Origin of the sequence: Amycolatopsis orientalis DSM 43388 (assembly GCF_000411975.1) — a bacterium.
Taxonomy (GTDB): Bacteria; Actinomycetota; Actinomycetes; order Mycobacteriales; family Pseudonocardiaceae; genus Amycolatopsis; species Amycolatopsis orientalis_D.
Genome location: NZ_ASXG01000064.1, coordinates 1 through 48,085, shown reverse-complemented (window position 1 = coordinate 48,085; position 48,085 = coordinate 1). Strand labels below are relative to the sequence as shown.

The 48,085-nt window shown below is 70.3% G+C and carries 50 protein-coding genes and 1 tRNA gene; 21 read left to right on the top strand and 30 right to left on the bottom strand.

Going from position 1 to position 48,085, the window contains the following annotated elements; all coding sequences use genetic code 11:
* Positions 1 to 98: 98 nt before the first annotated feature.
* A complete protein-coding gene (locus tag L942_RS11335; protein ID WP_037358598.1) occupies positions 99 to 860 on the bottom strand; it encodes a DeoR/GlpR family DNA-binding transcription regulator in 762 nt (253 codons plus the stop codon).
* 103 nt (positions 861 to 963) lie between these two features.
* On the opposite strand from L942_RS11335, the gene L942_RS11330 reads away from it, so the two are divergent.
* On the top strand, positions 964 to 2,538 hold the full coding sequence (locus tag L942_RS11330; protein ID WP_037358596.1) for a phosphoenolpyruvate--protein phosphotransferase: 1,575 nt from the start codon (positions 964 to 966) through the stop codon (positions 2,536 to 2,538).
* On the opposite strand, the gene L942_RS11325 is transcribed toward L942_RS11330, so the two are convergent.
* Positions 2,539 to 3,435, bottom strand: coding sequence for an SDR family NAD(P)-dependent oxidoreductase (locus L942_RS11325; protein ID WP_037358623.1), 897 nt, complete (start codon positions 3,433 to 3,435; stop codon positions 2,539 to 2,541).
* Positions 3,436 to 3,787: 352 nt separating this feature from the next.
* On the opposite strand from L942_RS11325, the gene L942_RS11320 reads away from it, so the two are divergent.
* The 5 genes from L942_RS11320 to L942_RS11300 all read left to right on the top strand — a co-directional run bounded on the left by L942_RS11320 (position 3,788) and on the right by L942_RS11300 (position 12,019).
* Positions 3,788 to 4,996: an MFS transporter gene (locus L942_RS11320; protein WP_037358593.1), complete on the top strand. Its 1,209-nt coding sequence runs from the start codon at positions 3,788 to 3,790 to the stop codon at positions 4,994 to 4,996.
* 465 nt (positions 4,997 to 5,461) lie between these two features.
* Positions 5,462 to 6,826 (top strand): GGDEF domain-containing protein, encoded by a 1,365-nt coding sequence (locus L942_RS11315; protein WP_081655024.1) that lies wholly within the window; start codon positions 5,462 to 5,464, stop codon positions 6,824 to 6,826.
* Positions 6,827 to 7,268: 442 nt separating this feature from the next.
* On the top strand, positions 7,269 to 9,446 hold the full coding sequence (locus tag L942_RS11310; protein WP_037358590.1) for a phospholipase A2: 2,178 nt from the start codon (positions 7,269 to 7,271) through the stop codon (positions 9,444 to 9,446).
* Between the two features lie 163 nt (positions 9,447 to 9,609).
* Complete coding sequence (locus L942_RS11305) at positions 9,610 to 11,307, top strand: LCP family protein (protein WP_037358588.1); 1,698 nt, start codon at positions 9,610 to 9,612, stop codon at positions 11,305 to 11,307.
* A gap of 124 nt (positions 11,308 to 11,431) precedes the next feature.
* Positions 11,432 to 12,019 (top strand): helix-turn-helix transcriptional regulator, encoded by a 588-nt coding sequence (locus L942_RS11300; protein ID WP_037358585.1) that lies wholly within the window; start codon positions 11,432 to 11,434, stop codon positions 12,017 to 12,019.
* A 330-nt stretch (positions 12,020 to 12,349) separates the two neighbouring features.
* Here L942_RS11300 and L942_RS11295 read toward each other — a convergent pair whose 3' ends face one another.
* Positions 12,350 to 13,810 carry a flavin-containing monooxygenase gene (locus L942_RS11295; protein ID WP_037358581.1) on the bottom strand — a complete coding sequence of 487 codons (1,461 nt, stop codon included), beginning with the start codon at positions 13,808 to 13,810 and terminating at the stop codon, positions 12,350 to 12,352.
* Positions 13,811 to 13,881: 71 nt separating this feature from the next.
* Between L942_RS11295 and L942_RS11290 the strand changes: the two genes are divergently transcribed.
* Both L942_RS11290 and L942_RS11285 read left to right on the top strand, forming a co-directional pair.
* A complete protein-coding gene (locus tag L942_RS11290) occupies positions 13,882 to 14,481 on the top strand; it encodes a TetR/AcrR family transcriptional regulator (protein ID WP_037358578.1) in 600 nt (199 codons plus the stop codon).
* A gap of 220 nt (positions 14,482 to 14,701) precedes the next feature.
* Positions 14,702 to 15,229: a hypothetical protein gene (locus tag L942_RS11285; protein WP_037358575.1), complete on the top strand. Its 528-nt coding sequence runs from the start codon at positions 14,702 to 14,704 to the stop codon at positions 15,227 to 15,229.
* Positions 15,230 to 15,898: 669 nt separating this feature from the next.
* Here the strand turns inward: L942_RS11285 and L942_RS11280 are convergent.
* Positions 15,899 to 16,120 (bottom strand): DUF3618 domain-containing protein, encoded by a 222-nt coding sequence (locus L942_RS11280; protein ID WP_037358573.1) that lies wholly within the window; start codon positions 16,118 to 16,120, stop codon positions 15,899 to 15,901.
* 124 nt (positions 16,121 to 16,244) lie between these two features.
* Here L942_RS11280 and L942_RS11275 point away from each other — a divergent pair.
* A tRNA-Leu gene (locus L942_RS11275) sits at positions 16,245 to 16,318 on the top strand.
* Positions 16,319 to 16,400: 82 nt separating this feature from the next.
* On the opposite strand, the gene L942_RS41970 is transcribed toward L942_RS11275, so the two are convergent.
* From L942_RS41970 to L942_RS11245, 6 genes are all read right to left on the bottom strand, one after another.
* Positions 16,401 to 16,889, bottom strand: a complete 489-nt coding sequence (locus L942_RS41970; RefSeq protein ID WP_051165881.1) for a hypothetical protein — start codon at positions 16,887 to 16,889, stop codon at positions 16,401 to 16,403.
* A gap of 247 nt (positions 16,890 to 17,136) precedes the next feature.
* Positions 17,137 to 17,535, bottom strand: a complete 399-nt coding sequence (locus tag L942_RS11265; protein ID WP_037358569.1) for a MerR family transcriptional regulator — start codon at positions 17,533 to 17,535, stop codon at positions 17,137 to 17,139.
* Between the two features lie 18 nt (positions 17,536 to 17,553).
* Positions 17,554 to 18,315, bottom strand: coding sequence for an SDR family NAD(P)-dependent oxidoreductase (locus L942_RS11260; RefSeq protein WP_037358564.1), 762 nt, complete (start codon positions 18,313 to 18,315; stop codon positions 17,554 to 17,556).
* Between the two features lie 45 nt (positions 18,316 to 18,360).
* Positions 18,361 to 18,951, bottom strand: a complete 591-nt coding sequence (locus L942_RS11255; protein WP_037358557.1) for a dihydrofolate reductase family protein — start codon at positions 18,949 to 18,951, stop codon at positions 18,361 to 18,363.
* A complete protein-coding gene (locus tag L942_RS11250; protein ID WP_037358555.1) occupies positions 18,948 to 19,757 on the bottom strand; it encodes a metalloregulator ArsR/SmtB family transcription factor in 810 nt (269 codons plus the stop codon). The genes L942_RS11255 and L942_RS11250 overlap by 4 nt, the downstream gene beginning before the upstream one ends.
* Positions 19,758 to 19,814: 57 nt before the next feature.
* Positions 19,815 to 20,879, bottom strand: a complete 1,065-nt coding sequence (locus L942_RS11245; protein WP_037358553.1) for an FAD-dependent oxidoreductase — start codon at positions 20,877 to 20,879, stop codon at positions 19,815 to 19,817.
* Between the two features lie 75 nt (positions 20,880 to 20,954).
* Between L942_RS11245 and L942_RS11240 the strand changes: the two genes are divergently transcribed.
* On the top strand, positions 20,955 to 21,554 hold the full coding sequence (locus L942_RS11240) for a TetR/AcrR family transcriptional regulator (protein ID WP_037358550.1): 600 nt from the start codon (positions 20,955 to 20,957) through the stop codon (positions 21,552 to 21,554).
* On the opposite strand, the gene L942_RS11235 is transcribed toward L942_RS11240, so the two are convergent.
* The gene (locus L942_RS11235) at positions 21,541 to 22,440 is read right to left on the bottom strand and encodes an MBL fold metallo-hydrolase (RefSeq protein ID WP_037358547.1); all 900 of its coding nucleotides are present in this window, start codon (positions 22,438 to 22,440) and stop codon (positions 21,541 to 21,543) included. The two genes, L942_RS11240 and L942_RS11235, sit on opposite strands and share 14 nt — an antisense overlap.
* Before the next feature lie 115 nt (positions 22,441 to 22,555).
* Here L942_RS11235 and L942_RS11230 point away from each other — a divergent pair, with 115 nt between their 5' ends.
* From L942_RS11230 to bcp, 4 genes are all read left to right on the top strand, one after another.
* Entirely contained in the window at positions 22,556 to 23,431 is an 876-nt protein-coding gene (locus L942_RS11230; protein WP_037358545.1) for a LysR family transcriptional regulator, read from the top strand.
* A 32-nt stretch (positions 23,432 to 23,463) separates the two neighbouring features.
* Complete coding sequence (locus tag L942_RS11225) at positions 23,464 to 23,646, top strand: hypothetical protein (RefSeq protein WP_037358542.1); 183 nt, start codon at positions 23,464 to 23,466, stop codon at positions 23,644 to 23,646.
* A 196-nt stretch (positions 23,647 to 23,842) separates the two neighbouring features.
* The gene (locus tag L942_RS11220) at positions 23,843 to 24,382 is read left to right on the top strand and encodes a hypothetical protein (RefSeq protein ID WP_037358539.1); all 540 of its coding nucleotides are present in this window, start codon (positions 23,843 to 23,845) and stop codon (positions 24,380 to 24,382) included.
* Positions 24,383 to 24,397: 15 nt separating this feature from the next.
* Positions 24,398 to 24,874 (top strand): thioredoxin-dependent thiol peroxidase, encoded by a 477-nt coding sequence (gene bcp / locus L942_RS11215; RefSeq protein WP_037358536.1) that lies wholly within the window; start codon positions 24,398 to 24,400, stop codon positions 24,872 to 24,874.
* A gap of 49 nt (positions 24,875 to 24,923) precedes the next feature.
* Here bcp and L942_RS11210 read toward each other — a convergent pair whose 3' ends face one another.
* The 9 genes from L942_RS11210 to L942_RS11170 all read right to left on the bottom strand — a co-directional run bounded on the left by L942_RS11210 (position 24,924) and on the right by L942_RS11170 (position 33,717).
* Complete coding sequence (locus L942_RS11210; RefSeq protein WP_037358535.1) at positions 24,924 to 25,502, bottom strand: dihydrofolate reductase family protein; 579 nt, start codon at positions 25,500 to 25,502, stop codon at positions 24,924 to 24,926.
* A 459-nt stretch (positions 25,503 to 25,961) separates the two neighbouring features.
* Entirely contained in the window at positions 25,962 to 27,713 is a 1,752-nt protein-coding gene (locus L942_RS11205; RefSeq protein ID WP_037358532.1) for a sensor histidine kinase, read from the bottom strand.
* Positions 27,703 to 28,392, bottom strand: a complete 690-nt coding sequence (locus L942_RS11200) for a response regulator transcription factor (RefSeq protein ID WP_037358530.1) — start codon at positions 28,390 to 28,392, stop codon at positions 27,703 to 27,705. Before L942_RS11200 ends, L942_RS11205 begins: the two co-directional genes overlap by 11 nt.
* 64 nt (positions 28,393 to 28,456) lie before the next feature.
* On the bottom strand, positions 28,457 to 29,065 hold the full coding sequence (rdgB, locus tag L942_RS11195; protein WP_037358526.1) for an RdgB/HAM1 family non-canonical purine NTP pyrophosphatase: 609 nt from the start codon (positions 29,063 to 29,065) through the stop codon (positions 28,457 to 28,459).
* A complete protein-coding gene (gene rph, locus L942_RS11190) occupies positions 29,062 to 29,838 on the bottom strand; it encodes a ribonuclease PH (RefSeq protein ID WP_037358517.1) in 777 nt (258 codons plus the stop codon). The genes rdgB and rph overlap by 4 nt, the downstream gene beginning before the upstream one ends.
* Before the next feature lie 37 nt (positions 29,839 to 29,875).
* Entirely contained in the window at positions 29,876 to 30,643 is a 768-nt protein-coding gene (locus L942_RS11185; RefSeq protein WP_037358515.1) for an MBL fold metallo-hydrolase, read from the bottom strand.
* 138 nt (positions 30,644 to 30,781) lie between these two features.
* The gene (gene murI, locus L942_RS11180; RefSeq protein WP_037358513.1) at positions 30,782 to 31,582 is read right to left on the bottom strand and encodes a glutamate racemase; all 801 of its coding nucleotides are present in this window, start codon (positions 31,580 to 31,582) and stop codon (positions 30,782 to 30,784) included.
* Positions 31,579 to 32,262: a rhomboid family intramembrane serine protease gene (locus tag L942_RS11175; RefSeq protein WP_037358511.1), complete on the bottom strand. Its 684-nt coding sequence runs from the start codon at positions 32,260 to 32,262 to the stop codon at positions 31,579 to 31,581. The genes murI and L942_RS11175 overlap by 4 nt, the downstream gene beginning before the upstream one ends.
* A gap of 132 nt (positions 32,263 to 32,394) precedes the next feature.
* The gene (locus tag L942_RS11170) at positions 32,395 to 33,717 is read right to left on the bottom strand and encodes an MFS transporter (protein ID WP_037358612.1); all 1,323 of its coding nucleotides are present in this window, start codon (positions 33,715 to 33,717) and stop codon (positions 32,395 to 32,397) included.
* A gap of 22 nt (positions 33,718 to 33,739) precedes the next feature.
* On the opposite strand from L942_RS11170, the gene L942_RS11165 reads away from it, so the two are divergent.
* Positions 33,740 to 34,384: a TetR/AcrR family transcriptional regulator gene (locus tag L942_RS11165; RefSeq protein WP_037358509.1), complete on the top strand. Its 645-nt coding sequence runs from the start codon at positions 33,740 to 33,742 to the stop codon at positions 34,382 to 34,384.
* A 43-nt stretch (positions 34,385 to 34,427) separates the two neighbouring features.
* On the opposite strand, the gene L942_RS11160 is transcribed toward L942_RS11165, so the two are convergent.
* From L942_RS11160 to L942_RS11150, 3 genes are all read right to left on the bottom strand, one after another.
* Positions 34,428 to 35,378, bottom strand: coding sequence for a PLP-dependent cysteine synthase family protein (locus L942_RS11160; RefSeq protein WP_037358507.1), 951 nt, complete (start codon positions 35,376 to 35,378; stop codon positions 34,428 to 34,430).
* Positions 35,379 to 35,382: 4 nt separating this feature from the next.
* A complete protein-coding gene (locus tag L942_RS11155; protein WP_009082495.1) occupies positions 35,383 to 35,661 on the bottom strand; it encodes a MoaD/ThiS family protein in 279 nt (92 codons plus the stop codon).
* Between the two features lie 65 nt (positions 35,662 to 35,726).
* Complete coding sequence (locus L942_RS11150) at positions 35,727 to 36,134, bottom strand: Mov34/MPN/PAD-1 family protein (protein WP_037358504.1); 408 nt, start codon at positions 36,132 to 36,134, stop codon at positions 35,727 to 35,729.
* A gap of 81 nt (positions 36,135 to 36,215) precedes the next feature.
* On the opposite strand from L942_RS11150, the gene L942_RS11145 reads away from it, so the two are divergent.
* Positions 36,216 to 36,587, top strand: a complete 372-nt coding sequence (locus L942_RS11145; protein WP_037358501.1) for a hypothetical protein — start codon at positions 36,216 to 36,218, stop codon at positions 36,585 to 36,587.
* On the opposite strand, the gene L942_RS11140 is transcribed toward L942_RS11145, so the two are convergent.
* Genes L942_RS11140 through clpS form a run of 3 tightly spaced genes read right to left on the bottom strand, consistent with a single transcriptional unit; the run spans position 36,571 to position 38,437 of the window.
* The gene (locus L942_RS11140) at positions 36,571 to 37,623 is read right to left on the bottom strand and encodes a P1 family peptidase (protein WP_051165880.1); all 1,053 of its coding nucleotides are present in this window, start codon (positions 37,621 to 37,623) and stop codon (positions 36,571 to 36,573) included. The genes L942_RS11145 and L942_RS11140 overlap by 17 nt on opposite strands.
* Positions 37,584 to 38,141, bottom strand: coding sequence for a DUF2017 domain-containing protein (locus tag L942_RS11135; protein ID WP_037358499.1), 558 nt, complete (start codon positions 38,139 to 38,141; stop codon positions 37,584 to 37,586). Before L942_RS11135 ends, L942_RS11140 begins: the two co-directional genes overlap by 40 nt.
* Complete coding sequence (gene clpS, locus L942_RS11130; protein WP_037358606.1) at positions 38,138 to 38,437, bottom strand: ATP-dependent Clp protease adapter ClpS; 300 nt, start codon at positions 38,435 to 38,437, stop codon at positions 38,138 to 38,140. Before clpS ends, L942_RS11135 begins: the two co-directional genes overlap by 4 nt.
* 74 nt (positions 38,438 to 38,511) lie before the next feature.
* Between clpS and L942_RS11125 the strand changes: the two genes are divergently transcribed.
* Complete coding sequence (locus L942_RS11125) at positions 38,512 to 39,816, top strand: nicotinate phosphoribosyltransferase (RefSeq protein ID WP_037358497.1); 1,305 nt, start codon at positions 38,512 to 38,514, stop codon at positions 39,814 to 39,816.
* A gap of 10 nt (positions 39,817 to 39,826) precedes the next feature.
* A complete protein-coding gene (locus tag L942_RS11120; RefSeq protein ID WP_037358495.1) occupies positions 39,827 to 40,402 on the top strand; it encodes an isochorismatase family protein in 576 nt (191 codons plus the stop codon).
* A gap of 32 nt (positions 40,403 to 40,434) precedes the next feature.
* Here L942_RS11120 and L942_RS11115 read toward each other — a convergent pair whose 3' ends face one another.
* Positions 40,435 to 41,091 carry a choice-of-anchor P family protein gene (locus L942_RS11115; RefSeq protein WP_051165879.1) on the bottom strand — a complete coding sequence of 219 codons (657 nt, stop codon included), beginning with the start codon at positions 41,089 to 41,091 and terminating at the stop codon, positions 40,435 to 40,437.
* 187 nt (positions 41,092 to 41,278) lie between these two features.
* On the opposite strand from L942_RS11115, the gene L942_RS11110 reads away from it, so the two are divergent.
* The 3 genes from L942_RS11110 to L942_RS11100 all read left to right on the top strand — a co-directional run bounded on the left by L942_RS11110 (position 41,279) and on the right by L942_RS11100 (position 44,402).
* The gene (locus tag L942_RS11110) at positions 41,279 to 41,869 is read left to right on the top strand and encodes a biotin transporter BioY (RefSeq protein WP_037358601.1); all 591 of its coding nucleotides are present in this window, start codon (positions 41,279 to 41,281) and stop codon (positions 41,867 to 41,869) included.
* A gap of 91 nt (positions 41,870 to 41,960) precedes the next feature.
* On the top strand, positions 41,961 to 44,012 hold the full coding sequence (locus L942_RS11105; RefSeq protein ID WP_037358491.1) for an ATP-dependent DNA helicase: 2,052 nt from the start codon (positions 41,961 to 41,963) through the stop codon (positions 44,010 to 44,012).
* A gap of 57 nt (positions 44,013 to 44,069) precedes the next feature.
* Positions 44,070 to 44,402 carry a hypothetical protein gene (locus L942_RS11100; protein ID WP_009082506.1) on the top strand — a complete coding sequence of 111 codons (333 nt, stop codon included), beginning with the start codon at positions 44,070 to 44,072 and terminating at the stop codon, positions 44,400 to 44,402.
* Positions 44,403 to 45,076: 674 nt separating this feature from the next.
* On the opposite strand, the gene L942_RS11095 is transcribed toward L942_RS11100, so the two are convergent.
* Genes L942_RS11095 through serB form a run of 3 tightly spaced genes read right to left on the bottom strand, consistent with a single transcriptional unit; the run spans position 45,077 to position 47,532 of the window.
* A complete protein-coding gene (locus tag L942_RS11095) occupies positions 45,077 to 45,481 on the bottom strand; it encodes an OsmC family protein (protein ID WP_037358486.1) in 405 nt (134 codons plus the stop codon).
* Positions 45,482 to 45,532: 51 nt separating this feature from the next.
* Positions 45,533 to 46,306, bottom strand: coding sequence for a peptidyl-tRNA hydrolase (locus L942_RS11090; RefSeq protein ID WP_037358483.1), 774 nt, complete (start codon positions 46,304 to 46,306; stop codon positions 45,533 to 45,535).
* Positions 46,303 to 47,532: a phosphoserine phosphatase SerB gene (serB, locus tag L942_RS11085; protein WP_037358476.1), complete on the bottom strand. Its 1,230-nt coding sequence runs from the start codon at positions 47,530 to 47,532 to the stop codon at positions 46,303 to 46,305. Before serB ends, L942_RS11090 begins: the two co-directional genes overlap by 4 nt.
* Between the last annotated feature and the right edge of the window lie 553 nt (positions 47,533 to 48,085).

Sequence of the window (48,085 nt, the reverse complement as noted above, 5' to 3'; positions counted from 1 at the left end):
CCCGCCTCTTCCAACTCCGCGACCGCACCAGCGTCCATCCCGGGCCGACTGAGCCAGGCAGCGCGAGCCAAACCCCGCGTTCGGCGTGACAGTGCCGATCATGCGAGCACCACCTCCGGACCCGCCTCTTCCAACTCCGCGACCGCACCGGCGTCGATCCCGCCGTCGGTGATCAGCACGTCGATCTCCGACAGCCGGGCGAAGCGGCTGAGCTGGTCCGCGCCGTACTTGCTGTGGTCGGCGAGCAGGACCCGGCGGCGAGCGGCGGTGACGAGGGCGGATTTCACCGCGGCCTCTTCGAGGTCCGGCGTCGTGCAGCCGTGTTCGGCGGAAAACCCGTTCGCGCCAAGGAAAGCGACGTCGGCGAGCAGTCCCTCCAGCGCGTGCAGCGACGCGGAGCCGACCGTGGCGAGCGTCGTTCCGCGGACCCGGCCGCCGAGGATCTGGAGCGTGATTCCCGGGCGGGTGGCCAGGATCGACGCGATCGAAATCGAGTTCGTGATGACCGTCAGGTCGCGATCGGACGGGAGCAGCGTCGCGAGGCGGCTGGTCGTGGTGCCCGCGTCGAGGAGCACCGAACCTCGGTCGGGGACCTGGTCGAGCGCGGCGCGAGCGATCGCGTCCTTTTCCGCGGCGTTGGTCTGGTCGCGCTGGGCGACCTCGGGCTCGAAGTCAAGCCGGTCCACCGCGACCGCGCCGCCGTAGACCCGGCGGACGACTCCCTGGCGTTCGAGAACGCCCAGGTCGCGGCGGATGGTCTCGGGCGCGACGCCCAGTTCGGCGGCGAGGTCGCCCACGTCGACCCGTCCGTCGCGGCGTGCCCGCTGTGCGAGGAGCTGATGCCGTTCGGCGGCGTACATGCCCGTTCCTCTCCGCTGTTTGCCCGTTGTCATTTGATTGTGCCCGTTGTTACCGTACTGTCAATCCCCAGTTACAAGATCCTTTGCTCCCGGAGGTCTCGCCATGTCGTTGTCCGGAGTCGGAGTCAGCCCCGGCCAAGCACAGGGCCCGCGCGTCGTCGTGGCCACTGACCTGCGGAAACCCGAGGATCAGCCAGTGCCCGCGGATCTGGCGCAGGAGGCGGGCCGGATCGCGCCGGCCGCCGCCCGGGTCGCTGCCCGGTTGTCCGATCGTGCCCGTTCTGTGTCCGGTGATGCCCGGTCGGTCGTGGAGACGACCGCGGCGATGGCGGCGGATCCAGCGTTGCTCTCGTCCGCCGAACAGCTCGTCCGCGAGCAGTCGCTGCCCGCTCCGCGCGCGGTCTGGGAGGCGGCCGCGAAGTTCATGGCGGCGCTCGAAGCCGCGGGCGGGTATCTGGCCGAGCGCGCCCGCGACGTCGCCGACGTGCGGGACCGGATCGTGGCCGACCTGCTCGGGGTGACCCCGCCGGGCGTGCCCGAACTGACGGCGCCGAGCGTGCTCGTGGCCCGCGACCTCGCCCCGGCCGACACCGCCGGTCTCGACCCGGAACTGGTCCTCGCGCTGGTGACCGAGGAGGGCGGACCGACCAGCCACACCGCGATTCTCGCGCGGGCGCTGGGAATTCCCGCCGTGGTCGCGTGCTCCGGAGTGCTCGCCGTGGACAGTCCGGGCCTGGCCGTCGACGGCGCCGCCGGAACGGTTTCGCCGTCCGACGACAGCGTGCGCGCCGCGAGCCGGAAGCCGCGCGCGGAATGGGACGGCATCGGCGCACTCGCCGACGGACATCCGGTGAAGCTCCTCGCGAACGTCGGTTCCGCGGCGGACGCCCGCGCCGCCGCGGAAGCGGGCGCGGAGGGAATCGGCTTGTTCCGCACGGAATTCTGCTACCTCGCCGCGTCGGAAGAACCTTCCGTGGACGCACAGCGCGAGGCCTACGCGGCGGTGCTGGCGCCGTTCGCCGGGAAGCCGGTCATCGTCCGGACGCTCGACGCCGGCTCGGACAAACCGCTGGCGTTCCTGGACATGGGCGACGAACCGAATCCGGCACTGGGCGTGCGCGGGGTCCGCGTCGCGTTCGACCGGCCGGAGCTGCTCGACCGGCAGCTGACCGCGATCGCCGGGGCCGCCGCCGACACCGGGGTCGAGCTTTCTGTGATGGCCCCGATGATCGCGGCCGCCGCCGAGGCCCGCTGGTTCGCCGAACGCGCGCGGGCGGCGGGGATCGCCCGGGCCGGCGTGATGATCGAGGTCCCGGCGGCGGCGTTGTGCGCCAAGGAAATCCTCGCCGAGGTCGACTTCGTCTCGCTGGGCACCAACGATCTGGCGCAGTACGTCTTCGCCGCCGACCGGCAGCTCGGCGCGGTCGCCGCGCTCAACGACCCGAGCCAGACCGCGTTGCTGCGCCTCGTCGGCATGGTCGCCGAAGCCGGGGCCGCCGCCGGGAAACCGGTCGGCGTGTGCGGGGAAGCCGCCGCCGACCCGGGACTGGCCCCGGTGCTGGCCGGGCTCGGCGTGACCAGCCTGTCGATGAACTCGGCCGCCCTCGCCGCCGTCGGCGCGACGTTGCGCGCGGCCGACCTGCCCGGCTGCCGCGAAGCCGCCGCCAAAGCCCGCTGATCACGACGCCCGAATCGAGTTCTCCGTCCACTTGCGCAGCCGCGGCGGCACGCGCTTCTCCAGTCCGTAGTTCTCCAGGTGGGCGGAGAACACCTCGTCGAACGCCTGCTGCACGGTCTCGGTGTCCCAGTCCGGCCGCTCCAGGATCGGCTGCTTCAGATACGGCTGCCCCATGACGTGCAGCTGCGGGCCGTTGCACCGGATCAGCTGCCCGGTGATGCCGTGCGAGCCCTCGCCGAGCAGGAACAGCACGAGCGGCGCGATCTTCGCCGGCGTGCGCTCCGGCGGACAGGCCCGCAGCGCGCGTTCGGATTTCCAGACCATCCGGGTGTGCGCCACCGGGCACACGGCGTTGACCCGGATCCCGGAGTCCTCCAGGTCCAGCGCCCACGAGTAGGTCAGCGACGCGACCGCGCCCTTGCTCGCCGAGTACACCCCGAGCTTGCGCTGCCCGAGCGACGCGCCGGAGGAGATGTTCACGATCGAACCGCCGCCGCCCGCGCCGACCATCGCCCGGATCGCGGCCAGCCCGGTGTACATCACGCCGAGCACGTTCACCTCGACCAGCTGGCGGGCCTGCTCCGCGTCGTCCTCCCAGGGCAGTGCCTCGTAGTTCAGCCCCGCGTTGTTGACCAGGCCGTCGATCCGGCCGAACTCGGCGACGCACTGGTCGACGATCGCCTGCGCCTGCGCCGGATCGGCCACGCTGTGGCCGTTCGCGACCGCGCGCCCGCCGTGGCCGCGGATCGTGCCCGCGGTGCGCTCGGCCAAGTCGGCGTCCACGTCGTTGACCACCACCGCCCCGCCCGCGCGGGCGGCGTGCACCGCGAAGGCCTCCCCGAGTCCGCGCCCGGCGCCGGTCACCACCACGGCCTTGTCCTGCAACAGTCTGTCCACGCTCACTCCCCGCTGGTGCGCCCGGCGAGAGGACGGCCGCTCCGCCGGGTCTCTCCCAGTGTTGGGCCATTCGGCCCAGCCGCACCGGGCGACGGCGACGAACGGTGGTCGCGCTGCGCCGAACGAGGAAAGCTGATCAGTGCTACGGATACCCCGCGGCAGGTCAGTCCGAACGGCCCCGCGTTCCGGCCACCGGATTCTTCCCGGCTGTTCACCCTGGTGTGATCGGCGGCATACTGTGGGTGCATGTCCTGGCCGGAGCAGCGAGACTCCTGACCAGGGGCGAACCAGGCGAAGGCACAATGCGGGGACCCGCATTTCACTCGATCGGGGAGGGGGCAGTGGCCATCTCGTGACGACCGAAGCGACCTCTCGGCTTACGGCGCCGCTGCGGAATGTCGAATATCGCGTGCTCTGGGCGGCGGAGGCCATCTCCAGCGCGGGCGACCAGCTGGCGAAGGTGGCGCTGTCCATCCTCGTCTACCACCGCACCGGCTCCGCGCTCTGGGCTGCCGTCGTCTACGCGCTGACCTTCCTGCCCGCGCTCGCCGGCGGGCTCGGGCTGTCGTTCCTGGCCGACCGTTACCCGCGCCGGGCGGTGCTGAGCGTGAGCGCCGGGGCGCAGGCGATTCTGGTCGGGCTGATGAGCCTGCCCGGGATGCCGCTGGCCGCGCTGTGCTTGCTGCTGGTCGCGGTGCAACTGGCCGCATCACCGGCGAACGCGGCGCAGAACGCGATCACCCGCGAGGTGTTCACCGATGACCATCTGTACCTGCGCAGCCAAGACCTGCGCGGGATCACCACCAACACGGTGCAGCTGCTCGGCCTGGCCGGCGGCGGCGTGCTGGTAACGGCCGTGGGCACGTCGTGGGCGCTGGCGATCGACGCGGTGAGCTTCGCGGCGGCTTCGGTGCTCGTGCGGGTGTGGGTGCGCGACCGGCCGGCCGCCGGCGGCGACCACAGCACCTGGTTCTCCGCGACGCGCTGGGTGTTCGGGCAGCGCAAACTGCGCGTGCTGATCGCGTTGTCATGGCTCGTCGGGCTGGCCGTGGTGCCCGAGGGACTGGCCGCGCCGCTGGCCCAGCAGCTGAACGCGCCGTCCGCGGCGGTCGGCTGGCTGCTCGCCGCCGACCCGCTCGGCTTCGTCGCCGGGGCCTATCTGCTGTCGAAATTCGCGTCCGCCGGGGTCCGGCAGCGGCTGCTCGGCGTGCTCGCGACGACGTCGCTGGCCTTGCTCGCGCTCTTCCTGCTGCAGCCGAATCTGGCGGTCGCGCTGGTGCTGCTCGCGCTCGCCGGTGCGATGGGCGCCTACATCATCACCGTGACCGCGACGTTCTCCACCTGGGTGCCGAACGAACTGCGCGGCGGAGCCGGCGGTCTCTACCGCACGGGGCTGCGCGTCGCGCAGGGCATCGGGGTGGCTCTCGGCGGGGTGGTCGCGCAGGCGACCGGTTCCGCGGTCACCGCCATCGCGCTGGCCGGGCTGGCCGGCGTGGCGCTGGCGATCCCCACCGCGTTCTCGTGGACCCGGGTGCGGCACGCGGTCGCGGCCGGGGCCTGATCGTGGGTTGCCGAAGGGAACAGTGGCCGGGGTCGAAGCACCGGCCGAAAGAGTCCGGATACGCCGGACGGGAAGTCGTTTCACGCTTCACGGTCACGCACGGAACACACCTCCGTTCGCATTGTCACGAATCCGCCATGGATCGGTCACGGAACTCACGCTTCACGGTCACGCACAGCTGTCCACCTCCGCTCGCTGACAATTCATCGGAAAATGACAACAGCTCGATTCACGCCTCGCGGTCGCGCACGGGAAAACACCTCACTCGGGGGGACGGCGGGGACTTCTCCTCCGCAATTTACTTCATGGATGGAGCAGTTGTCGCGGAAGGCGTCTCCGGGTTCGGAGACTACGACCGAATACAGCGTTCGAAGTCGGTGAGTGAGATGATACCGGCAACTGATAACGACGCAGAACCGGGAACCTTCCGGGAACCGCATCCGACACCGGAGGAGGCACGGCCCGATGCCCGGAACCGAACCGGCGCGCGGTGAACGCCGCGGCCCCGGGGAGGAACCGCCCGCCGCGACGGGCTTCGCCGGACGGCTGCGCGCACTGCTCGCCGCGAACCCCGTTTCCTCGTGGGATCTCTGGACGAAACCGCGCCGGATGGTCGCGTTCCTGCTCGCCTGGGACGCGATCGCGGTGGCGCTGCTGGCCTTCGGCGTCATCGCGTCGCCGAGCCCGGATGTCGTGGACTGGGGCCGGTTCGCGATCCTCGCCGGGTGCGCGACGGTGCACATCCAGCTCACCCGGCGGCAGGAGGAACGGCGGCGCAACCGGGTCACCGCCGTCCACATCGACCTGACCGGCATCTGGGTGTTCCCGGCCGCGCTGCTGCTGCCGATCCCGCTGACGCTGCTGCTGATCGCGCTTCTGCGCGTACAGCGGTGGTTCAACTCGCGGCGACCGCCGCACAAGTTCGTGTTCACCTCGTTCACGCATGCGGTGTCGGCACTGCTCGCGCACCACCTGTACCAGAATTTCGCGTCCGCCGAACTGGCCCGGCTCTCGCCCGCGAACTCGTTGCAGGTCTTCGGGATCCTGATGCTCGTCGGCTTCTGCTACGCGGCCCTGCAGGCGGTCGTGATCGGCGGCCTGCTCGCCCTCGGCGGCACGTCCGCGCCCACGCTGCGCAACGTCTTGGGCACCAAGGACGACAACCTGCTGGAGCTCTCGACGATCAGTCTCGGGACCATCGCGACGATCCTGCTCGTGAACATCCCGCCGGCGATCGTGCTCCTCGTGCTCATCACCGTGCTCGGCAACCGGCTGGCGGAAATCAACCAACTGCAGTCCGAAGCGCGCACCGATCCGAAGACCGGGATCTTCAACGTGCGCGGGTGGTCGGAGTCCGCGGAGCGCGCGCTGGCCCGGTCCGCGCGCGGCGGAGAAGCCTTGGCACTGCTGATGATCGACCTCGACCACTTCAAGTGGATCAACGACACGTACGGCCATCCGGCGGGCGACGACGTGCTCCGCACGGTCGCGCAAACTCTCGACGAGATAACGCGCCCGAAGGACATCATCGGCCGCTTCGGCGGCGAGGAGTTCCTCATCCTGCTGCCCGATGCGGACAGCACGGCGGCGAAGGTGACCGCGGAACGAATCCGTACCGCGATCGCCGATCAGCGCATCGTGACGACCGACAAACGCGGCGGTTCCGCATTGATCACCGGCCGCACCGCGTCCATCGGGGTCGCATTGCTCGCGGTGAATGGAACGACGCTGGAACAGTTGCTGCAAGCCGCCGACGCGGCCGTCTACGCGGCGAAGGAAGGCGGCCGGAACCAGGTGCGCTTCGCGGATGCGAATCTGCCGTCCGAGTGATCCACAATTCCGCTCATCGGCACTGTTTGCGATTAATCGCGAAACCGATTCAGCAACTGTCCGCGACGGCCTCCGTCCCGTTCCTCCGCCGGATTGGGCCGCCGGGTTAATTGTCGGCCGGACCGCTAACCGCACCGGCCGGTTTTCGGGGCGGATCGACGCCCGCGAGGATTGCCGAACCCGGATGGCGCGGGACCGGAAATCCGGTCCCGGCTGCCGCGGACTCGACCGCGAGCCCCGTCCCGGATCGGGCCGCGCCAGCGGGCCCGGCTCGCGAAGGGCGAAGGTTCGTGCGGGAAACTCCACGGGCTCAGCACCCCCGGCGCCCACCGCGGCGCCCAGCGCGACCGGCCCCAGTTCAGGCCGCCCGGGGGTTACCCCCCACCAGGTGAGGGGGACGGCCGCCTGCCGGATCGCGCGCCGGGCTGGCACCCTGGTGCGCATGCCAGCCACCGACGACCGTGCCCCGGCCGCCGTTCGCGTTCGCCGACCCTGGTCGACGTCCGGCTGGCTGCTGCTCGTCCTGCTCGTGGTGTTCGGGTTCGGCCTGATCGCCTCCCGGCCCGCCTCCCCGCCCGAGCAGGGCCCGCCGACCGGCGGCGTGCTCGCCGCGCGGAACGCGGTCGAGGCGCTCGCCCACCCGGACGGGCAAGCCACCGCGCTGGCGCTCCTGCCCAAGGACTTCACCGCGGTCACCGGCGTGAAGCCCGGCGCGCTGCCCGCCCGCGACGGCACCGTCCGCGCGGCGCACCTCGACGGCGGCTGCTCCGCCCCGTGGGGCGACGACAACACGAAATGGGACTTCTCCGTCCCGTGCAAGGCGCACGACCTCGGCTACGACCTGCTCCGCTACGCCAACGACAAGGGCCACCCGCTCGACCAGTCGGCCCGGGCCGCGCTCGACGACCGGCTCGAGCAGGACATGCACCGCACCTGCGAGCTGAACCCGATGGGCTCCGAGCGCACCTGCCAGCTCGTCGCGTCGGTGTTCACCAGCGGCCTGGTGCTCAACTCGTGGCACCAGCGCTGGGGCCCGCCGGTCGGCGACCCGATCGGCCCGATGGTCGCCGGGGTCCTGGTCATCGGCTGCCTGCTCGTGATGCGCCTGCGCGGCTGGCACGCCGCGCGCCGCACGACCCCGCGGCCGCGGCTGCCTCGCGGCGTCCCCCGGCCCTGGGCCGTGCTCGGCATCGCCGGAGCGGTGCTGCTGATGCTCGGCGAATCCGCGACCGCACTGGCCGACTGGGCGGGCGCGCCGGAACCGACCTGGTGGCCGCTGACCTGGCTGACCCAGCTCACCCCGCTGCTGTTCTTCGCCGGCGGGCTCGCCAACGCGGCGGGCTGGCGGGCCGAACGCGGCCGCGGTTACCGGCATTACCTCGCCGAACGGTCCAGCCCGCTGCTGCGCCCGGCGCTGATCTTCGCCGTGGTCGCCCTGATCGTGCCGCTGGCGCTGGAACTTCTCGGCATCCCGGCCGGGACCAACGCCACCGTCATGCGGATCGCGTTGCACCCGCTGTGGCTGCTGGGCGTCTACCTGCTGACCGTCGTCGGCGCGCCGATGCTGCTCGCGGTCTACCGCCGTACGCGGCTGTGGTCAGTCGCGGCGCTGACCGCCGTTGTCGTCGCCGGAGAACTCGCCGCGAGCTGGACGGACGTCTCCTGGCCGCGGTACGCCGCGACACTCGCCTTGGCGCTCCTCGCGCAACAGGTGGCGTTCGCGTACGCCGATGGCGTCCGGCTTCGCCGCCCAGTGCTCGCTGTCACAGCCGTAGGCGGCGTCGCGGCCCTCGCGGTCGCAGTGTTCGCCTTCGACGTTTCGCCGGTGCTGCTCGGCAACCCGGGCGCGCCTGCCGCGCTGTCCGCGCGGCCGTGGACCGTGCTGCTGCTGGGCGCGTCGCAGCTCGGCCTTGTCGGGCTCCTCGCGACGCCACTGCGGCGCTGGGCCGCACGCGACCGGGTCACCCGGACCGCGGCGCTGATGCTGCGTGCCCCGATGAGCCTGTACCTGGCGTTCCTCGCCGCCATGCTGCTGCTCGTCGCGGTGGTGTACCTGCCCGGCCCGATCGCGAACGGCCTGAGCTGGCTGCTGCGGCCGCGGATGCTCGCCGCGGTGGCCCTGCTGCTCGTGCCGGCGGCGCTGGTCTTCTGGTGGTTCGAACGCCACCCGGGCAAGCCCGGCAAGGCCGCCGAAGCGCCCGCCGCCCCGCTTCCGCACATCCCGGCCGGCCGCCGCTCAGTGCTGCTCACGCGAGCAGCCTCGACCCTGGGGATCGGCTACGCGACGCTCGGCGTGTTCGGGCTCGCGCTGGCCCGGTTCGGCGCCGAAGCCGCGGACGCCGACGTGCTCGGCTTGCGGCTCGACCCGGTCCAGAGCCTCGTGCACCTTCTCCTCGGCGTGTTGCTGCTGCACGCCGTCCGGACCGGCGGAGCGGCGACCTCGGCCGCGACGTGGTTCGCCGCCGCGCTGACCTGCGTCCCGTCGCTCGTGGCCGCCGCCGGCGGCGAAACGCACGGCTCGGCGATCGTGGTCCTGCACCTCATCACCGCGGCATTCGCGCTGGTCGGAGCGGGATCGTGCCTGGTTCCGGCGAGGCAGCCGGCCACCGCGACCCCCTGAAGCGCGACACGCGTACCGCCGACCGGGCGAAACTGCTTCGGATACCGGAACATGGGTGGTGCACACCACACCGCCCGGGGGAGGTGCGAATCCGTCGCAACCCCCGCCCGGCACCATGCGTCTCCAGAACCGGACGACCAGAACGACGAGAAGGAGCCGGCCCGTGGACTACCCGCCTCGGAACGGGCAAGGCGATCGCCGCCCCGCCCGCTCGTGGCAGGACCAGCCCGGCCGGGGACAGCCGCGGCGGCCCGGACCGCCGCCCCGCTCGCGGCGCGAACCGCCGGCGGCGGGTCCGCCTCGTCGTTCCGGACCGCCCCCGCGCCGCCCGCGCCGGGGGTCCCGGCGCGGTGGCCTGCGCAGCGCGAAGATCGCCCTCACCGTGGTGTCGCTGCTGGTCATGGGACTCACCGGGTACGCGTGGGCGTCGCTGCAAGGGCTGGTCAACGGGCTGAACTACTCCGACGTGATCGGCGAGGGCGGAGGCGGCGACAAGCCCGCCGACGGTGCCCGCGACATCCTCCTGGTGGGTCTCGATAGCCGCACCGACGCGCAGGGCAACCCGCTGTCGCCGGAACTGCTCGCCCAGCTGCGCGCGGGCGAATCGGACGGCGAGCTGAACACCGACACGCTGATCCTGGTGCACATCCCGAACGACGGCAGCAAGGCCGTCGCGCTCTCGCTGCCGCGCGACTCGTACGTCGACATCCCGGGCTACGGCAAGCACAAGATCAACTCGGCGTACGCCAGGGCGATGCTGCAGGCGCGCAAGGACCTGCAGGCCCAAGGCGTCACCGACCCGAAGGAACTCGACGTCAAGGCCAACCAGGCCGGGGCGCGGCTGCTGATCGCGACGGTCCAGGAGCTGACCGGGTCCACGATCGACAACTACGCGGCCATCAACCTGCTCGGCTTCAGCGACATCACGAAAGCCATCGGCGGCGTGGACGTGTGCCTGAAGGACAACGTCGACGACGAGTACTCCGGCGCGAAGTTCACCAAGGGCCAGCACACCATCGACGGGGTGGAGGCGCTGGAGTTCGTCCGGCAGCGGCACGGCCTGCCGCGCGGCGACCTCGACCGCGTGGTGCGCCAGCAGGTGTTCATGGCGGGCATGGCGCGCAAGATCCTCTCCGCGGGCACGCTGACCGACCCGGGCAAGCTCAACTCGCTGGTCGACGCCATCAAGAAGTCCGTGGTGCTGAACCAGAACTGGGATATCTTCAACTTCGCCCAGCAGATGAAGGGCCTCACCGGCGGGCAGCTGGAGTTCCGCACCATCCCGGTGGACAACGTCGAGTACCACACCCCGACCGACGGCGTCGCGATCAAGGTCGACCCGGCGAAGGTGAAGGCTTTCGTGCAGGGCCTGACCGGCCCGCAGGCCGGAGCCGACGGCGCCCCGGCGCAGCAGCAACCGCCGAAGCCGGACGAGTCGCACAAGGACACGACGGTCGACGTGCGCAACGCCTCGGACCGCACCGGTCTGGCGGCGAGCGTGTCCAAGCAACTGGTGGACAAGGGTTTCACCGCGGGCGACACGGACAACGCGTCCTCGCGGAAGACGACTGTGATCTGGGTCCCGAGCGGCGGCGAAGCGGCCGGGCAGGCGGTCGCCGACGCGCTCGGCACCAAGGCGACGGTGCAGGAAGACAAGAGCGTGCCCAAGGGCCACGTTCGGGTGTATCTCGGTTCGGACTACCAGCCCGCCGCCGGCGCGTCGAGCGGGACCGGTGCGGCGCAAGCGCCCCCGGCGCAGCAGCAGTCCGCGCCGCCGTCGTCGCCGTCGGGTCCGGCACCCTCGGGTCCGGGCAGCGACGACCAGCCGATCACCGCGGACGGGGTGCCCTGCGTCAACTGACGCGTTGCTCCATTCGGGGCAAGTCGAAGTTTTTCCCGAAACTCGCGTAATGAGCGGCCGCTTCGGCACTTTCACCACCGGGACGCAAGCCCGCGTCCGCGAAGTTGGTTGAGGGGCAGGGGCCGTGATCGACGCTGAGCACTACCAGCGAGTGCTGGGAGACGAGCTGCGCAAGCTCAGGCGTGGCCGGGGATGGACGCGCAAGGAGCTGAACGCGCATCTGCAGAGCGAAATCTCGCTGCAGACACTGGCGACGTACGAACTGGGCACGCGGCAGTGTTCCGTGGTGCGCTTGGTCGAACTGTGCCTGGCGATGGACGAGCTTCCGCAGGATTTGCTGGCGAAGGTGCACAGCCGGGTCTTCACCGAGGAACCGGGGAGGGTCCGCGTGGACCTGCGCCGGGTCGTCGCGGAGGCGGGTCCGGAGCTGACTCCGTTGCGGCGCTGGGCAGAAGGACGGTTGCGGCAGAGCGGAGTCGCGCTGCCGGCGCCGTCCGCCCGTGCGGGCGCCGCTTCGGGGCCGTCCGTTCCTGGACCGGGAACCGCAAGCCCCCCAAGCCCTTCCGCCCCCGCGGGCTCGGGCCAGCCCGCTTCGAGCGCCTCGACCGACGAGGTGTCGTTCGACTTCGCCGCTCTGGAACGGATGGCCGAACTGTGCGGCCTTCCGACGGCTGAGCTGGTTTCGCACCTGCGCAAGCTCGCTCCGGCCTGACCCGCGCCCACTGACCACGAGGGGGACCTTCGCGACTCCTCCCCTGCCGCGAAAGTCCCCCTCGTACTCCGTACCCTCCGCGCGACTCAGTCCGCGCAGGTTCCTTTCCGCTCAACGACAACGCTGCCCACGCCCGGCCAACGTCCACAGTGGAGCGCCCGCTTCCGCTGAACGCTGCCCTCCTGGACTACGAGGGGGACTTTCGCGACTCCTCCCCTGCCGCGAAGGTTCCCCTCGTACTTGGCAGTCCACTGTGGATTGCCGCCCCGAGACCACGAGGGGGACTTTCGCGGCTCCATCCCCCGCCGCGAAGGTCCCCCTCGTGCCGGCTCACCCGAGCAGTTCGTAGTCCTCCCGCCGCACCGTCCGGGTGTCCAGCCAGTAGCGCCAGGTGAAGCCCGGCCACAGCGTCCGGTTCACGCCTTTCGCGTCCAGATACCAGCTCTTGCAGCCGCCCTGGGTCCAGATGCCCTTCGCCAGTTTCCGCTGCACCTGCGCGTTGAACCGCTCCTGCACGTCCTCGCGCGGGTCCAGCGCGCGGTCGCCGGCGAGCCGCAATGCCTGCGCGATATAGGAAATCTGCGCCTCGATCATGAAGACCACCGAGTTGTGGCCCAGCCCGGTGTTCGGCCCGAGGAGGAAGAACAGGTTCGGGAAGCCGTTGACGGTGATCCCGAGGTGCGTCCGCATCCCCTCGCTCGCCCACTCCTTGGCGAGGTTCCGCCCGTCGCGGCCGACGATCTCGAGGTTGTCGAACGCGTCGGTCACGTGGAACCCGGTGCCGTAGACGATCGCGTCGACCTCGTGCTCGACGCCGGCCTGGTCGACGATGCTGTGCTCGCGCACCTCGGCGACGCCGTCGGTGACCACGTCGACGTTGTCGCGAGCCAGTGCCGGGTAGTAGTCGTTGGAGATGAGCACGCGTTTGCAGCCCATCGTGTAGTCCGGGGTCAGCTTGGCGCGCAGCTGCGGATCCTTCACCGCGCGGTCGATGTTGCTCTTCGCGAGCCGCTGCCCGATTTTCATGATCCACGGCTGGCCGTTGAAGCCGATCGCGCGTGCTTCCAGGGTCCAGTAAAGGAAATTCCGGTACAGCCGCTGCGCCGGCGGCACCGCGCGGAACAGCCCGCGCAGCCAGCCCGGCATGTCGCGGTCGGCCTTCGGCATCACCCACGGCGGCGTGCGCTGGAACAGCGTCAGCTCGGCCACCTGCGGCGCGATCTTCGGCACGAACTGGACCGCGCTGGCCCCGGTGCCGACCACGGCGACGCGTTTGCCGGCGAAGTCGAAGTCGTGGTCCCACTCGGCGGAGTGGAACGCCCGGCCCTGGAAGCGCTCGATGCCCGGCAGGTCGGGGATCATCGGCCGGTGCAGCGCGCCGACGCCCGCGACCAGCGCCGGAGCCACGAACTCGTCGCCGCCGCGGGTGCTGACGTGCCAGCGGTTCTCCTCGGCGTCCCAGCGCGCGCCGGTCATCTCCTGGCCGAAGCGGATGAAGCGGCGCAGGTCGTATTTGTCGGCGACCCCGCGCATGTACTCGTAGATCTCCGGCTGCGGCGAGTAGGCGCGCGACCAGCCGGGGTTCTGCTCGAAGGAGAAGGAGTACATGTGCGACGGGATGTCGCACGCGCAACCGGGGTAGCTGTTGTCGCGCCAGGTCCCGCCGACGTCGTGCGCCTTCTCGAGCACCACGAAGTCGTCGCGGCCGTCCTTGCGCAGCTGAATCGCCATGCCGAGCCCGGAGAACCCGGTGCCGACCACGATCACGCCGGTCTCGGTGCGGTTGCCCATGCGTCCTCCCGTTAACTGTTACCCGAAGTCCAGCTTACTCGGAGTAGGTTACTGGCGGTAGAGTGTGCGGCATGACCACCGCCAAGCGCAAGCGCATGCCCCGAGCCGAGCGGGAACGGCAGATGATCGAGGTCGCCGAGCAGGTCTTCGGCGAGCGCGGGTACGCGATGGCGTCGATGGACGAGATCGCCGACCTGGTCGGGGTGTCCAAGCCGATGCTCTACGAGTACTTCAACTCGAAAGAGGGCCTGCTGCTGGCGTGCATCCGGCAGTCGCGGGCGGCGCTGCAGGAGGCCACCGAGCAGTCGATCGTCGGCGCGGAGTCCGCGGAGGAGGCGCTGCGGCGCGGGCTGCTGGCGTTCTTCGTGTTCATCCGCGAGCGTCGCCAGGCCTGGTCGCTGCTGCGGCACGAGATGGCCTTGATCGGCACGCCGGCCGCGGACGAGATCGAGGAAACCCGCCGCCAGCAGACCGACCTGATCACGGCGTTGATGAGCGGTTACTTCGACAGCGAGGACACCCTGCGCGCCGAAGCCTCGGCCGAGTTCGTCGTCGGAGCGTGCGAGCGGCTGGCGATCTGGTGCGAGCGTTTCCCGGAAGTCACCCCGGAGAAAGCCACCGAGTACGCGATGGATCTGCTGTGGGCCGGGTTGTCACAGCGAGCGATCTAACGTGCACGTGAAGACGACCGTGCATTAGGCCATTCGGTCGTCACTCAGCGCACATCTCGTCCCGTTACTTGTGACACAGAGTTTTCTTGGGGTATCGATGACACGGTAGAAAGACACACTGAGTGTCGCGCCAGCGGCCGGCGAGCAGGAATCGCGTCATGAGTTTGCGGTGGCCGGGTCTCGACCTGTGACGCATGCTGATGACGAGAGGGGTGAGGCAGTGGTGGAAACGATCACGGCGACGTACAAGCACGACAACGACGACTGGACGATCACCGTCAGCGGCCGCGGCAAGGAGCTGACCGGCAAGGCGCCGGGCATCATCGCCGCCCGCGACCGGGCCGACCAGCTCGTGGAGAAGCTCGCCCCGAACGAGCGACCCACGGTCGTGCACCTGCTGAACGGCAACGCACTGGAGTTCACCAGCGCGTACATGGCCGCCCGCCTCACGCTGCCGGAGATCGAACCGCTGGAAGTCCCGCCGTCGGGCGGCGCCAAGGCGGCCAAGGAGTCCTCTTCGGACGCTTCGGGCTCTGGCGCGGACAAGGCCGAGGCTCCCGCGGCTGGCGCGGCTGGGTCGACTGACTCGGCTGGCGCGGCTGGCTCGGAGAAGGACAAGGCCGCCAAGCCGGCGCTTCCGCCGAGCAAGCAGCTCCCGAAAGAGGTCGAAGACCGCAAGCCCGACGAGGCGAGCCGCCCGGGTGTGACAGCGGGCGCGTCGGCCACGCCTCCGGTCGCACGCGCCTGACCCCTCGCCAGCTTTTCCTGTACAGCTCGCTTCGTGGCGGGCTGATTCGCCCGGTGCGGGCTGGTTTCGTCGCTGGTCCAGCCTTCACTGGCCGATTTCGCCGCCGGTTCGCCCTTCGTGGCCCGGTCTCGTCGGTTCGCCCTTTTACGGGCCGATCTAGCCGCTAGTTCGCTCTTCGCAAAGTGGTCATGCCGCCGGTCCAGCCCTTCGCGGGCCAGTCCTGCCGCTGGTTCGCTTTCCGGGCCGGTCTAGCCGCTGGTCTGGCCTTCGCGAGCTAGCGAGCCCCGTTCGCGTCCTCTTCGCGCATTGCATGACAGTGCTCGCGTTCCTGACCGCTGCCCTCCCACGCGGCGACCTCGCCGTCACAAGGGAGCTTCGGCATCCCACGGCCCTTGAGTGCCCGTAACCGCTGCCCAGGTCGGACAAAGCGGCCCGCAAACCCCGGCGTCACCCCGAAGGGGTAGCCCGATCCGGCGAACGTGATGCCCCGAACCGCCCCAGGTGGGCGACCGCCAAACAGGTGAGCCCTGGTTCAGTGGCACTTCTCACGAAGTTCACCGGGCGTAACGATCGCAGCTGTCGATGCGCCATCCAGGGACGCACACCGGGACCGCAGCATCCGCGGCCGCGTCAGCACCCGGCGTAACCGCGGGCGCACCCGTCAGCGACTCAGCGGAACAGCTTCCGCACCAGCAGCACGGCCACCAGCACGCCAGCCCCGATCAGCGGGTACTTGACCTTCGGGTTGTCGAGCTTCGCGCGCACGCCGTCCTTCGCCTGCTCGGCGAGTTTCTGCGGGTTGGCTTTCGTGCCCAGCTGGTCGAGGGTCGCCGCCAAAGCGGTCCTCGCCTGCTCGATCTCACGCTCGATGGTCTCGGGGTCGCGAGCCACGTGCCCTCCTCGCCGCAGTCGGACTGTAGGCGGTCCACGGTAGAGGACGCCCCCCGCCCGACGGCCACTGGCCACGCCGAGCGAACCCGAACGTGGCGCGCGCTACGATCAGCCCTGGTTCTTGGGGGCCGTAGCCCAATTGGCAGAGGCACACGGTTTAGGTCCGTGCCAGTGAGAGTTCGAGTCTCTCCGGCCCCACCCTCAGCGGCACTGGATGGCGATTCACTGCAGCACATCCGCCGCGTGCCACAGAACCGCCACGCGGAGACGAACGCGCCGATCACCCGCCCCCGATGGTGAGGGTGATCGGCGCGTGGGCTTGGTCAGCTGTCAGGAACTGGTCTCCGCGGTGCGACACTGTCAGCACATAGGACGGCAGCCCGTCAGGGACGTCGTTGACGGTGAATCCGAGCTGGCAGCCGGTCACGACGTTCTGCCCGTCGAAATAGGTGGTTTGCACCTGTCCGCCGGTGATCGAACCGGTTGCGACCACCTGTCCGGACCGATCGGACACCTTGACGGCAGTTCCGGGCGTGAGATCCGAGTACCCGCCGGTCCCTTGGCAGTCGGAGTCAGTTCCTCCGGTGCCGCTCGACCGCACCCCTGACGGGCCGCTTTCGATCGTGAGGACACCGGTCAGCATGAATGTGTTCTTAGGCAAGGGGATCGACCCGGGCGAGATGAATGCCGTCGCGTTCGGCTCCGTCACGACGTAGGTGACCGTGGCGGTGGCCGCAATGGCGAGCGCCAAGGCGCCGACGCCGACCATAAGGCGAGTACTCGTCATCACGCCCTCCAGTTCGAGCGACTGTCCTGGCAAGTCGCGGTCGGCAGGTGGCGCGTTACCGCTGCACCGCCGAGCTGAACCAGATGCCGCTGACGCGGAAAGGGCAGGAGACACGTTCCGCAGGGGACAGCGGACTCTTCCACACCGAAGGAAGCGGTCAAGGGCGTCGCGTAGTCGCGCCGGGACCGACATGGATCCGGGTCTTACCCCACGTAAGTCAGATAGAACCTTACTCAGATGGACAGTCCTGCCCGGCTAACTTCCGTCCGCCGCGTCCGTCGCCACGCGCCGCGGCCACTCGGGAAGCTAACTGTTCCCGAGTCCGGGACAACGCCGCGATCCGTTCGTCCAGCACCGCCAGCCGACGGTCCACCAAGGCCACCGCGCTTGAGGACAATCGTCGCGAGGGCAGGTCTCCTTGCAGGCACGAGCCCAACGGCCGGATGTCTTCCATGGTGAGCCCCGAATCGAGCAGGTAGCGGATGTTCGCCACCCGCTCGATCGCGGACTCGTCGTATCGCCGGTACCCGTTGTGGGAGCGGGCCGCGGTCAGCAGGCCCTGCTCCTCGTAGAACCTCAGCGCCCTGGTCGTCACGCCGGTGGCCTTCGCCAGCTCTCCGATCCGCACCGACCCGAGCGTACGCCGCTAAGCGATCACTGCGCCGCCGTCGACGGGGAGGACGACTCCGGTCAGGTACTCGGCGGCGGGGCTGGCCAGGTGGACGATCCAGTGCGCGACTTCTTCCGGTTGGGCCAGGCGCCGCAGCGGCACCATTTCCCGCAGGGTTTCGTGCTGGGACTGGGCTTGTTCGGCGGTCAGGCCTTCGCGGGCGTAGATCTCGGTGGCGACCGGGCCGGGGGCCACTGCGGTGACGCGGATGCCGCGCGGGGCGAGTTGTACTGCCCAGCTTCGGGTCAGCGAGTCCAGCGCGGCTTTCGTCGCCGCGTAGAACTCTCGGCCGGGCATCGGCCATCCGCGTTGGCCGATCGCGGTCGTCACGTTGACGATCGCGCCCTTGGCTTCGCTCAGGTGCGGCAGCGCGGCCTGCACCAGGTAGACCGGTGCGAGCAAGTTCGTCGCCACCACCGCGTCGAACGCGCCGGGTTTGATCTCGCCCAGCGCGGCCGGATCGACGATGCCGGCGTTGTTCACCAGCACGTCGATCCGGCCGAATTCGGCGAGCGCGGCAGCGGTGATCGCCTCGGCGGCGCCTGGCTCCGTCAGGTCGGCGGCGAACGGGCGGATCCGCGGGAAGCCCGCCGCGGTTTCGGCGAGCCGCTCCGCCGTCCGGCCGACGACGAGAACGTTCGCGCCTTCCCGGGCGAACTCGCGTGCGGTGACCTGCCCGATGCCCGTTCCGCCGCCGGTGACGATCACGGTCTTGCCGGGAAACTGTCCTTCACTCATGGCATCCGACGCTAAACATTGCCGTATGCGTGAAGGTCAAGCCGATCAGCGCACGCGGTCGTAAACCAGGGCCACTTCGCCGAGATCGCCGGTCTCCTGGAGCGCGACTGTCCACTTGGTACCGGGCAGGCCGTCGTCGAACAGACGCGGGCCGCCGCCGGCGATCTGCGGGCAGATGATCAGATACAGCCGGTCGATCAGGTCCTCGGCCAGCAGCGCTTTGATCACGCTGACACTGCTGTTGACCAGAATGTCGCCCTCGCCGTCCGCTCTGAGCGAGGCGACGACCTCGGCGGCGGGTGCGTTCACGATGCGCGTGTGTTCCCACGGCGGCTCGGTGAGCGTGCTCGACAGGACCACCTTTTCCGTGTCCACCAACCATTTCGCGTAACCGCGGTCGCGCGGGTCGGCGTTCTCGTCGTCGGCGACGCTCGGCCAGAAGCCCAGGAAGCCTTCCGCGTTGCGGCGGCCGAGCAGCGCGGTCGTCGCGTTCTCCCAGATGCGGGTCAGCTGGTTGCGGGCGGTCTCGGTGGTGACGTAGGGGATGATCGCGCTCATGTCGCCGGGGCCTTCCGGACCGTGGTAGCGGCCGTCGAGGGTCAGGGCGAGGTTGGCGGTGACACGACGCTCGGTCATGACTGGGTGTCCTTTCGGGTGATGACTTCGGTGAGGTGGTCGAGGACCTGTCCCCAGCCGGTTTCGATCCCGGCGATGGCGGACACGGCCTCGACCGTCGTGGCGCTGATTTCCAGACCCAGCCGCAGCCGGGTGCCGCCGTTCGCCGCCGCGGCGAGGGCGAGGTCGTAGTGGCCGCTGAACGCGACGGCTCCGGCCGCGTCCAGCACCGACAGGTCGAACCCGAGCCGCTCGTTCGCGTGCGCGGCCCGGACCTGCCCTTCCGAGCGGTAAGTGCCCTCGGCGTCGCGGTAGACGAGAACGACGCGCCCGCCCGGCTCCGGTTCGAGGACACACTCGGCGACAGTCAGGGACGGCGGGGCCCACCACGACGCCAGCAGTCCGGCGTCGGTCCAGTACCGCCACACCGTTTCCGGCGGTGCCGGCACTACGCGCTCGAAGGAGAACGTGCGGCCGTCGGCCCAGCGATCCCGGTCCGCGACCGCGGTGTCGGCTTCGATCGCCGCGCGGTAGCGGTCGAGCACGTCGCGCTCCCCCGCGTGCGCTTCGATCGTCGCGGCCAGCTTGTGCAACTGGTCCGCGAATTCCCGCAGCGGAGCCGCTTCGGCCGCGTAGACCCGCCGCTGCCCCAGCGGGGCCATGGTGACCAGGCCGGCGCGGGCGAGCGTCTGCAGGTGCTTGGTCGTCTGCGGCTGCCGCAGCCCGGTCAGCTCAACCAGTTCGCCGACCGATCGCGGCCGGTCCGCGAGCAGTTCGAGCAGCCGCCACCTGGTGGTGTCCGCGAGTGCTGAGGCGATCCCGTCCATGCGGAGAAGTATTCATCACACAGAATATTCGTGTCAAGGAATTCTTTTCGCCGCACCTCAGCCGGGCAGCAACCGGGCGGCGAGATTGCGGACCGCCAAGCCCCGCTTCGTGCGCGGGACCAGCATCGATGCCGCCGCACCGACCCCGCGCTGCTTGGGCTTCACCCGCGCTCGATGGCTCGCCTCGTAGCGCGCGAACGCCTCGGCGGGAGTGCCGTCCGCGAGCGCCGCGGCCAGGGTGTGCGCCCCGACGATCGCGAGACTCGAACCGTCGCCGAGCAACGAGACGCACGACGCGGCATCGCCGACCAGCGCGACCCGGCCGTGCGACCATCGAGGCGGATCGACCACCGCGACCGCGTCGAAAAACACGTCGTCGGCCGCTTCGAAGCGCGCCAGCAACTCCGGCACCCGCCAGCCGAGACCCCGGTAGGCGCTGGGCACGATTTCCTTGCCCTGCCCCGGATCCGCCGCGCGGAAGATGAACGCGACCCCGGAATTCCCGCGCACCGGATGGATCGCGACGAGCCTGCCTGGGGTGTTCAGCAGGACCACGTCCTCCGGATAGTCGGACGGCTCGCCGAGCGACACCGTCCCGACGTACAACCCGGCGTGCCGGACGAACCTCTCCTCCGCGCCGAACACGAGCCGCCGCACCGCCGAGTGCACGCCGTCCGCGCCGATGACCAGGTCGAACCGGCGCGGAGCAGCGTACTCGAAGGTGACGTCGACCCCGCCGGCGTCCTGCTGCAACGCGGTGATGGTGTCGCCGAAGAGAAGCTCAGCGTCGTCGCGCGCCGCTTCGTACAACGCGGAGGCGAGGTCAGCTCGCGGGACCTCGATCTCCTTGCCCGCCGCCATCCGCACCGTGGTCACCGAACGGCCGCCCGCGTCGAGCACTCGCAGTCGCCGCGCGTGCGTCGCGACCTCACGCAACCGCGGCACGACCCCCATCGCGCCGGCTACCTCCATCGCGCCCGCGCGGACGTCCACCGGGTTGCCGCTGCTGCGCTGACCGGCCGCCTGTTCCACGACGGTCGGCCGGAAACCGTTGCGCGCCAACCAGAACGCCAGCGTCGAGCCAGCGATCCCGGCACCGCACACGAGCACGTCACGAGTCATGCCCTCGACGGTATCCGCACTAAGTGCAAATCTGCAATCAGTGCTGATTTGCATTCAGTGCCATATACTCGCGCCATGTCGCTCCGTGAACGCAAACGCGCCCGCACCCGCCAAGCCCTGATCGACGCGGCTGCGGACCTTTTCGAGCGCAACGGCTACGACGAGACGACCATCGCCGACATCGCCGCCGCCGCCGAGATCGGCACGCGCACGTTCTTCAGTTACTTCGCCAGCAAGGAAGATCTGCTGTTCCCGGACGCCGAGAGCCGGGTACAGGCGCTGCTCGAGGCGCTGGCGAACCGCGCCCCGGACGACCGGCCGATCGACCTGCTGGTGCGCGTCCTCGTGGACGGCGGCGAGGTCAGCGACGACATCATCGGCAAGCTGACCCCGCTGCGGATGCGGCTGGTCCAAACCGTGCCCGCCGTCCAAGGCCGAGCACTGCAGATCCAGTTCGCCGCCGAGCGCCGGATCGCCGAAATCCTTGCCGAAGCCTTTCCCGACGAACTGGACGACCTCAGCGCCCGCACGTTGACCGGCGCGTTCGCCGGTGCGGTGCGCGGCGCGTCGCAGGCCATGCTCGACCGCGACGGCGAACTGCCCCCCGAACAGCGCACCGAAGCGACCCGGCAGGCCATCATGACGACGCTCGCGCCGCTGCTCAAGCGGGACTGACGTGCTCCGCGCACAGGCAAGCCACCCCGGTGTCGATCCATTCGCGGCCTTCCCACTCCGGATGCCGCTTGATCAGTTCGTCCCGCACCTCCGCGAGCACGGTCGCCTCGTCCATTCCGGAATCGCGCCGCCGCCAGGTCTCGTCGCGCAGCAGTTCGAGGTAGCCGCGCAGGTCGTCGAGCAGTTCCGGACCGCTGATGTCGCCGTGACCGGGCACGACGATCTCCGGCCGCTGCTCCGCGAGCTTCCGCATGACCTCGATCCAGCGGATCCCGGACACGTCGGTGTCGTGCGGCGGGAACCACGGGAAGATCGCGAACTGGCCGGTCTCGGCGAGGTCGCCGGTGAACAGCACGCCCGCGTCCGGGACCGTGACGACCTGGTCGCCCTTGCTGTGCGCGCGACCGGTCGCCCGCAGTCGCACGACGCGGCCGCCGAGGTCGAGATCGTGCGACGAGTCGTAGACGACGTCCGGGGCCGGCAGTTCGACGCCCTCCAGCTGTCGCGCGACCGGTTCCCCTAGGCCGCGGAACATCCGCAGGTAGCCGGGGCCTTTCGCGGCGAGGTCGGCCGCCTGCGCGCGGTTGACCAGGTAGGTCGCGGCCCCGGCGAAGGCCTGCGCGCCGAACGCGTGCTCGGGGTGGAAATGCGTGGTGGTCAAGTAAATCCGGCGGCCGCGCGCGTACTCGGCGGCGAACTTCAGCACGGTTTCCGCGTTGCGCGGTCCCATGCCGGTTTCGACGACGAGCACGGAATGCGTCCCGCCGATGACGCCGACGTTCGGCACCAGCTGCACGCCCTGGTTCGGGAGCACGACGAGGTCGCGGGCGAGTTCGCGCACCCGCGAGGTCTGCACGACGGGATCGGGATACGGATAGTCGGCCATCGCCGGGGGCTCCTCAACGCGCGGAATCAGTGACCGTTCCAGTCCAGCCCCGCGCCCGCGCGGTGTCCAAGACCGATCCGCTTTTCCCGATACCGCGCGGGTATTGTCGCTGGTTGTGGACCTCCGTTCGCTCCGGTACTTCGTCGCGGTCGCGGAGGAACGGCACTTCGGCCGGGCGGCGGCGCGGCTGCACATGACCCAGCCGCCGCTCAGCCGTGCGATCAAACAGCTCGAGACCGACCTCGGCGCGACGCTGCTGGCCCGTTCGCCGTCCGGGGTCACGCTCACCGCCGCCGGAACCGCGCTCTACGACGAGGCGCGCACCCTGCTCGCGAGCGCCGAGCAGGCCCGCGCGAGGGTCGCCGCCGCGGCCGGGCCGGGGACGCTCACGCTCGGGACCCTCGCGGACAGCTCGGAACCGGTCGGGATCCGGCTCGCCGGCGAGTTCCGCACCCGGCATCCGGGCGTGCGGATCAGCATCCGCGAGGCCGATCTCACCGATCCGACCACCGGCCTGCGCGCCGGGCTCGTGGACGTCGCGCTCACCCGGATTCCGTTCGACACCACCGGAATCCGCACGCACGTGCTGCGTTCCGATCCGATGGGCGTCGTGCTGCGCGCGGACGATCCGCTGGCCGGACGCGCCGAGGTGCGCCGGGAGGAACTCGCCGACCGGACGTGGTTCCGCTTCCCGGACGGCACCGATCCGCAGTGGCAGGCGTTCTGGAGCGGCGGCGCCGCGGGCGGCCCGGTCGTGCGGACGGTGCACGAATGCCTGCAAGCCGTGCTCTGGAACGGAACCGTCGGGTTGGCCCCGCTCGCGCACTCGTTTCCCGAGGGCGTCGTGACGGTTCCGCTCGCCGGTTGCCCGCCGAGCCGGCTGGTGGTCGCCTGGCGCGAGGACTCGACGCCGCCGCTGGTCCGTTCGTTCGTCGAACTCGCCGTGCGCATCGCCGGGCTCGACGGCCGCGAGACCCCCGCGAACCCGTAGGCTGGGACCCGGACATCGGGGAGGTGTGGGCCGTGCCGGAACGCAATCCGCTGCGGATCCTGCGCAAATGCGCGGACTGGTTCGAGAACCGCGGCGTGTACATCCCCGGCGAGGAAAGCCGCGCGGTCGACCCGGTGCGCGACTTCGGCTGGCTCATGGTCGCCTGGGGCGCCGGGGTCGCGGTGTTCATCCTCTTGTTCGCGTTCGCCGTCTGAATCCCGGCCGACCGCCGTTGACATCGTGGTGACGACTGTCACCCGGCGTGCTCTTTCGATCACGGATCGGCCACGGCTGTACACCAGGTCCGCGTCTTCCGCACCGTGACGGCAATAGTGCCGCCAGAGTGGAGCGGGTCGCCCGGCAACTACGCCGAACGGCACACCGCCCCACCCCGACTGGAGTACCCCCGCGATGGCGCCCGCGCGCACCCCGAAGCTGCTGTTGACCGCCTGCCTGCTGTTCTCCGTGGCAGCCTGCGGCGGCGTCAACGCTCGGGAAGGCTCCGCCGCGATGGGCGTCGGCAACCCGGCGGCGCAGCCCGCGGCCGCGCAAGCCTCCGGCGACCTGCAGTTCGGCGCCAACCACCGCTTCGCCAGCGGCATCACGGTCTCGCTGTCCGCGCCGCAGTCCTTCCAGCCGAGCCCGGCCGCGTACCCGCGCAGTCCCCGCGCGGCGGCCTTCTACATCCAGGTCACGAACAACGGCACCGACCCGTACCGGGTTTCCGGGCTGTCGGTCACCGCCACCGTCGCCGGGAAGCCGGCGAAGCAGGTCGTCGACGCCACGCAAGGGCTCGGCGGGGTCTCCGACGCGGGCAAGGACCTGATGCCGGGCCGGTCCACGCAGCTCACGCTCGCTTTCGCGGTGCCCGCGGACAGCGCCCGGATGGCGGTGCAGGTGCGGCCGAGCACGGGCGAGCCCGCCGTCGTCACGTATTGCGGAGACGCCTGAATTACTCTCGTCTCCATGACCGACCAGCGACTTGCCGTGGGCGACGAAGCGCCCGAATTCACCCTGCCGGACAGCACCGGCAAGAACGTCTCGCTCAGCGACTTCCGCGGCCAGGCCGTGGTGGTGTACTTCTACCCGGCCGCGGGCACGCCGGGGTGCACCAAACAGGCCTGCGATTTCCGCGACAACCTCGCGGAGCTGAACGACGCCGGCTACCAGGTGCTGGGGATTTCGCCGGACAAGCCGGAGAAGCTGGCCAAGTTCGTCGAGGCGGAGAAGCTGACGTTCCCACTGCTGTCCGATGTGGACAAGACGGTGCTGACCGAATGGGGCGCGTTCGGCGAGAAGAAGAACTACGGGCGGATCGTGCAGGGAGTGATCCGGTCCACGTTCGTCGTGGACGCGGAGGGGAAGATCGCCAAGGCCGCCTACAACGTGCGGGCCACCGGGCACGTGGCCAAGCTGATCCGGGATCTGGGGATCGCCGCCTGACGGGTCCTCCGGCCGCGGAGAGACTGGACCGGTCTCTCCGCGCGATCGGTCAGCGGCGGACCGGGTAGCGCAGGTGCAGTACTCGGTCGCCCTGGACCACGTCGGGGTCGTCCAGCAGGTGCTGCGCGTCGACCGAGCCGAAGTAGCGTTTGCCGGAGCCGAAAACGACCGGGGCGACGTCCATGCGCACCTCGTCCACCAGGCCAGCGGCGAGCACCTGGCCGCCGACGTCGCCAGCGGCGACCTCGACGATGCGGTCGCCCGCGAGCTCCTGGGCCTTCGCCACGGCTGCCTCGACGCCGTCGACGAAGTGGAACGGCGCCGCGGAGTCCCAGCCTTCGGGCGCGGAGCGGTGGGTCACGACGACTACGTGGTCGATTCCGCTCGGCGGTTTCCCGTCCCAGCCGTCCGTCAGGTCGAACACGCGGCGGCCCGCGATGGTGACGCCGATCTGGTCCCAGTACCTCCGGGTGTAGTCGTAGGACGGCTGCGACACCTTCAGCACGCCGCTCTCGTCCAACGGGACGGCACCGCTGGTCAACCAGTCGAACAACGGGCCGGGCTGGTCGTTTTCGTCGGCGATGAAGCCGTCCACCGACACTGAGCCGTACAGGACCACCTTGCCCACCGGGTTCTCCTCTGCTTGGGATGGCCTCGAAATTAGCTGGTCGCGAGCCGTCGCTCCGGTAAGGCAGCGGCCAGCCGTCGAGGGTGTGGCTCGGATGTTCGCCTTGGAATCGCCGCCGGATTTCGAGGTACTGGGTCGGATCCATCGCGAACACGCTGGCGGTGAAGCGGCGGGTGCGGGCCAGGCGCTTCTTGGTGACGCCGACGAGTGCCTTGAACCGTTGTGCCAGATGGTTGCTGCTGACGCCGGCGGCCTGGCTCGGGTCGCCGATCGCCACCGCAAACCTGTTCGATCGTCAGCGGCCGGTCGCACAGTTCGGCCGCGGGCATCGGCCGCGCGTACAGCGGCGTGCCCGCCAGGCTGTAGAGGTCGTCGATCAGCCCGTCCAGCGGCAGTCGCGGCACTCTGGACACGTACTCCACGCCTTTGAGCATTGCCCACGCCGCACGCGAACGCGAGTCACTGCGGCGGGGAGGGAAAACGCAGGGTGAAGGTGGTGCCGTTGCCGGGAGTGCTGGCGGCGGTGACCTCGCCGCCGTGGGCTTCGGCCAGTTTGCGGACGATGGCCAGGCCCAATCCACTGCCGCCGGAGGTTCGGCTTCTCGAGGGGTCGGCACGCCAGAACCGGTCGAAAACGCGGGGCAGGTCTTCCGGCGCGATGCCGGTTCCGGTGTCGGTCACTGCGAAAACCGCGTCGTTCCCGGCTCGGCTCGCGGTGACGGTGACCGAGCCGCCGGGCGGGGTGTGCCGGATGGCGTTGGAGACCAGGTTGTCCAGGGCCTGCCGCAAGCGCACTGGGTCTGCGGTGATGGCCGGGTTTTCCATGGGCGGGACGGAAAGGCGGACATCGGCGGTTTCGGCGCGCGGGGCATGTGCGGCGGCCAGGTGCGCCAACAGGGTGTTGGCCTCGACGGGTTCCGGGTGCACGCGCAGCGCACCGGCGTCGGCCAGAGCCAGGTCTTGCAGGTCGTCCACGATGTGTTGCAAGTGGACCGCTTCTTCCAGCAGGGAGGCGACCAGGTCGTCGTCGAACTGGCTGATGCCGTCCTGGGCGGCTTCCAGCCAGCCGCGGATGGTGGCCAGCGGGGTGCGCAGTTCGTGCGCGACGTCGCTGACCATTGCCTTGCGGGCGTTCTCCAGCTCTTCCCTCGCCCGCGCCATGTCGTTGAACGCGGCGGCCAGGCGGGCGATCTCGTCCTTGCCTTTGACGCGGACCCGCGCGCCCGTCTCGCCTGCTTTCAGCCGTTGGGCCGCGCCGGTCAACGCACGGAGCGGGCGGATCAGGCGGATCGACGCCAGTGCGGTGACGATGACGGTGAGCAAGAGGATCGCAGCCGTGACAGCGATGAGCTTCGTGCGGTTTTCCGGCGAGAGGGTGAAGCCGGTCGGAGGCTGGTCGGTGCCTTTTTCGGTGATGTAGAGCCAAGCCGCCGGGGCCACGTAGGGGGTCAGCTGCTCTTTGCGCGCCGAGGTTACGCAGTTCGCGACGGTTTGGTCGGTGGCTTGCGCGACCGGGCCGTCGAAGGTCCAGGACAGGGCCAGTTTGGCGACCGGGACAGTGCTGTCGTTCCGGCCGAGGCAGGCGTCGATCAGGCCGGACAGCTTGGCCAGGGCGGCTCGTTCGGTCTCGGTCGGGCGTTCCAGGAGACCGGTGCCGCATTGCGCGGTTCCTGCCGGGGCGAGCACGCGCGGGTGGCCGCTCGGGGAGATTTCCAGGCTGCCCAAACCGGTTCTGCGCTGGGTGCAGGCCAGGACCTTGTCGGCGATTTCCCGGAGTTCTTCGCGTTCTTCGGAGGGAAGGCGGTACGGGCCGACCGCGTCGGGGTCGATCCGGTCTGGAGTGGATTTGACGCCCAGCCGGGTGTCGACCGCGAGCGGGTCGATGACCGCGGACGGCTGCGGCGGGAGGGTGCCCGGGTTTTGTTCCGAACTGGCGATCAGCTTGCCCTGCGGGGTGGTCAGCACTATTTTGCGGCCGGTTTTCTCCGCGTAGTCGTTGATCGTTTTGGTCGCGCCGGACCACGCGGGATGGGTTGCCGCGTACGAAAGCAGCGCCTGGTAAATGGTGCCGTCGTCGGCGAAGAGCTGGCCTTGTTCTCGTTCGATGGCGCCGGAAGTGGTCCGGGAGGCCAGCCAGGCGGTGGCGGCGATGGCGCACACCGCGATGGCCGCGGTGACCGCGAAGAGGCGGAAGAGAAGGCTACGGGGCATCGGACTTCGCGGTCAGTTTGTAGCCGACGCCGTAGACCGTCCGGAGTTTCGCCGGTTTTCTCGGATTGGCTTCGATTTTCTTCCGGAGATTCATAATGTGCACGTCAATGGCGCGCTGGGTGATGTAGCGGTCGAAACCGTGCAGGTGTTCCAGAAGCTGCGCCCTGGTGAAAACCTGGTCGGGACGAGCGGCCATGACCTCCAGGATCCGGAATTCGCCCGGAGTGGTTTCGATCTGTTTCCCGCTTACCGCGACCTCGTGTTTTTCCTTGTCGACGGTCAGCGTGCCGACTTTGAGCGGGCCGTCTTTGGCCGCATTGGTTCTGCGGAGCAGGGTCCGGACCCTCGCCATGAGTTCCCGGGGGCTGTACGGCTTGGTGACGTAGTCGTCCGCGCCCAGGTCGAGGCCCTGGAGCAGGTCGTCCTCGGTGGAGCGCGCGGTGAGCATGAGGATGGGCAGGCCGGAGGAGGCCCGGATGGTCCGGCAGACGGTCAGGCCGTTCATGCCCGGGAGCATCACGTCGAGGACCAGGAGATCGGGTTCCGCCGCGCGAATGTGCGCTAGTGCGGCCTCGCCGGTGGACACGACGGTGACGGTGTGCTGTTCGTGTTCCAGATAGCGGCGGACCAGTTCCGCTTGTTTTGGATCGTCTTCGGCTACGACGATATCGGCGCACATGCCTGCCGAGACTAGCCGTCCGTCCACTCCGGAGCCACCAGCGCGGCTCCGGAGCGGACGGGGCTCAGCCGTCGGCCAGTTTTCGCAAAGCCGGCAGAAGCGCGCGCAGGGCCTTGCCGCGGTGCGAAGCGGCATCTTTTTCGGCCGGGCTCAGTTCCGCGCTGGTTTTCGTTTCGTTTTCCGGCACGAAGATCGGGTCGTAGCCGAAACCGTTGGCGCCGCGCTTTTCCCTCGTCAGGGTGCCACGCCATTCGCCCCGGACCGTGGTGGTCTCGCCGGACGGGAGCGCCAGTACGGCGGCGCAGACGAAGGCCGCGCCCCGGCGCGCGTCCGGAGTGTCCCGCAGCTGCGCCAGCACCAGGTTCAGGTTCGCTTCGTCGTCGCCGTGTTCGCCGGACCAGCGGGCCGAAAGGACTCCGGGCATGCCGTTGAGAGCGTCGACGGCAAGGCCCGAGTCGTCGGCGATGGCGGGCAATCCGGTGGCGGCCACCGCGTCCCTGGCCTTGGCGGCGGCGTTGCCTTCGAAGTCGGGCGCGGTTTCCGGGGCTTCCGGGAACTCCTCGACGTCGTTCAGGCCGAGCACCTCGATGCCCTCGATGCCTTCCGCCTCCAGGATCCGCCGCAGTTCGCCCAGTTTCTTCGCGTTCCGGGTAGCCAGCAGCAGCTTGGTCACTTCTGGCCCTTCTTCTTGTCCGGACGCGGCTCCGGCAGCTCGCCCGGGTACGGCAGCGCCAGCGCCTCGTTCTGCAGCCGCGTCAGCTCCGCGCAGCCGGCCAGCGCCAGGTCCAGCATGGTGTCCAAAGTGGACCGCGCGAAGGTGGCTCCCTCGCCGGTGCCCTGCACCTCGATGAGGGTTCCGGCATCGGTGGCGACCACGTTCATGTCGACCTCGGCGCGCGAGTCCTCCTCGTACGGCAGGTCGAGGCGCACCCGGCCGTCCACGACGCCGACGCTCACCGCGGCCACCGACGACGACAGCGGTTGCGGGTCGTTGAGCCGGTTCGCCGCGCCCAGCCAGGTGATCGCGTCCGCCAGGGCCACGTATCCGCCGGTGACCGCGGCGGTGCGGGTGCCGCCGTCGGCCTGGAGCACGTCGCAGTCGATGACGATGGTGTTCTCGCCGAGCGCGGCCAGGTCGATGCAGGCGCGCAGCGAGCGGCCGATCAACCGGGAGATCTCGTGCGTCCGGCCGCCGATCCGGCCCTTCACCGCTTCGCGGTCGCTGCGGGTGTTGGTCGCGGACGGGAGCATCGCGTACTCCGCGGTCACCCAGCCGAGGCCGGATCCGGCCCGCCAGCGCGGCACGCCCTCGGTCACGCTCGCCGCGCACAGCACCCGGGTGTTGCCGAACTCGACGAGCACCGACCCGGCAGGCCACTTCTGGAACCCGCGGGTGAGCTTCACTTCGCGGAGCTGGTCGTCGTTCCTGCCATCTTTTCTAGCCACGGGGAGCACTCTAGGACGTCACCCCGACACTTTTCGATCAGAGGTCGTAGACCGCGCCTTGAGTCACCAGCTCGGCCTCCGGGAATACCGCTCTGGCCTCGGCCAGCACAGCGTTCCGGTCTGTCCACGGCGCGACGTGGGTCAGCAGCAGACGGCCGACCCCGGCTTCCTTGGCCAGCTCACCTGCTTCTTTCCCGGAGAGATGCACACCTTCCGGACGGTCGGCGGCATCAGTCCACGACGCTTCGGAAAGCAGCACGTCGACGCCGTCGGCCAGCTCGCCGAGGACTCGACACTGCCCGGTGTCGCCGGTGTACGCGAGGATGGTGCCGCCGTACGCGATGCGCAGGCCGAAAGCGGGCGTCGGGTGGTACACGGCGACAGCGGTCACGTCGAAGGGACCGATCTGGACCGTCTCTTCGCGCAGCTCGTGGAACTCGTACACATCCGACAGATCCACGCCTGCGCGCTCGGCCGCGTCGGCTGCGTACGCGTGTGCGAGGCGCGAAGGAGCTTCTGCGGGTGCGTACAGCGGAAGCTGCCTCGGCCGAGCCGGGTACGGCGGCGCGGGGTGATAGCGGCGAAGCACCGTCAGGGAATTGACGTCGGAGCAGTGATCGGCGTGCAAGTGCGAAAGGACCAGTGCGTCGAGGTCGAACGGGTCCAGCACGGTCTGCAGTTGGGCGAACGTGCCGGTGCCCAGCTCGAGACCGAGCCGGTAGCCCTCCGCCTCCAGGAGGTACCCGGACGCGGCGGCGTTCGGCCCGGGGATGCTGCCCGAACACCCGAGGATCGTCAGTCGCACCCCGTCACCCTACTGTGCCGGTCGCTACTTATCCGCCCACAGCCACGGCCTGATGACTTCGCCGCAACGGTTACGTACCGCTTCAGGGGCAGCCTGCTTTTGGTCGGATAAGCAGCCGCGCTCAGCGCCACCGCAGCTTCACGCGCTGACCGGAGCCAGCACGCCCGGCGCGAAGCCCATGAACCGCTGCGCCAAGCGGGCGAACGGTTCCGGCGAACCGGTGGCGAGGAACTCGTGCCGCGGCGGCTCGTCGCGTTCGGCGAGCAGGTCGCGTTCGGTCAGCACGCGGTAGAGGTCCTTGGCGGTTTCGTCGGCGCTGGAGACGAGCGTGACGTCCTGGCCCATCACGATCTGCAGCACGCCGGACAGCAGCGGATAGTGCGTGCAGCCGAGGATGAGCGTGTCGACTTCCGCTTCGAGCAACGGCTGCAGATAACCCTGCGCCAGACCGAGGATCTGTCGGCCGGTCGTGATGCCGCGCTCCACGAAGTCCACGAAGCGCGGACAGGCGACGCTGGTGAGATGTACGTGCGGCGCAGCGGCGAAGGCGTCGTCGTACGCCCTCGAACGCACAGTGCCCTCGGTGCCGATCAGACCGACGCGCCCGCTGTGCGTCGCGACCGCGGCCCGGCGCGCAGCCGGAAGGACCACTTCGATCACTGGTACGTCGTAGCGTTCGCGCGCGTCGCGAAGGCAGGCCGCGGACGCTGTGTTGCACGCGATGACCAACGCCTTCACTCCGCTCTCCACCATGTCGTCGAGAGCGGCCAGCGCGTACTCGCGAGCCGTGGCGATGGGCAGCGGGCCGTACGGGTTGCGCGCGGTGTCGCCTACGTAGCGCAGCTGTTCGGCCGGAAGCAGTTCGAGAATCGAGCGAGCGACGGTGAGCCCGCCGACGCCGGAGTCGAAAACACCGATGGGCGCGTCAGGAGAACTCACATCCCGAGGTTACCCGGGGCCGGCGGAGCGGTCTTCGGGGATTTGACGCGTTCGCCGCGTGAGGTCAGCCACGCGGCGAGGATGCCGGCCAGCGCGCCGAACAGGTGGCCCTGCCAGGAGATGCCGGGGTTGCCGGGCAGCAGGCCCCAGAGCATTCCGCTCCAGATGCCGAGCAGCACGACGGCGACCGCGATCTGCCCGAGCGACCGGTGGAACAGGCCGCGCACCAGGAGGTAGGCGAGCCAGCCGAAGGCCAGCCCGGACGCGCCGACGGTGTAGGCGTTCGCCGGTCCGACCAGCCACACGCCGAGCCCGGAAACCAGCCAGATGATCGCGGTGACCACGGCGAACCGGCCGATGCCCGCCGCCATCGCGAGGAAGGAGAAGACCAGCACCGGCACCGTGTTGGAGAACAGGTGCGACCAGCCCGCGTGCAGCAGCGGCGCCCAGAGGATGCCGTCGAGGCTCGACGCGTCTCGCGACAGGATCCCGCCGTGGGTGAACTCGCCCGGGAGGAGCACGTCGAGCAGTTCCACGAGGTACAGCACCGCCACGAACCCCAGCGCGACGAACGCCGCGGCCTTGGGATTGGGCGGCAGGATGCGCTTCGCGGCGTCGACCGGCTTGCCGCCGGCTGCGGGCGGCGGCGAGCTCGGCGGGAAGGGAGGCAGTGTGCTCACGACCTCAGGCTACGTCGGGTGCGAACCGACGGCCTCGGGAGAAATCCCTGAACTTGGCCCCCGGGTGAGCGGTCCGTGAAGGGCTCCTTGAGGGAATTAGATTCCTTCAAGGAGTCCTTCACGGACCGGCACTCAGGCCAGTGCGGGTTTCCGCAGCAGGTTTCCGTGGGCGGCGGCGAACAAGGCGGACAGCAGCGCGGCCATCGCCGCCACGCCGAAGCTCCAGCCCGGACCGCCGGCCGACAGCACGACCGCGCCGACCGCTCCGGCGAGGCTGCTGCCCACCACCCGAACGAGCGCGTTGATCCCGCCTGCCGCGGCGGTCTTCGCGGGCTCGACGTGCTCGACCGCCATCGTTCCCAACGCGGCGTAACCCAGCCCGATGCCCAGGCCCAGCACCGCCGCGACGGCATAGAGGCCGAGCCCGTCTCCGGGCAGCAGCGTCAGCCACCCCGCGGCCACCAGCACCACCGCTGAGCCACCGGCAACGAGCGCGGGCGCGCTGAAGCGACGCATCAAGGCACCGGCCAGCACCGAAACCACCAGCATCAAGATCGTCGTCGGCAAGAGATAGAGCCCCACCTGCAACACCGACGCCCCAAGCACGCCCTGCGCGTACGCCGACAGCGTCATGATTGTGGCGAACAACGCGAAGCCCAGCAGGAAGGACGCCACCGTCGCACCGACCGTTTTTCGGTGCAGCAGCATCGGAATCTCAATCAGCGGCGTCTTCGCGCGCCGCGCCGTCACCACCCACAGCGACGCCAGCACGACGGCCGCGATGAGCAGCCCGACAGTCGCCCAGCCCCATTCCGACCCCTTGCTGATCGCCAGCAGCAAGCAGATCAGCCATCCCGACACCAGCACCGCGCCCAGCAGATCCGGCGAACCGCTCCGGACCTCGGCCGTCCGGTCCTCCCGAACCGCGGCGACCAGCGCGAACGCCACCACGCCGAGCGCCGCCAGCACCCAGAACACCAGCTGGTGATCACCGTCGGCCAGCCCGGCCAGGATCATCCCGCCGCCGCTGCCCGCGCCGATCGTCGCGCTCAGCACGCCGATCGCGGCCGGCAGCGAGCTGGGCGGCACCACGTTCCGGGCCTGGCCGATCGCCAGCGGCAGCAGCGGCGCGGCCGTCCCCTGCAGGATCCGGCCGACGACCAGCAACGGCAGCGACCCGGCCACCGCCGCCAGGACCGCTCCCCCGACCAGCAGCGCGAGCACGACCAGCGACATCGTGCGCCTGCCGTAAAGGTCGCCGAGCTGCGCGACCAGCGGAATCGCGACCGCGCCGGACAGCAGCCCCGCGGTGAGCGCCCACGACACCGAACTCAGCGGAACGCCGAGCTTGACCTGCAGCTGCGGCAGCAACGGCACCACCACGGTCATCTGCAAGGTCCCGACCGCCACCGCGAACGCCAGCGCGGCGACCGTCCCCCAGTAGTTTTTATACATGTATAGAAAGTAGCATGGCGGCATGCCCGCGCGCACCGGCCGACCGCCGAAGATCTCCAAGGCCGACATCGTGGCCGCCGCCCACCGGGTCATCGGCTCCGAAGGCGTCGACGCGCTGACCATGCGCCGGCTGGCCCGCGAGGTCGGCAGCACGGCGATGGCGCTGTATCACCACGTGCGCGACAAAGAAGGCTTGCTTCTGCTGCTGCTGGACGACTACGCGCAGCGCGAGATGCCTCGGCCGGAGAACCTCCCCGAGGAACCGGAAGACCGGATCGTGACGGTCGCGAAGGCGATGCGGGACGGGCTGGCGAACTGCCCGTGGATCGTGGAAGTGCTGCGCTCCGACGACCTGCTGTCGGTCGGCGGGCTGTGGTACCCGGAGAAAATCGTTGCGGCGGCGGAAAAAGCCGGTCTGCCGATGGAAGCGGCGGTGGCGGTCTACCGAGCGGTGTGGCATTACACGCTCGGCGAAATCAGTTCACGCGCGGCGGCCGCGCGGCGGCGGGACCAGGGCGGCGACACCTACCGCGAGCACGTCTTCGCGGACCTGGACGCGACGGAATTCCCTACGCTGGCGCAGATCGGGCCGCGCTGGGAAACCCTTACCGCACAAGACAGTTACGAACGAGGCGTACGCGCACTCGTCAGCGGATTGCTGCCGTGAGGGGAACCCTGATTCCCGCGGGGTTCCCCTCACGGACCGCCGGTCAGGCCCAGAGCTGACCGTCAAGCCGTTCTGCCGCTTCGTCCAGCGACCCGGAGTACGCGCCGGTCGACAGGTACTTCCAGCCGGCGTCCGCGACCACGAAAGCGACGTCCGCCTTCTCGCCGCGAGCCGCGGCCTTCTCCGCGACCCCGAGCGCGGCGTGCAGCACCGCGCCGGTGGAGATCCCGGCGAAGATGCCCTCGTGCTCCAGGAGTTCCCGCGTCCGCCGGAGAGCGTCGTACGCGCCGACCGAATAGCGTCCGTTGAGCACGCTCTCGTCGTACAGCTCCGGCACGAACCCCTCGTCGAGGTTCCGCAGGCCGTACACCAGTTCGCCGTACCGGGGCTCCGCCGCGATGACCTGGACGTCCGGCTTGTGCTCGTGCAGGTACCGGCCCACGCCCACCAGCGTCCCGGTCGTCCCGAGGCCGCCGACGAAATGCGTCAGCGTCGGCAGGTCCTTCAGCAGCTCCGGGCCGGTTCCGCGGTAGTGCGCGTCCGCGTTGGCCGGGTTGCCGTACTGGTAGAGCATCACCCAGTCCGGGTTCTGCTTCGCCAGCTCCTTGGCCCGCCGCACCGCCTCGTTCGAGCCGCCCGCGGCCGGGGAGAACACGATCCGCGCGCCGTACGCCTGCAGCAGCTGCTTGCGTTCGGCCGAGGTGTTCTCCGGCATCACGCACACCAGGCCGTAGCCCTTCAGCTTCGCGGCCATGGCCAGCGAAATCCCGGTGTTGCCCGAGGTCGGTTCGAGGATCGTGGACCCGCGGCGCAGGATGCCGTCCCGCTCCGCCGCCTCGATCATGGCCAGCGCGGGCCGGTCCTTGATCGAGCCGGTCGGGTTGCGGTCCTCGAGCTTCGCCCACAGCCGCACCTCGTCGGTCGGGGACAGCCGCGGCAGTCCGACCAGCGGCGTGCCGCCGAGCGCGTCGAGGAGGGACTCGTAGCGGGTCATCGGTTCAGCGCGCGCCGCCCGCGACGGCGGGCAGGATGGTGAGGGTGTCGCCGTCCTTGACCTCGGCGTCGAGCCCGCCGGAGAAACGCACGTCCTCGTCGTTGACGTAGACGTTGATGAAGCGGTGCAGCTTCTCCTCCTTGACCAGGCGCGCCTTGAGCCCGGCGTGCCGCGACTCGACGTCGTCGATGATCTCGAGGACAGTCTTGCCCGACGCCTCGACGGACTTCTCGCCGCCGGTGTGGGTGCGCAGGATGGTCGGGATGGACACGGTCACGGCCATGGTTTTCTACCTCCGGGTCGGTTCCTCACACGCAGACGTATCGGACGCCGCGCTTTATTCCGGGATCAGTCGAGGATCTCGACCGGCTCCTCGGTGATCTCGGCGTCCACGATCCGGTACGAGCGGAACTCGTGCGAATCGGGCTCTCTGGTCGAGACGAGCACGTAGTGCGCGTCGGGTTCGGCCGCGATGTTCGCGTCGGTGCGCGACGGGTAGGCCTCGGTAGCGGTGTGCGAGTGGTAGATCACGACCGGGACCTCGTCGTTCGCTTCCATCTCGCGGTAGAGCTTGAGCAGGTCGCCCGAGTCGAACTCGTAGAACGTCGGCGAGCGGGCCGCGTTCAGCATCGGGATGAACCGCTCGGGGCGGTCCGAGCCGGCAGGACCGGCCACCACCCCGCACGCTTCGTCGGGGTGGTCGCGGCGGGCGTGGGCGACGATCTCGTCGACGAGTTCACGGCGGATCCGGAGCACACGGACATCTTAGTTCGTGGACCGAACGAGTCCACACTGTGAGAGCTACCGCTCATCCGCAGGTCAGGGCACAATTGCCGGATGCCGGTGTCCTCGAAGATCCGCGAACGCTGCCGTGGCCTGCTGGCCGAGGGGGACGTCGTGCAGTACGTGTTCCCCGCCACATCGCTGATGGTGTCGATGATGGCCGCGCACCGGAACTTCCTCGTCGTGGTCACCGATCGGCACGTGACCGTGCTCGCCTGCGGCACTTTCCGCCGGTGGAAGCCCGTTTCGGTGTGGGCGCAGCTGCCGCGCTCCACTGAGCTGGGCCCGGTGGACACGCATCCGTCGCTCGGGCCGACGGTGTCGTTCGGCGGCCTGGTGCTGGAGATCGACGAGGAGTACGTGGCCGTCGTGCGCGCCGCCGACCTGGAACGGAGCGAGGACGCGCTCCCTAAGGACCCGTTCTGAGTTCCAGCGCCTCCGGCCACACGTCCCGGTAAGCCGGGACGCCGGCCGCGGAGGTCGCGGACAGCAGACCGTGCACCATCGCCCGCGCGAACACCCTCGCCGCCGCCGAGCACAACGCGTCCAACGCGCCCGCTCGCGCCGCCACCGCGAACGAACCGGGCTCCCCCGGCAGTTCCTGTGCGCCCGTCGCCAGCGCGAACACGGTGTCGCCGTCGAACATCGAGTGCGCCGGACGCACCGCGCGCGCCAACCCGTCCTGCGCGGCCACCGTCAACCGGCGCGCCTCGGCCTTCGTCAGCGCCGCGTCGCACGCCACCACCCCGATCGTGGTGTTCAGGTCGGTGCGCTGATCGGGCACCTCGCCGGGCCGGTCCGGCCAGCGGACGCCGAACTCGCCGTTCACCTCGTGATCGGCGGCGAAGGCCCGCCCCGTCGCGAAATCCACCGCCTGGCCCGCCGCGTTCACCGCGACGATGGCACCGACAGTCACGTCGCCGACGACCTCGCTCGCCGTGCCGATGCCGCCCTTCAGCGAACCGACCACCGCGCCCGTGCCCGCGCCGACGGTACCCATCGCGACGGCTTCTCCGGCGGCTTCGCAAGCGGCGTAACCGAAATCGGCGTCCGGCCGATTGCCCCACGCGCTGCGCGGCAGGTCGAACAGCACCGCGGCGGGCACGATCGGCACCACCTCATATGGTTGCGCGCCAACGGGAAACCCGTGGTTCCGCTCAGACAGCCACCGCATCACGCCGTCCGCCGCCGCGAGCCCGTACGCGCTTCCGCCGGACAGACAGACCGCATTCACTTGCTGCACCAGGTTTTCCGGCTCCAGCAGGTTGGTTTCGCGGGTGCCCGGCGCGCCGCCGCGCTGATCGACCGCGCCGGTCGCGCCGTCCGGCACGAGCACGACAGTGGTTCCGGAAGCCCAGCCGTCGCCGAGCCGCTGATGCTGGCCCACGAGCACGCCGGGAACGTCGGTGATCTTCCCGCCGGTCACCCGGTCAGCGCCTGGATCAGCGTCTCCTGCACCCATGTCAGCCAATGGTAGACACCGAGATGGGGCGCGCGGGGGTCGTCGTCCGGCAGCTCGTCGGGCATGTCCTCGGTGACGTCGAGCGCCGTGCCCAGCGCCAGCCGGACGTCGTTCAACGCGCCGAGCCAGGCGTCGGCCTGCTCGAAGGAAAGCTTCACCGAGCCGCCGTCGCGCGGGAGCGTGTCGAGCACGATCTTCGCGACGCCGACCTTCTTCTCCAGCAGCTCCGGCTCGTGCAGCGACCGCATCGCCGCCGCCGAATCGAGGTCCTCGCGGCTCGGGTTGTCCGGGTCGAGCCGGTGGAAGTCCGGCAGCAGCCGCGACAGCACCGGATCGTCCGGCGATTCGGTAGGCCCGGTGCGGATCCCGGTCAGCTCGGCCAGTTCGTCCTGCGGGGCCTCCTCGGCCCGGGCGGTGAGCATGTCCTCGAGCTGCCCGACCAGCCCGCGCAGCACCGCGGCCTCCTGCTGCTCGAACCCGGCGAGGATGGTGTCTCCCTTGCGCCGCCAGGCCTTCACGAGGGCTGTTCCATGGTCGCCCACAGGCCCGCCGCGTGCAGCTTCGCCACGTCGGTCTCCACTTTTTCCTTCGAACCGGACGACACGATCGCCCTGCCCTTGTTGTGCACGTCGAGCATCAGCTTCGTGGCGTGGTCCCGGCTGTAGCCGAACAGCTTCTGGAAGACGTACGTCACGTACGACATCAGGTTGACCGGATCGTTCCAGACGATCGTCCGCCAGGGCTGGTCGGAATCGGCCAGCTCGGCCCCGAGTGGATCGACCTGCGTCTGTTCGGATGCGACAGGCGTGGACATGCACACCATGGTGTCACGGGGCCGTCCCGGTACGCCGCGCCAGGTCCGTCCATGTGAGTGAATAGGCTGCTCCCATGGGTTCCCCCGAGCCGGTCACCAGCGCCAGCACGGCGCTGCTCACCGACCACTACGAGCTGACCATGCTGGCGAGCGCGCTCGCGGACGGGACGGCCGACCGCCCGTGCGTGTTCGAAGTCTTCGCGCGCCGGCTACCCGACGGCCGCCGGTACGGCGTCGTCGCGGGCACCGCGCGCGTGCTCGACGCGATCGCCGACTTCCGGTTCACCGACGCCGAACTGGCCATGCTGGAGCAGACCGCGGTCGTCGACCCGGAAACGCTGGCGTGGCTGGCCGACTACGAGTTCCGCGGCGACATCGACGGCTACCGCGAAGGCGACCTGTACTTCCCCGGGTCGCCGATCCTCACCGTCACCGGCAGTTTCGCCGAAGCGGTGGTGCTGGAGACGCTGGTGCTGTCGATCCTCAACCACGACAGCGCGATCGCTTCGGCGGCGGCGCGGATGTCCGGCGCGGCGCACGGCAGGCCGATCATCGAGATGGGCGGACGGCGCACGCACGAGTACGCCGCGGTCGCCGCCGCGCGCGCCGCCTACCTGGCCGGATTCGCCACCACGTCGAACCTCGAAGCCGGCCGCCGCTACGGGATCCCGACCCGCGGCACGGTCGCGCACGCGTTCATGCTGCTGCACGACAGCGAGGAAGCCGCGTTCCGCGCCCAGGTCAGCAAGATGGGCCCGGACACCACTCTCCTGGTGGACACCTACGACATCACCGCCGGCATCGAGGCGGCTGTGCGCGTCGCCGGGCCGGAACTGGGCGCGATCCGGATCGACTCCGGCGACGTCGGCCCGCTCGCCCGCAAAGCCCGCGACCAGCTCGACGCGCTCGGCGCGAAAGACACCCGCATCGTGGTGTCCGGCGACCTCGACGAGCACGCGATCGCGGCGCTGCGCGCGGAGCCGGTGGACGCTTACGGCGTCGGCACCTCGGTGGTAACCGGATCCGGCGCGCCGACCGCCGGGATGGTGTACAAGCTGGTCGAGGTCGACGGCAGGCCGGTCGCGAAACGCAGTGCGCACAAGGAATCCCGCGGCGGGCGCAAGCACGCGCTGCGCCGGCACCGCAGCACCGGGACCGCGGTCGAAGAGGTGGTCTGGACCGCCGCGAGCGGCCGCCCGGAACCCGGCGAGAACGATCTCGAGCTGCAGATCCCCCTGGTGCGCGGCGGCGTGCCGGTGGATGATCTGCCCACGCTGGACGACGCGCGCGCCCGGCTGCGGCGCGCGCAGGTGAGCCTGCCGTGGGAGGGCCTCAAGCTCTCGCACGGCGAGCCCGCGATGCCGACGACTTTTCTGTAGGGAGCGGACCATGACAACCGCGCTGATCGTGGTGGATGTGCAGAACGACTTCTGCGAGGGAGGCTCGCTCGGCCTGCCGGGCGGAGCGGCCGCCGCGACGGCCATCTCGCAGCGGATGGCCGAGGGCGGCTACGCGCACATCGTCGCCACCCGCGACCACCACATCGACCCGGGCGACCACTTCAGCGACACGCCCGACTTCAACACCAGCTGGCCGCCGCACTGCGTCGCGGGCACGGCGGGGGCGTCGTTCCACTCGGAACTGGACGTGGTGCCGTTCGAGGCGGTGTTCTCGAAGGGCGAGTACAGCGCCGCGTACTCCGGTTTCGAAGGCAAGTCCGGCGATGGCAAGACGCTGGAGGAATGGCTTCGCGGGCACGAGGTGACCGACGTCGACGTGGTCGGCATCGCGACCGACTTCTGCGTGCGCGCGACCGCCCTGGACGCCGCGCGGGCCGGGTTCGCCGTGCACGTGTTGCTGGACCTGACCGTCGGCGGTTCGCAGCCGACGGTGGACGCGACGCTGAAGGACTTCGACGAGGCAGGCGTGCGCTACACCGGCACGCCCGCCTTGCCGCCCTCGTGAGTGTTTACGCCGGTTAGAACCGGCTCTGCCGCTCACGAGGCTGGCGCGCCGCCCTTGCCGTACGGATTGCACGCCGCGGTGCCGAGGTAGATGTCCCCGCTCGCCGGACCGCCTTGCGGGAACAGCTTCACGTGCACCGCGTGCGTGACCAGGCTGCCGTCGGCGGGCTGCGGCGTCACGGTCTCGTTCAGCGTGATCGTGGCCAGCGCCGTGCCCGCCGCGCCGCCGGGGATGGTGATGCGGTAGTTCGCCGGGATCGACGACGGCACGGTGAAGCCGGAGACCTCGCCGATCGACATCGACCCGGTGCTGCCCGAATCCGTCGTGGTGGCGCAGCCGGCCGAGTAGGTGCGGACCTTCAGCTCCGGCCCGCCGTACCGGGTGAGCAGGTCGGATTCGAACCGCTGCCCGCCGGCCTTGACCTCGGCGACCGGGCCCTTCCGCTCGCAGGCGGTGCCGCCGAAGCCGAACACCGCGACGTCGCCCGCCGCGCCGCCGGCGGTGCGCGCGGAAGCCGGTCCGTCGGCGTCGCAGCGGGCCAGTTCGCCGGTGACGACGTGTTCGCGGTCCACCAGAACGTCGAGGCTGCCCGCGGAACCCCAGCCGGTGGACGTCGGCGGATCGGCGTGCGCCGCCGCCGGCGCCGCCGCCAGGAGAACCCCGGTGACCAGCAGGATCCGTCCGCGCATTCGACCTGTCTCCCTTCGCCCGTGCTTCGACATCGGCAGCGCGGCGGGGGTCCCAAACGTCGACGGTCGCGGCTCACCCGGACGTGTGGCGCAAGACAGGGGTGGTGAGGAACGCAACTTGTCCCGTTCCGTCGCCTCGCTCGACGATAACCTGCCCGGACGTCCGTTTTCCGTGGTTGGAGGTCCCGTGTCGTCACTGTCTCTCCCGGCCCGCCGTCAGGTGCTGGCCGACCTCGTGCCCGGCACTCTGGTGCGCGACCTGGCGCTCGTCGCCGGCGGCGCCGTGCTCACCGGCGCGGCCGCGCAGCTGATCATCCCGCTCCCGGGAACGCCGGTGCCGATGACCGGCCAGACTTTCGCCGCGCTGCTCGTCGGCGCGACGCTCGGCATGCGCCGCGGCGCCGCTTCGCTGCTGCTGTACTTGCTCGTCGGCGCGGCCGGCGTGCCGTGGTTCCAGGGCGGCACCTCCGGGCTGTCCGGCGCCTCGGCCGGCTACATCGTCGGGTTCGTGTTCGCCGGCGCGCTCGTGGGCGCGCTCGCCCGCCGCGGCGGCGACCGCACTCCGCTGCGCATGGCGGGGACCATGGTGCTCGGCAACGCCGTGATCTACGCGTTCGGCGTGCCGTGGCTGATGGCCGCCACCGGATTCGACCTCGCCACCGCGTTCGACAAGGGCGTCACGCCGTTTCTCCTGGGTGACGTGCTGAAGACGGTGGTCGCGGCCGGCGTGCTGCCGCTCGCGTGGACCGCGGTTTCGCGGTTCCGCAAGGAAGACTGAGCCGTACCTCCGGGAGCTTCGGTCCGGCGCGAGGGGTCCGTTCGCGCCGGATCGAAGATCCTGTCGGACCTGGCGGCTATCGTGTCTCGCTGTGCCCGCCCGAACCGATTTCCCCGGCGTCCTCGAACTCCTCACTCACGCGGTGGAGTCTGTCGGCGGCGCTGAACGCCCCGGCCAGGTGAAGATGGCCGACGCCGTCGGCCATGCCATCCGCACCGGCGAGCACCTCGCCGTGCAAGCGGGGACGGGCACCGGCAAATCGCTGGCCTACCTGGTGCCCGCGATCCGGCACGCGGTGGAGAAAGACACCACCGTCGTCGTCTCCACCGCCACCATCGCGTTGCAGCGCCAGCTGGTCGACCGCGACCTCCCGCGCCTGGCGAAGGCGCTGAAGAAGCCGCTCGGGCGCGAACCGACCTTCGCGATCCTCAAGGGCCGCCGCAACTACCTGTGCCTGCACCGGCTCGACACCGGTCCGGCCGACGAGCCCGAGGACGCGCAGCTGTTCGACCCGTTCGCGGTGTCCCGGCTGGGCAAGGAAGTCACGCGGCTGCACGAGTGGGTGTCCGACACCGAAACCGGCGACCGCGACGAACTGGTGCCCGGCGTGTCCGACCAGGCGTGGCGGCAGGTTTCGGTGACCGCGAGGGAATGCCTCGGGGCCGCGAAATGCCCGGTCGGCACCGACTGTTTCGCCGAACGCGCGCGAGCCGAGGCGGGCAAAGCCGATGTCGTGGTCACCAACCACGCGCTGCTGGCCATCGACGCGCTGCAGGGCTACCAGGTGCTCCCGGAGCACGACCTGGTGATCATCGACGAGGCGCACGACCTGGTCGACCGGGTCACCTCGGTCGCGACCGGCGAACTCACCAGCGCCATGGTGTCGGCCGCCGCGCGCCGCTGCGGAAAGCTGATCGACGCGGGCATCGCGGACCGGCTGCTGGAGTCGTCCGACGGGCTCGCGCTGATCCTCGACGACATTCCCGCCGGAAGGCTCGACGCGCTGCCCCGGCCGTTGCAGGGCGCGATCCCGGCGGTGCGCGACGCGGCGAAGGAATGCCTCACCGCGCTGGGCTCGGATCGCAAGGAAGACGTCGGCGAGGCCACCGCGCGCAAGCTGGCCCGGTCGCTGCTCGAAGAAGTGCACGACACCGCGGTGCGGCTGCTCGAGGCGTACGACGAGGACCTGGCGCACCAACGCGACGTGGTGTGGGTGACCGGCGACAAGTACTCGGCGAACCCGCGGCCGCCCGCGTTGAAGGTCGCTCCGCTCGGGGTCGCCGGGCTGTTGCGGGAACGGGTGTTCAACCAGAACACCACCGTGCTGACCTCCGCGACGCTCACCCTCGGCGGCGAATTCGACACGATGGCACGGCAATGGGGTCTCCCGCCGAGCGGCGCGCGCGTGGTGAAGTCGCCGGGCACGGCCACCGACAAGGAAGCGCCCTCGGACGAGGAAACCGGCCCGAAGTGGACCGGACTGGACGTCGGCTCGCCGTTCGACCACCGCCGCAACGGCATTCTGTACCTGGCGAAACACCTGCCGCCGCCGGGCCGCGACGGGCTGGCCGAGTCCACAATGGACGAACTGGCCGGACTGGTCGAAGCCGCCGGCGGCCGCACCCTGGGCCTGTTCTCCTCGATGCGCGCGGCGAAACAGGCCGCGGAGGCGATGCGGGAACGGCTCGACTACCCGATCCTCTGCCAGGGCGACGACGCCACGCCGTTGCTGGTGCGGCAGTTCGCCGAAGACGCCCGCACCTGCCTGTTCGGCACGCTCACGCTGTGGCAAGGCGTGGACGTGCCCGGGCCGTCGCTGCAGCTCGTGGTGGTGGACCGGATCCCGTTCCCGCGTCCGGACGATCCGGTGTCGTCAGCTCGCCAACGCGCGGTGGAAGCCCGAGGCGGCAACGGATTCCTCACCGTCGCCGCGACGCACGCGGCGCTGCTGCTGGCGCAAGGCACCGGACGCCTGCACCGCTCGGTCACCGACCGCGGCGTAGTGGCGGTCCTGGACTCCCGGCTGGCCACCGCACGCTACGGCGGTTTCCTGCGCGCGTCGTTGCCGCCGTTCTGGCCGACCACAGATCCGCAGGTCGCGCGCGCCGCGCTGAAACGACTCGACGCGGCCGCGCCCGCCTGACCGAGCGCACCGGACAGGCGGGTACGGTGAGCGGAACGAACACGACAGGGAGCACCGTTGACCCAGGATTCGTCCAGCGCACAATCCCGGACCGTCAGTGTTGACGACACCGGGGTGCGGCGCCGGCTCGCCGATGGCAGCGAAGAGGCTGTGACGTGGTCGGAGCTGCAATCCGTCATGGTGAGAGTCATCCCCGACGGCCCCTGGAACGAAGACGTCTTCTTCATGCTGGTCGGCAACGACGGCAAAGGCACCGCGGTCCCGAGCGGCGACCCGGCCGCGGACGCCCTCATCGAACGCCTGCAGACCTTGCCGGGTTTCGACAATGAGAAGTTCATCGAGGCGATGACCACGGACGCCGACCAGGCGTACGTGGTGTGGCAAAGCTGAACCGCTGCGCTTCGGGGTTCGCCGCTTTCGCTGAGAGCTGCTGAAGTCTTTGCTGGGCAATGGGCTGCGTCGCTGGCGGTTCCGGGTGTGCAGTGAGGGCCTTTGCCGCGGTGACTTGGCACGGGACTGCTCGGCGCTGCAGCTCAGCCGCCAGCCTGCGACGGCGGGCCTGGAAACCACGCCGCAAATCCATCCACGGTTCACCGGCCCCTCCGCCACGGCCGCCGCTTGTGCGCGGCAGATCGGGCGCTGCGGAAACCTCCTGCCGCCAACGCCGCTCAGTGGCGCTCGACCGCATCCGCCCGCTCCTCCGACAGCTCTCGACCACCTACCGCAAACGCTGCTCAACGCCCCCATCAGTGCGACTGGCCGCCCCGGCTCGCAACCGCCCTAGCGAAACCCCGTCAGCAAACGCCGCTCAGCAACCCCGCCACGGCAGCCGCTCGCTCCGACAGCTCTCGACGACCCTGGTGAACACCTGCGGCAGACGTCGCGCAGCCAGCCCACCACTGCGGCCGCCCGCTCCTACGATTACTCCCGACCACCCCGGCAAAACCGCCCACCACGCCCGTTGACCCGACCGCGCCAAGAACCGCTGCCACCGTCGCCCAGCAGCGCACCTCGCTCCACCACCGCGTAGGCCCCGCACCCTCAGCGCGAGAACCCGCCGTGTCTTAAGCCGTCGGGAAGGTCTCCGTCACCGGAATGGCCTTCTTCAGCGTCCGGCTCACCGTGCACAGCCGCTCGATCGCCCGGTCCACCGCGCCTGCCAGGGCCGCTCGCTGGTCGTCGTCGAGCGACGAGACGTCGACGTCGAACGCGACGTGCACCGCGTCCAGCTCAGATGCTCCTTCGCGTCGGTCGGCGGTCACCGAGACCCGGAATTTCGAGTCCTCTCCGACCCGCCGCGTGATCAGCTGCTCGGCCGTCACTGCGGAGCAGCCCGCAGCGGCGATCTGCAGGAGTTCCGCCGGGGAGAACGCGCCCTCCGCACCAGCCCGGCCCAACCGCACTTCCGCGCCGCGCTCGTTGCGGCCGACGAAGGCGTGCGTGCCTTCGCGCTGTACTTCCAAGGTCATCCGAGACGCCTTTCCACCCGTCGGGTCACTGCATTGGCCCAACCGCGCGGGTCACGCCGATGTTCCGGGCTGCTGCGCGAGCACGGTGATCGTGCCGGGGTCGACCTCGGTGAATCCCGCGTCGCGGACAGCGACGACGCGGTGGTCGCGCCAGCCCGCCTCCGGGTCCTCGAGCGGGCACAGTTCCTTCCACCGGGCCGGGCTGGGCGTGCGGACCGCGACCCGGTAGTCCTTCGCCGCCCACGCCGCCAGTTCGTCGTCCGGCAGCAGCGACGCGAGGATCATCGTGGCGTGCCCGACCTGCGCGGACGCCTTGCCGACGGTCATCGGGACGTCCGGGTTCAGCATCAGCAGCGGGACGTCGGCCGGGGCCGGGCCGGGGGTGTCGGCGGGCAGTTCGCTGCCGGAGATCTGCAAGCGCGCGACGTCCTTCGGAGTCTCCTTGACCAGCCCGGGCACGAGGGCCCGCGCCTGTGCGCCGTCGACCTCGACGGTGATTCCCGGCTGGTCGAGCACCGCCTGCCAGTGCGCGCCGCGAGCCCGGCGCGCGACCTTGCGGATGCGGTTGTCGAGCCACGCGTGAACCGGCTCGGCCCAGTCGCCGCCCGGCTGAGCGCGTTCGTCCAGGCAGACCGCCAGCGCCGCCGCGGCCGCCGCTTCGAGCAGCGCGGTGCGGCCGGGCGGTTCGGCGCGTTCGATCCGCAGGATGATCGGCATCGCGCGGACCTCGTCCGGGTTCTCGTCGGACGTGTCCGAGGTGTCCTCGGCGGGCAGGCCGAGCCACGAGGCGTACCGGCTGCGCAGCGGTTCGAGCAGAGGGTTCACGGGCGGACCAGTTCGAGGCCGTCGGCCGCGTCCGCCGCCTCGACCTCGGCGCGCGTGACGCCGAGGACGAACAGCACCGCGTCGAGATACGGGTGCGAGAGCGCGGTGTCGGCGACCTCCCGCAGCGCGGGCTTGGCGTTGAACGCGACGCCCATGCCAGCCGCGGCCAGCATGTCGATGTCGTTGGCCCCGTCGCCGACCGCGACGCACGCGCCCAGCGGGATCCCGTACTCCCCGGCGAACCGGCGCAGCGCGGTCGCCTTGCCCGCGCGGTCCACGATGTCGCCGACCACGCGTCCGGTGAGCTTGCCGTCCACGACCTCCAGTTCGTTGGCCGCCGCGAAGTCGAGGCCGAGGTCGTCCACGAGATGGTCGATGACCTGGGTAAACCCGCCGGACACGACGCCGCAGCGGAACCCCATGCGCTTGAGCGTGCGGACGGTCGTGCGGGCCCCCGGGGTCAGCTCGAGTTTCGCCGCGACCTCGTCCAGCACGCTGGCGGGCAGCCCGGCCAGCAGCGAAACGCGCCGCTCCAGCGACTCGGCGAAATTCAGCTCGCCGCGCATCGCGGCCTCGGTGATCTCGCGGACCTGCTCCTCGACCCCGGCGTACGCGCCGAGCATCTCGATGACCTCGCCCTGCACGAGCGTGGAATCGACGTCGAAGACCACCAGCCGCTTCGCCCGGCGCGTGATGCCCGCGCGTTCGACGGCGACGTCGATGTTGGCCTCGGACGCCGCGTCGGCCAGCGTGGACCGGAGTTCGGCGTCGGTCTCTTCGGTGTCTTCGCGCACCGAGACGTACAGCTCGAGCCCGGTCACCGGGTAGTCGGCGACGCTGCGGATCGAGTCGATGTTCGCCCCGACGCCCGCCAGCCGCCGCGCGACCTCGGAGAACGCCCGCGCGGTCACCGGGCGGCCCAGCAGGACGAGCACGTGCGACGAGTCGCGCCGGCCGAGCGCGAACGGATCCTCGCCGATCGCGTCGCCGATCCGGACCTCGACCTCCATGCCGACGGTCGCCATCGCCTGTTCGACGGACTCCTGGAGCCCCTCCGGGTCGCGGTAGACGCCGGCGAGCACGCCGAGCACCAGCTGCCCTCGGATGACCACCTGCTCGATGTCGAGCACGTCCACGTCGTGCCGGGTGAGCACGGCGAACAGCACGGACGAGACCCCCGGCTTGTCCGGGCCGGTCGTGGTGATGAGGACGGGAGTCTGGCTCACTGGTTCGGTATCCCTCGTTCGTCTCGGCGCCGACGCTCAGGCCACGGCGAGTCGGCACGCCCAGTCTGGCCTCCGGCGGCGGCGGGCAGAACGCCCCCGTGCCGTGCTTCACACCGCTGGCACCACTAACGGGCGACGAGAGGCGCGAGGCGTGGCCGGGATAGGTCGTGAGAGGCGGGCCAGCCACGAACTCCGCGGGCCAGATGCGAGCGCGGCGGCCGGGCGCGAAGGCCGTGCAGCTCGGGACAAGCACCGCCGCCCGGCACGAGCCCCAAGCGACCCGGCATCTGCACCGCTACCAGCTACAACCGCCAAGTGACCCGGCACAAGCCAGCGCCAGGCGTGGAGGGCGGGAGACGGACGTCGCGGGCAGTGGGCGGGCGCGGGCGCGGTCGAAACCGGCGGCAAGCGCCAAGACTCAATACCCGCGCGCGGCCCCGACCCCGGCCTCGGCACCGCGCGCGGGTCGGCCCGGTTCGGCGCAGCGCAGCTCGGCGCGGCGGGGCGCGGGCCAGCGCGGCGCGGCTCGGCGCGGCTCGGCGCAGCCCGGCTC

Bases quoted from the DNA above. Each gene is read 5' to 3' on its own strand.
- L942_RS11335 (WP_037358598.1), bottom strand. From the start codon at position 860: ATGTACGCCGCCGAACGGCATCAGCTCCTCGCACAGCGGGCACGCCGC.
- L942_RS11330 (WP_037358596.1), top strand. From the start codon at position 964: ATGTCGTTGTCCGGAGTCGGAGTCAGCCCCGGCCAAGCACAGGGCCCG.
- L942_RS11315 (WP_081655024.1), top strand. From the start codon at position 5,462: ATGCCCGGAACCGAACCGGCGCGCGGTGAACGCCGCGGCCCCGGGGAG.
- L942_RS11310 (WP_037358590.1), top strand. From the start codon at position 7,269: ATGCCAGCCACCGACGACCGTGCCCCGGCCGCCGTTCGCGTTCGCCGA.
- L942_RS11295 (WP_037358581.1), bottom strand. From the start codon at position 13,810: ATGGGCAACCGCACCGAGACCGGCGTGATCGTGGTCGGCACCGGGTTC.
- L942_RS11290 (WP_037358578.1), top strand. From the start codon at position 13,882: ATGACCACCGCCAAGCGCAAGCGCATGCCCCGAGCCGAGCGGGAACGG.
- L942_RS41970 (WP_051165881.1), bottom strand. From the start codon at position 16,889: ATGGTCGGCGTCGGCGCCTTGGCGCTCGCCATTGCGGCCACCGCCACG.
- L942_RS11260 (WP_037358564.1), bottom strand. From the start codon at position 18,315: ATGAGTGAAGGACAGTTTCCCGGCAAGACCGTGATCGTCACCGGCGGC.
- L942_RS11255 (WP_037358557.1), bottom strand. From the start codon at position 18,951: ATGACCGAGCGTCGTGTCACCGCCAACCTCGCCCTGACCCTCGACGGC.
- L942_RS11250 (WP_037358555.1), bottom strand. From the start codon at position 19,757: ATGGACGGGATCGCCTCAGCACTCGCGGACACCACCAGGTGGCGGCTG.
- L942_RS11245 (WP_037358553.1), bottom strand. From the start codon at position 20,879: ATGACTCGTGACGTGCTCGTGTGCGGTGCCGGGATCGCTGGCTCGACG.
- L942_RS11240 (WP_037358550.1), top strand. From the start codon at position 20,955: ATGTCGCTCCGTGAACGCAAACGCGCCCGCACCCGCCAAGCCCTGATC.
- L942_RS11235 (WP_037358547.1), bottom strand. From the start codon at position 22,440: ATGGCCGACTATCCGTATCCCGATCCCGTCGTGCAGACCTCGCGGGTG.
- L942_RS11220 (WP_037358539.1), top strand. From the start codon at position 23,843: ATGGCGCCCGCGCGCACCCCGAAGCTGCTGTTGACCGCCTGCCTGCTG.
- bcp (WP_037358536.1), top strand. From the start codon at position 24,398: ATGACCGACCAGCGACTTGCCGTGGGCGACGAAGCGCCCGAATTCACC.
- L942_RS11205 (WP_037358532.1), bottom strand. From the start codon at position 27,713: ATGCCCCGTAGCCTTCTCTTCCGCCTCTTCGCGGTCACCGCGGCCATC.
- L942_RS11200 (WP_037358530.1), bottom strand. From the start codon at position 28,392: ATGTGCGCCGATATCGTCGTAGCCGAAGACGATCCAAAACAAGCGGAA.
- L942_RS11170 (WP_037358612.1), bottom strand. From the start codon at position 33,717: ATGTATAAAAACTACTGGGGGACGGTCGCCGCGCTGGCGTTCGCGGTG.
- L942_RS11165 (WP_037358509.1), top strand. From the start codon at position 33,740: ATGCCCGCGCGCACCGGCCGACCGCCGAAGATCTCCAAGGCCGACATC.
- L942_RS11160 (WP_037358507.1), bottom strand. From the start codon at position 35,378: ATGACCCGCTACGAGTCCCTCCTCGACGCGCTCGGCGGCACGCCGCTG.
- L942_RS11155 (WP_009082495.1), bottom strand. From the start codon at position 35,661: ATGGCCGTGACCGTGTCCATCCCGACCATCCTGCGCACCCACACCGGC.
- L942_RS11145 (WP_037358501.1), top strand. From the start codon at position 36,216: ATGCCGGTGTCCTCGAAGATCCGCGAACGCTGCCGTGGCCTGCTGGCC.
- L942_RS11140 (WP_051165880.1), bottom strand. From the start codon at position 37,623: ATGGGTGCAGGAGACGCTGATCCAGGCGCTGACCGGGTGACCGGCGGG.
- clpS (WP_037358606.1), bottom strand. From the start codon at position 38,437: ATGTCCACGCCTGTCGCATCCGAACAGACGCAGGTCGATCCACTCGGG.
- L942_RS11125 (WP_037358497.1), top strand. From the start codon at position 38,512: ATGGGTTCCCCCGAGCCGGTCACCAGCGCCAGCACGGCGCTGCTCACC.
- L942_RS11120 (WP_037358495.1), top strand. From the start codon at position 39,827: ATGACAACCGCGCTGATCGTGGTGGATGTGCAGAACGACTTCTGCGAG.
- L942_RS11115 (WP_051165879.1), bottom strand. From the start codon at position 41,091: ATGCGCGGACGGATCCTGCTGGTCACCGGGGTTCTCCTGGCGGCGGCG.
- L942_RS11095 (WP_037358486.1), bottom strand. From the start codon at position 45,481: ATGACCTTGGAAGTACAGCGCGAAGGCACGCACGCCTTCGTCGGCCGC.